Genomic DNA, 55,446 nt, shown 5'->3' with positions numbered 1-55,446 from the left:
GTCCCGCACCACCGCGGCCAGCCCGTCCCGTCCCGGCCCCGCCGACCTGTCCCGGCCCGGCCCCGCCAACCCGTCCCGCACCACCCCCGCCACCCCCGCCACCCCCGCCGCCCCCGCCCCGCCCCCCGTCGTCCTGGGTGCCGCCGGCCGCGACGAGGACCTGTGGACCCGTACCCGGTTGCGGCGCGAGACGTACGGCATCACCTTCCGTACCGAGCCCGGCCCCCTCGTCGACGCCGACGGCCGCCCCGGTCCGCCGCCGCTGGTCGTGGTCCCCGACCTGCCCCGGCTGAGCGTGGCCGGGATGCGCGCCGCCGTCCAGCTGCTCGGCGCCGACGTCGCCGTGGTGGAGCGCACCGGACTGCGCCGCACGGTCCGGCCCCGGGCCCGCTGGCTGGCCGTCTGCCGCTCGGCCGACGCGGGACGGCTCAGCCGGCACCTGCTGGACCGGTTCGCCGTACGGCTGCCGGTGCCGGACCTCGCCCTGCCCCCGCCCGAGCAGGTGCTCGCCGGGCTGCCGCCCACGTGGCGGACCGCCGCCGTCCGGGGCGTGCCGCCCGTCCCGGTCACCGACGAGGCGCTGACCCGCGTACAGGAGCTGCTCGGACCCGACGCGGGCGTCCGCCGCGAACTGGCCCTCGCCCGGCTGGCCCGCACCGTCGCCGCCCTCGACGGCGAGCCGTCGGCGGTGGCCGGCCACTGCGACACGGCGGCCCGGATCATCGGCCTGACCGTGCCCGGCACCCCGCCCGGACCCGAGCCCGGCCCCGGGCCCGCCGAGCGGCCGTCCGCCGGCGCCACGCCCAGCACGGTCCGGACGCGCCGCCCCGGCGGGGAGAGCCGGCGTCCGTCCTCCGCGGACCGGACGCTGCTGGAGACCGGGCCCGCCGAGGGGATCGGCGGCGGCCCCGGCGGCACACCCGCCGGGCCCGGCACCCCGTTCCCGGAGGACGAGCCGGCCGGGCCCCGTGACGCCACCCCGCTGCGCGGCCCCGGCCGGCGCTCCTCCGGGCCCGCCCTCGCCCGCGGCCCCGTGATCGGCACCCGGCGCGCCACCGACCTGCGCGACCTCGCCTACGTACGCACCGTCCGGGAGGCCGCCGTGCACCAACGCGTGCGGCGCACCGACCGGTTCACGATCGCGCCGGCCGACCTGCACTCCCACGTCCGGGCCGGCGCCCCCGAGCGCGTGCTGACGCTGCTCCTCGACCACACCTGCCGGGACGGCGACTGGGACTGGCAGGACTCCCTGGCGCCCTTCCTGCAGTGGGCGTACACCAGCCGGGCCACCGTCCAGGTGATCGAGGTCGGGGCCGCGGACGCCAAGGACGAGCTGCGGGCCCAGTCCTTCGCGGCCCGCAGCGTCCTCGACCCCCAGGTGCTCGCCGCGCTGTACCGCGAGGCCGGCCGCGCCTCCCCGCTCGCGCACGGCGTCGAGCTGGCGGCCCAGGCGCTGCGCCGGACCTTCCGGCAGCACGGCACCGGACCGGCGGAGGCCTGGCTGGTCGTCGTCACCGACGGCCGCGGCAACATCCCGCTGCGCGCCAGCCACACCGGACGGCTGACCGGCACGGTGGCCGCCGCCGGTGTCGAGGACGCCGTCGAGGTCGCCGCCCGCATCGGCGCGATGGACCGCACCCGGCTGCACGTGGCCGTCGTCGACCCGGCCCGGGAACCCTACGGCGACCTGCCGTTCGTCCTCGCCGACAGCCTGGGCGCGACGGTCGTGCAGGGGCGGAGCGGGGCGGGAGGCGACGGTGGGTGCTGAGCCGCGGCAGCGGGCGCCGCGCTGGCTGACCGGGGCCGGTACCGCCGTACGCCGCACCGGCCTGCCCGGCCAGCTGAAGGCCGCGGCCCGGCGGCCCGCCGTCGCCGTGTCCCACCTGCGCCGCGGTCAGGAACCGCCCGCCGGACTCGGCGGCACCGCGGCACACCCCGGCGCCCGCCTGGAGGACGGGTACGCCGTGCTGCGGGTCGTGCGCGGCGAGGGCGGCGGCCCTGCCGGCCGGGGGTACCGGCTGCGCGGCTGGTGCGGCGACCTGACCGTGACCTGCGCGCCCGGGCCCACGCGGCTGGCCGCCCCGGGCATCACCCTCGCCGCCCTGCGGCAGCCCGACGGCGAGTACCCCACCGATGTGCTGCGCGGCATCCGGCACTGGTCGGCCAACCAGCCCGAACTGGCGCGGTGGCTCAACTCGATCCGCGCCCGGCACGGCGAAGCGCTGCGCCTCGTCGTCTGGGACGACACCGGCTTCGACCTGCCCTGGGAGCTGTTCTGGCTGCCCGAGGACGCGGCGCACGCGTTGGCCGGCGGTCCGCTCGGCGCGCTGACCGTCGTCTCCCGCTGGACCACCGTGCGCGACCTCAGCCAGGACCTGCCCCGGGAGACCGGCGACTGCGCGGGACGGGTCCTCGGCTACCTCCACCAGGACATGGCCGACGACGGTCAGGTCTTCGCCCCGTACGCGCACCGGCTGCACCGGCGGATGACCCCGTTCCTGCACGACCTCGACACCCTGCCCGACGCCACCGGCCTGGTCTACTTCGGCTGCCACGGCACCTACGGCGACACCGTGCCCCGCCTCACCCTGGGCGATCTCTCCTGGACCGAGCTGAACGAGGAGCCGATGACCGTGCTCGGCCGGGACCGCTCCCTGGTCTGCCTCAACGCCTGCGACTCGGGGCGAGCGGTGAAGAACCGGGCCCAGGGCGAGGAGGAACTGCGCGGTTTCGCGGAGCTGTTCCTGCGCAAGGGCGCGGGCGGCTGCATCGTCACCGCCGGGAAGGTCGGTGACCAGGAGGCCCGCCGGCTCGTGCGGCAACTGGTGCACGAGGTCGCCCGCCACCCGTACCGGCCGGTCCCGCAGACGCTGCGGTCCTTCCGCGCGGGCGCGCTCGCGGAGTTCGGGTCGACGGCCCGGCTGCCCAGACGGCTCGACGACGACGGCCGGCTGGACAGCGCCGGCCAGAAACGGGTCCTGCGGCTGCTGTACGCGTTCATGTTCCACTTCTACGGCCATCCGCGGACCACACTGAGGCTCACCGCCGCCGAGGGCCCGGACGCACGGGCCGAAGGGGGGTACGGCCGGTGAGCGGCGCGGAACGGCCCCTGATGATCGAACCCGTGGTGGCCTGGCCCCGGCGGGCGGAAGCGGGCTGCGACTACCTCGTCACCGTCGACCTGCGCGGCCCCCTCCCGGCTCCGGACGCCACCCAGGACGACTGGCCCTACCCGGAGGAGGAGTTCACCTTCACCGTCACCCTGGACGGCGCCCCGCTGTTCACCTGCGCGGCCCTCGGCGAACCCGGCGTCGTCCTGCACCGCTTCGGCGGTACGTACGGACCAGCCCGTTTCCGGGTCTCGGCGGGCCCCGACACCGGCCCGGCCTCGCTGTGGCTGACGGTCACCAACCAGTGGGGGGTGCCGGTCCGCAAGGCGGAGCTGCGGTCGGAGATACGCGCCGGCGAAGACGTCCCCGACCGGGAGCGCAGGCAGGCCCCGCCCGTCCACGACGCCCCCCGGCCCCCCGCGCTGCGGCCCGCCCCTCCCGCGCCGGCACCGCACCGCCGGCCCGCCGCCGCGCAGCCGGACCGGCGCACGGTGACGATCAGCTTCGCCGGCTTCGACCGGGCCTGGGCGGCCTGGATCGGAGACCGGCTGGAGCGGCGCGGACTGCGGGTGGTGTACCTGCGCTGGGAGTCCCCGGCCGACGTCCCCCTCGTAGACCTGCTGCGCGACCTGAAGCTCGCCGAGGGCCGCGTCCTCATCGTCGTCAGCGAGTGGTACTTCCAGCTCGGGCCGCGTTCCCACGAGGAGTGGAACGAGGCGCTGCGCGAGGTCGTCGCCCCCGACCCGTCCCGCTTCGCCGCCGTCTCCGTCACCACCGCGGACCTCCCGTCGGCCGTCGCCGCGCTCCGGCCGTCGGGGCTGGTGGGCATCGACGCCGAGGAGGCCGAGCGACGGGTGCTGGCCCTGCTGGACCTGCCCGCGGGCCCGGTCCCCAGGAGCGCCGACCGCGCCCGGCACGGCCCCCGGTTCCCGGCGTCGATACCGGAGGTGTGGGGGAGCGTCCCGCGCCGGAACAGCCACTTCACGGGCCGCGAGGCCCTGCTGACCGAGGTGTACGACGCGCTGCGGACCTCGGGCGTGGTGACGCTGTACGGCATGTCGGGCGTCGGCAAGACCCAGTTCGCCACGGAGTACGCCCACCGGTTCGGCTCCGAGTACGACGTGGTCTGGTGGGTCAACGCGGAGAGCCGGGTCACCTACCGCCGTCAACTGGCGGAGCTGGCACCCAGGCTGGGCCTTCGCACGGGCGAGGGGTACGGCGAGCGGCTGCGCGCCCTGAGCGACTCCCTGCGCCGGGGCGAGCCGTACGCGCGCTGGCTGCTGGTCCTGGACGGCGCGGACGAGCCGGACCAGATCCGGGACCTGGTCCCCGGCGGCCCGGGCCACGTGCTCATCACCTCCCGCAATCCGGCGTGGAGCGAGCACGACAGCCGGCTCCTGGAAGTGCCGGTCTACGCCCGGGACGAGTCGGTCGCCTTCATCAGGCGCCGCGCCCCTCGGCTGACCGAGCCCGAGGCGCACAAGCTGGCCGAGGCGCTGGAGGACCTGCCGCTGCTCCTCGACCAGACGGCCGGCTGGCTCGACGACTCCGACATGTCGGTGGAGGAGTACATCGGCCTGCTGGAGGAGGGGGCCCTCGACGACGCGGTGCGGGTGTCGGCGGACTTCCCGCTGGCCTTCCGGACCGCGTGGTCGATCTTGCTGAACAAGCTCCGCGAAACCGTCCCCGAATCGGTCGACCTGCTGCGGCTGTGCACCTTCTTCGCCCCCGGTTACATCCCCGTGCACCTGCTCCGGGACATGAGCCACGAGGGCCTGCCGCCCTCCGTGGCGGAGCTGCTGACCGACCCCGCACTGTGGGACAGGGCGGTCGGCCAGCTGCGGAGGTACTCCGTCGTCCGGGTGGAACCGCACGAGACGGACCCGGACCGCGAGATCTTCTACCTGCACCGCGTCGTCAGCCGGATCGTCCGCCAGAGCCTGCCCGCCGCGCGGAAGCGCCAACTGGTCGACGTCGTACGGCGGGCCCTGGCGGAGGCGGACCCCGGCCGGCCCTCGGTGCCCGCGCTGTGGCCCGGCTACGCCGAGCTGGTGCCCCACCTCAAGCACGCCGACGTACTGGGCAGCGACGATCCGCAGGTCCAGCAGCTGGTGTTCAACTGCCTGCGTTACCTGTACCTCGCGGGCGAGCACGCGGCCGGCGTCACACTCGGCGAGCACGCCATGCGCATCTGGCGGAACTCGCTCGGCGAGTCCCACCCCCTCCTCTGGGAACTCACCTATCACTACGCCAACCTGCTGCGCGCCGCCGGCGACTACCACCGCACGACGCGGATCGAGCGGGAGGCCGTCCGGCAGCTCCAGGAACAGCGCGGGGACCAGGACCCCACGCTGCTGCGCGCCCTCGGCGGACTCGCCGCGGACCTGCGCGGACTCGGCGACTACCCGGAGGCGCTGGAGGTGTCGGAGCGGGTCCTGGCGGCGTACCGGGGACAACTCGGCGACCAGGACACCCGCACGGTCAACGCGCAGAACAACGTGGCCGTCTCCCTCCGGCTGCTCGGCCGCTACGAAGCCGCCCGCGAGGTCGACCTGCGCACGCTGGAGACACGCCGCGAACTGCTGGGGGAACGGCACCCCTGGACGCTCAACTCGGAACACGCGTACGCGGCCGATCTGCGCCTGCTGGGCCGCTTCACGGACGCCGCGTCCGTACTGGCCGGAAGCCTGGACACCGCCCGCAGGGCACTCGGCCGCGACGCCCCCCAGACGCTGCGGGCGGCGCACAACTTCGCGATGTGCCGCTACGCCCTGGGCGACTTCGACACCGCGGCCCGGTACTTCGCCGACGCGCTGGAGCGCGCCGAGCACGTCCTGGGCGACCGGGACCCGCTGACGCTGATCCTCGCCGTCGGACAGAGCTGCTTCGCACGGGAGCACGGCGACGCCGACCGGGCCCGCGAGCTCAGCGAGTCCGTCGTCGCCGCCTACGAGGCGACCCTGCCGCCCGGCCACCCGTACGCCGTCGGGGCCCGGGCCAACCACGCGCTGACGCTGCTGCGCGCCGGTGAGACGGACGGTGCCCGCGCCCTGGGCGGGGCGGCGCTGACCGACATGACGGCCCGCGTCGGTCCCGACCACCCCTGGACGCTGGGCTGCGCGCTGAGCGCGTCCGCGCTGTGCCACGCGGTCGGCGACGTCGAGCGGGCGGCCCGCCTGAGCGGGGACACCGTCGTCCGCGGCGAGGGGACGCTGGGCCCCGGCCACCCGCTCACCCTGTCCGCCCTCGTGGCCCACGCGGCCGATCTGCGGGCCCTCGGGCGGCGCGGGGAGGCGGAGGAGAGCGAGCGGCGCGCGCTCTCCGGTCTCGCCGCCACCCTGGGCGGCGGCCACCCGCTCACCGTCTCCGCAGCCGCCCGCCGGCGCCCGTACTGGGACTTCGAACCCCAGACCACCTGACGACCCGGAGCACGACGGAGGCACGACGGAGGCACGACGAAGACACGACGGAGGCACGACGAAGACACGACGGAGGGCCCGCCCCCGGATCACCTCCGGAGAGCGGGCCCTCACGCGACGCCCGGTGTCAGCGGCTCACGCCTCGAACACCTCACGCACCAGCTGCTCCTGCTCGGCCTGGTGCCGCTTCGCGGAACCGACGGCCGGGGACGAGGAGTGCGGACGCGAGATCCGGCGCAGGCGCTCGCCCGCCGGGATGTCCGCGCCGACCGCCAGGTCCAGGTGGTCGATCAGGTTGAGCGCGATGAACGGCCAGGCACCCTGGTTGGCCGGCTCCTCCTGGGCCCACAGGTACTTCTCGGCGTTCGGGTACTTGGCGATCTCCGCCTGGAGCTCGGCACCCGGCAGCGGGTACAGGCGCTCGATGCGGATGATGGCCGTGTCCGTCACCCCGCGCTTGGCGCGCTCGGCGATCAGGTCGTAGTAGACCTTGCCGGTGGTGAAGACGACCTTCTTCACCGCGGCGGCGTCGACCGAGCCGTCACCGATGACCGGCTGGAACTGGCCGGTGGTGAACTCCTCCGCCTTCGACGCCGCCGCCTTCAGACGGAGCATCGACTTCGGGGTGAAGACGACCAGCGGCTTGTGGTGCGGGTTGTGCACCTGCCACCGCAGGAGGTGGAAGTAGTTCGCCGGGGAGGTCGGCATCGCGACCGTCATGTTGTTCTGCGCGCACAGCTGGAGGAACCGCTCGACGCGGGCCGAGGAGTGGTCCGGGCCCTGGCCCTCGTAGCCGTGGGGGAGGAGCAGGACCACACCGGAGGTCTGGTTCCACTTCTGCTCGGCGGCCGAGATGTACTCGTCGACGATGGTCTGCGCGCCGTTGACGAAGTCGCCGAACTGCGCCTCCCACATCACCAGCGCGTCGGGGCGGGCCAGCGAGTAGCCGTACTCGAAGCCCATCGCCGCGTACTCGGAGAGCAGGGAGTTGTAGACGTTGAGCCGCGCCTGGTCCTCGGAGAGGTACTGCAGCGGGGTGTACTCGTCGCCCTTGGCGCGGTCGATGATCACCGCGTGCCGCTGGCCGAAGGTGCCGCGCTGCGAGTCCTGGCCGGCCAGCCGGACCGGGACGCCCTCCAGGAGGAGGGAGCCGATGGCGAGGGTCTCGCCCATGCCCCAGTCGATGGTGCCGTCCTCGACCATGGCCGCCCGGCGCTGGAGCTGCGGGAGCAGCCGCGGGTGCACGGTGACGTGGTCGGGGATGTTGACCTGGGACTCGGCGATCCGCTTGACGACCTCGCCGGTGACCGCGGTCTGCACGGCGACCGGGAACTCGGCCTGCGGGTCGGAGGGCGCCACCGCGGTGGGCTGCGCGGTGGCCTCGCGGACCTCCGTGAAGACCTTCTCCAGCTGGCCCTGGTAGTCCTGGAGCGCCTGCTCGGCCTCTTCCAGGGTGATGTCGCCGCGACCGATGAGGGACTCGGTGTAGAGCTTGCGCACCGAGCGCTTCTTGTCGATCAGGTCGTACATCAGCGGCTGGGTGAAGGCCGGGTTGTCCGACTCGTTGTGACCGCGGCGGCGGTAGCAGATGAGGTCGATCACCACGTCCTTGTTGAACGCCTGGCGGAACTCGAAGGCGAGCCGCGCGACGCGGACCACGGCCTCCGGGTCGTCGCCGTTCACGTGGAAGATCGGGGCCTCGATCATCCGGGCCACGTCGGTCGCGTACATGGACGAACGCGAGGACTCGGGGGCCGCGGTGAAGCCGACCTGGTTGTTGATGACGATGTGGACCGTGCCGCCGGTGCGGTAGCCGCGCAGCTGCGACATGTTCAGGGTCTCGGCCACCACGCCCTGGCCCGCGAAGGCCGCGTCGCCGTGGATCGCCACCGGCAGCACGGTGAAGTCGGTGCCGCCCTTGTTGATGATGTCCTGCTTGGCGCGGGCGACGCCCTCCAGGACCGGGTCGACGGTCTCGAGGTGGGACGGGTTGGCGCAGAGGCTGACCTTGATCTGCTCGCCGTCCAGGCCGGTGAAGGTGCCCTCGGCGCCCAAGTGGTACTTGACGTCGCCGGAGCCGTGCATCGACTTCGGGTCGAGGTTGCCCTCGAACTCGCGGAAGATCTGCGCGTACGACTTGCCGACGATGTTGGCGAGGACGTTCAGCCGGCCGCGGTGGGCCATGCCGATGACGACCTCGTCGAGACGGCTCTCCGCCGCCGAGTCCAGGACCGCGTCGAGCAGCGGGATGACGGACTCGCCGCCCTCCAGGCTGAACCGCTTCTGGCCGACGTACTTGGTCTGGAGGAAGGTCTCGAAGGCCTCCGCCGCGTTCAGCCGGCGCAGGATGCGCAGCTGCTCCTCGCGCTCGGGCTTGGAGTGGCCGCGCTCCACCCGGTCCTGGATCCACTTGCGCTGCTTGGGGTCCTGGATGTGCATGAACTCGATGCCGGTGGTGCGGCAGTACGAGTCGCGCAGCACGCCGAGGATGTCGCGCAGCTTCATCATCGACTTGCCGGCGAAGCCGCCGACGGCGAACTCGCGCTCCAGGTCCCAGAGCGTGAGCCCGTGCTCGGTGATGTCGAGGTCGGGGTGCTTGCGCTGCTGGTACTCCAGCGGGTCGGTGTCGGCCATGACGTGGCCGCGGACCCGGTAGGAGTGGATCAGCTCGAAGACGCGGGCGGCCTTGGTGACGTCGTCGTCGTGGCTGGCGTCGATGTCCTTGAGCCAGCGGACCGGCTCGTAGGGGATGCGCAGCGCCTCGAAGATCTCGTCGTAGAAGTCGTTCTCGCCGAGGAGCAGGTTGGCGACCTGGCGGAGGAACTCGCCGGAGGCGGCGCCCTGGATCACCCGGTGGTCGTAGGTCGACGTGAGCGTCATGACCTTGGAGATGCCGAGCTTGTTCAGGGTGTCCTGGCTGGTGCCCTGGAACTCCGCCGGGTAGTCCATGGCGCCGACGCCCATGATCACCGACTGGCCGGGCATCAGGCGCGGCACGGAGTGGACGGTGCCGAGGCCGCCGGGGTTGGTCAGGGAGACCGTGACGCCGGTGAAGTCGGCCATCGTGAGCTTGTTCTCACGGGCGCGGCGGACGATGTCCTCGTAGGCCTGCCAGAACTCGAAGAAGTTCAGCGTCTCGGCCTTCTTGATCGCCGCGACGACCAGCTGGCGGTCGCCGTTGGGCTTGACCAGGTCGATGGCGAGACCGAGGTTGACGTGCTCCGGCTTGACCAGGGTGGGCTTGCCGTCCTTGGTCTGGAACGACCAGTTCATCGACGGCATGGCCTTGATGGCCTGCACCATCGCGTACCCGATGAGGTGCGTGAAGGAGATCTTCCCGCCGCGGGCGCGCTTGAGGTGGTTGTTGATGACGATGCGGTTGTCGAACAGCAGCTTCACCGGGACGGCGCGCACGGACGTGGCCGTGGGCATCTCCAGCGAGGCGTCCATGTTCTTGGCGACCGCGGCGGAGGGACCGCGCAGGGTGACCAGCTCGGGACCCTCGGCGGCCTCCTGGGCCGGCGCGGCCTTGGCGGGCGCGGCCTTCGCGGCGGCCGGCCGCGCGGCGGCGGGCTTCGCCGCCGGGGCGGCGGGAGCGGCCTTGGCGGCGGGCTGCGCGGGGGCGGCAGGGGCGGCGGGCGTCTGCGCCGGGGCGGCCGGGGCCTGGGCGGGCGCCTGCGCGGTCTGCGCGGCCGGGGCGGGCTGGGCCGGAGCGGTGGTCTCCGCGGCCCCCGCGGCCGCGGTACCCGACGCGGCCTGGGCGGCGGCCGCCCCCGGCTTGTAGTCGGCGAAGAAGTCCCACCAGGCTCGGTCGACCGAATTCGGGTCCTGGAGGTACTGCTGATAGATCTCGTCTACGAGCCACTCATTGGCACCGAAGGCCGCTGCGGGGTTCTTCCCCGCTTGGTCGGTGTCGGTCGAGATGCTCGAGTTACTGGGGGACTGTGGCGACACGGCGGCAACCGCCCTCTTCCGCTTCACAAGGTGATGGACAGCGGGAATAAAGGCTACGCCTCCAAGAGCGAGAAGGTCAGACCGGGCCGGTCCATCGTCGCGTAAGTCACATCCGGGCGGGTGTTTCGGCGCTGGAAATGGCGGGAAACAAGCATGGTTCCGCGTCAACAGGGAATAGGAAAGCGGGCCCTGGCGCCCTTCCGGGCGCGGGCCTCCGCCTGATCACACGTGTCCACCAGCGTGAACATCCGTGGAACGAGTGGCTCTGATGAGCAGCTTACGTCAACTCGGCGTGGTTGGCAGGCCCGGAAGAGTGACGAGGATGCGGCAGCCGCGCTCCGATTCGGCCACCCCGATCCGCCCGCCGTGCAGATCCACCGCCCAGCGGGCGATCGCCAGGCCGAGCCCGGTGCCGCCGTCGCTGCCGGGACCGTGCGGCCGGGTCACCGCGCCCCGGTTGAACCGCTCGAACACCCGGTGCCACTCCGACCGGGGGATGCCGGGGCCCTCGTCGATGACCTCCAGCTCCAGCGAGTCCGGCAGCGCGCCCGGGCGGGCCCGGACCGTCACCCGGCCGTGCGGCGGGCTGTGCTTGACCGCGTTGTCGATGAGGTTGGCGACCACCTGGTGGATGCGCTCGGGGTCGGCCAGCGCGGTCAGGTCCAGCGGGTCGACGTCGAGGTGCAGGTGGACGTCGGTACGGGTGTGCGTGCCGGAGCCGGAGGCGATGCCCGCGCGGGCGGAGGCGACCATGTTGGCCTCCTTCAGCACCCCGGACAGGTACGGCCACACCTCGAAGCGGCGGGTGCGCAGCGGGACCACGCCGTTGTCCAGGCGGGAGAGGTCCAGCAGGGTCTCCACCAGCCGGCCGAGCCGCTCGGTCTGCCGCAGGGCCGTCAGCATGGTCTCCGGGTCGGCCTCGGTGACCCCGTCGACGATGTTCTCCAGCACGGCGCGCAGCCCCGCGATCGGGGTGCGCAGCTCGTGCGAGACGTTCGCCACCAGCTCTTTGCGCTGCCGGTCCTGGGCTTCCAGGTCGTCGGCCATGTGGTTGATCGTCTGGGCCAGGTCGCCCAGCTCGTCCCGGCGGTTCTCGCGCACCCGGCGGGTGTAGTCGCCGTGCGAGATGGACCGGGCGACGGCGTTCATCTCGTCCAGCGGCGCGGTCAGCGAGTGCGCCACGAACTGCGTGATCAGCAGCGTGGCGATCATCGAGAACACCGTGATGAAGCGCAGCTCCGTCTTGGTGTGCACCGCTATCACCGACAGGCCGGTGGTGATCAGCACCGACGTGACGACCAGCGCGCCGAGCTTGGTCTTGATCGAGAACGGGCGTACGCCGCCCCAGGGTTCCCCGGTGCCGGTGCTCCGGGGGCCGGGGCTCCGCCGTGCGGCCTGCCGCCCCGCGCTCATGGCGTCGGTGTCTCCAGCGCGTAGCCCACCCCGTGCACGGTGCGGATGCGCTCGGCGCCGATCTTCCGGCGCAGTGCCTTGATGTGGCTGTCGACGGTCCGGGTCCCGGAGGCGTCCGCCCAGTCCCACACCTCGGCGAGCAGCTGCTCGCGGGAGAGCACGGCGCGCGGCGTGTTCGCCAGGCACACCAGCAGGTCGAACTCGGTCGGCGTGAGGTGCACGTCCTCGCTGCGCACCCGCACCCGGCGCTGCGCGTGGTCGATCTCCAGTTCACCCAGGCGCAGGATGCCGCTGCGCGGCGTGGAGGCGGCGACCACGGCCCGCTCCACCCGGCGCAGCAGCACGTGCACCCGGGCGGCCAGTTCGCGCATCGAGAACGGCTTGGTCATGTAGTCGTCGGCGCCGACGCCGAGCCCGACCAGCATGTCCGTCTCGTCGTCGCGGGCGGTGAGCATCAGCACCGGCACCGGCCGCTGGGCCTGCACCCGGCGGCACACCTCCAGGCCGTCGAAGCCGGGCAGCATGATGTCGAGGATGAGCAGGTCGGGCTGCCAGGCCTCGGCGGTGTCGACGGCGGCCGGGCCGTCGCCCGCCGTCTGCACCAGGAAGCCCTCGGCGCGCAGGCGGGTCGCGATGGCGTCCACGATCGTCTGGTCGTCCTCCACCACCAGCACCCGGCGCTGCGCGCCCTGCGTCGCCGTCGCCGCGCCGTTGTGGGAGGTGTGTGTCTGCTCCATCGCCCGCCCCTGAGGTGTGCTTTGTGGAATCCGTGGGGTGATCCCATGACTGCGATCGACGCTTGAATGATCCGCGTCAGAGCAGCAGCGTACGGGGAGTCACCGGGCCTTTGCTATCCAGGCCCGACGCCGATGTGCACGACGTCCGGAACGCCCCGGGCAACGGGGATCTCTTCGGTACGCACCTGCTGGAACCCGGCATTACGCAAGGTTTCTTCGAAATGCGGGGAGGGCTGGGCGGACCATACGGCGAGTACTCCGCCGGGCCTCAACAGCCTTGCGCAGAGCGCGAGTCCGGACGTTCCGTAGAGGCTGTGATTGCCCTCGGTGACGGTCCAGTCGGGGCCGTTGTCGATGTCGAGGCAGAGGGCGTCGTAGGTGGCCGGACGTGTGGCGGAAGTCTCATTGACGTACGCGACGAGGTCGGCTTCGACGATCTCCGTGCGGGGGTCCGCGAGCGCCTCGCGGGTCAGCCCGGACAGCGGCCCGCCGTCCCGGTGCCAGTCGATGACGGCCGGTTCGCGCTCGACCACCGTGATCCGTCCCCAGCGGGGGTCCGCGGCGGCGTGGGCGAGGGAGAAGCCGACGCCCAGGCCGCCGATCAGCACGCGGGGTCCGGGGCGGCCGGCGGGGAGCGCGGCCAGCGCCGCGTCGACGAGCAGGCGCTCCGAGCGTCCGTCGGAGGTGTCCATCAGGAAGCAGCCGTTGGCGATGATCTGGAGCAGTGCGCCGTGTCTGCGCAGCACGACCTCGCCGTAGGGGCCCTCACGACGGTCCAGGACCACCGGGGGTTCGGGAATTTCGTGGACGGTCATCCCGTCATCCTGGCATCGGTCCGCCCGGCGTTGATCGCTCAGAGCGAACGCCGGCCGGGGAACATCCGCCGCCTCCCGGGCATTGAGTCGATGTACTTGAGTGCAAGCAACTCAACTTGACTGCCGAAGGGGAGATCATGGCTGCTGAGTCCACGCCGTTCACACCGCTCGCCCTGCCCGTGCTGCCGCTCGACGACGAGGTCGTGCTGCCCGGGATGGTGGTCCCGCTCGACCTGAACGACTCCGAGGTCCGCGCCGCGGTGGAGGCCGCCCAGGCCGCCGCCCGCTCCGAACCCGGCAAGCCGAAGGTCCTGCTGGTGCCCCGCGTCGACGGCACCTACGCGAGCACCGGCGTGCTCGGCACCGTCGAGCAGGTCGGCCGGCTGGCCGACGGCGACCCCGGCGCGCTGATCCGCGGCCGGGCCCGGGTGAAGATCGGCGCCGGCACCACCGGCCCCGGCGCCGCGCTGTGGGTCGAGGGGACCAGGATCGACGAGACCGTGCCCGACCCGCTGCCCGGTCAGGTGGCCGAACTGGTCAAGGAGTACAAGGCGCTGGCCACCGCCTGGCTGCGCAAGCGCGGCGCCTGGCAGGTGGTGGACCGCGTCCAGGCCATCGAGGACGTCGCCGCGCTCGCCGACAACTCCGGCTACTCGCCGTTCCTGACCACCGCCCAGAAGACCGAACTCCTGGAGACCGCCGACCCGGTCGCCCGCCTCAAGCTGGCCACCGCGCAGCTGCGCGACCACCTCGCCGAGCAGGACGTCGCCGAGACCATCGCCAAGGACGTCCAGGAGGGCGTCGACAAGCAGCAGCGCGAGTTCCTGCTGCGCCGCCAGCTCGAAGCGGTCCGCAAGGAGTTGCGCGAGCTGAACGGGGAACAGGACGGCGAGGAGTCCGACGACTACCGCGCCCGCGTCGAGGCCGCCGACCTGCCCGAGAAGGTCCGCGAGGCCGCCCTCAAGGAGGTCGACAAGCTGGAGCGGTCCAGCGACCAGTCCCCGGAGGGCTCCTGGATCCGCACCTGGCTCGACACGGTCCTGGAGATGCCGTGGAACGAGCGCACCGAGGACGCCTACGACATCCAGGGCGCTCAGGCGGTCCTGGACGCCGAGCACGCGGGTCTGAAGGACGTCAAGGAGCGCATCACCGAGTACCTGGCCGTCCGCAAGCGCCGTGCCGACCGGGGCCTCGGCGTCATCGGCGGCCGGCGCGGCGGGGCCGTCCTCGCCCTGGTCGGCCCGCCCGGCGTCGGCAAGACCAGCCTCGGTGAGTCCGTCGCCCACGCGATGGGCCGCAAGTTCGTCCGCGTCGCCCTCGGCGGCGTCCGCGACGAGGCCGAGATCCGCGGTCACCGCCGTACGTACGTCGGCGCGCTGCCCGGCCGGATCGTGCGGGCGATCAAGGAGGCCGGGTCGATGAACCCGGTGGTCCTGCTGGACGAGATCGACAAGGTGGGGTCCGACTTCCGGGGCGACCCGGCCGCCGCCCTGCTCGAAGTGCTCGACCCGGCCCAGAACCACACCTTCCGCGACCACTACCTGGAGGTCGAACTCGACCTCTCCGACGTCGTCTTCCTCGCCACCGCCAACGTCCTGGAGGCCATCCCGGAGGCCCTGCTCGACCGCATGGAGCTGGTCCGCCTGGACGGCTACACCGAGGACGAGAAGGTCGTCATCGCCCGCGACCACCTGCTCCCGCGCCAGCTGGACCGGGCCGGGCTGGACAAGGACGAGGTGACCATCGACGAGGGCGCCCTGCGCAAGCTGGCCGGGGAGTACACCCGGGAGGCGGGCGTGCGCACCCTGGAGCGGTCGATCGCCCGGCTGCTGCGCAAGGTGGCGGCCCAGCACGAACTGGGCGAGCGGGAGCTGCCGTTCACCGTCGGTGCCGACGACCTGCGCGAGCTGATCGGCAGGCCGCACCACGTGCCCGAGTCCGCCCAGGACCCGGCCGAGCGCCGCACCTCGGTGCCGGGCGTGGCGACGGGCCTCGCGGTCACGGGGGCCGGCGGAGACGTCCTCTACGTCGAGGCGTCCCTCGCCGACCCGGAGACGGGCGCGGCGGGGCTGACCCTGACCGGTCAGCTCGGTGACGTGATGAAGGAGTCCGCGCAGATCGCCCTGAGCTTCCTGCGCTCCCACGGCGCCGAACTGGAGCTGCCGGTGGCCGACCTGAAGGACCGGGGCGTGCACATCCACTTCCCGGCGGGCGCGGTGCCGAAGGACGGCCCGAGCGCGGGCGTGACGATGACCACGGCCCTCGCCTCGCTCCTGTCCGGCCGGCTGGTCCGCACCGACGTGGCGATGACCGGCGAGGTCTCGCTGACCGGGCGGGTGCTGCCGATCGGCGGGGTGAAGCAGAAGCTGCTCGCCGCCCACCGCGCCGGGGTCACCACGGTGATCATCCCCAAGCGCAACGAACCCGACCTGGACGACGTCCCGGCCGAGATCCTGGACACGCTCGACGTCCACACCGTCTCGGACGTCCGCCAGGTCCTGGAGCTGGCGCTGACGCCCGCGACCAGTGAGGTGCCGGTCGCGGCGTGACGCGGTGCCGAGGGCCCCGGTGAGCGGTCACCGGGGCCCCTGGCACGGTCAGCCGTTGGCAAGCGCGGCCACCCGGTCCAGCGCGCCGTTGAACTTGTCGTGGTCACCGACCGTCGGCCCGGACGAGGTGTACTGCCACATCGTGTAGTACGGCCATCCGGCCGGCAGCGTCCCCACCGTGGAGGCGTACCGGGCCACCCACAGCGGGTTGGCGCCGGCGAAACCGCCGTAGTTCCCGGTGCACTCGGTCCACCAGCTGGTGGCCGTGTAGATGACGGCGTCCCGGCCGGTGCGGGCCTTGTAGGTGGTCAGGAAGTCGCGGATCCAGCTGACCATCTGGCTCTGCGTCTTGCCGTAGCAGGAGGCCCCGTACGGGTTCCACTCGATGTCGAGGGCGCCCGGCAGGGTCCTGCCGTCGCGGGACCAGCCGCCGCCGTGGTCGGTGAAGTAGGTGGCCTGCGCGGCGCCGCTGCTGGTGTCCGGGGTGGCGAAGTGATAGGCGCCCCGGATCATGCCCACGTTGTACGAGCCGTTGTACTGCTGGGCGAAGTACGGGTTCGTGTAGTACGTCCCTTCGGTGGCCTTGGCGTAGGCCCACTTGACGCCGCTGCTCCACAGGGTCGGCCAGGCGACGTCGCCCTGGTGGCTGGAGACGTCGACGCCCTCGGTCTGGGTGGCGTCACCGGGGACGGGCGTGCCGTGCTCCCCGTCGTGCTCCGCGACGCCCATGCCCAGGTACGCGGAGCCGCGGGGCGGGGTGTCGGCGGCGGCCGAGGGGAGGGTGAGGAACAGCGAGAAGGCGGCGAGCAGGCTCCCGAGGGCGGCGAGGCGCCGGCCGCGGGACGGTCGGGGTCTGGGCACGGGCATGACGGGCCTCCGAGGGGCTCGTGGTGCTCGGTGGGGGAGCGCGCGGCCGAGGTGCGTGGGGCTGGCGTGCGCATGCCATTAGGGGTGCGGTGGCGACGCTACGCACGTAGACCCGCCGGTGGGAAGAGGGACCGGTGACCGCCGGTGGTCTGAGCCTGCGAAATACTTGCCGAACTGCGGCGATGGCCGCGTACGGCGGAAACTTTCAGGACCGGGAAGACCGAGGCGGGAACTGACGTGCACGACAGCGGGAACGGCGGGGGACGCGGAGCCGGAGCCGAGGTGTCCGCGAACGGCGCGGAGCAGCCCGAGTTCCTGGCCCTCGAACGCGAGCTGACGGTGCTGCTGCGCCGCGCCCGGGCCAACCAGGCGGAGATGGCCCGCCAGGTCCACCCCGACCTGGAGTCCTCCGCGTACGGACTGCTGGTGCGGCTCGGGGAGTGCGGCGGGCAGCGGGCCACGGAACTCGCCGCCTACATCGGCGTCGGCAAGGCGACCATGTCCCGCCAGCTGCGCGCCCTGGAGGAGCTGGGCCTGATCGCCCGCGAGCCCGACCCGGCCGACGGCCGCGCCTGGCTGGTCGACCTCACCCCGGAGGGACGCGACCGGGTCCGCCGGGTCCGCGAGGCCCGCCGCGCCCGCTACGCCGGCCGCCTCGCCGACTGGGACCCCCGCGAGGTGGGGGAGCTGGCCCGGCTGCTGGGCGAGCTGAACCGGGGGATGGAGAGCTGACCCGAGGGGGAGCGTCGCTCACAGCTCGACGTAGACCACCGTCGCGTCGTCGTGCTGCTTGCTCCGGCCCAGGAACGTGCGCTTCGTGTCCCAGCGCTCCAGCCGCCGCACCCGGTCCACCAGGCTCTGCGCCCCCTCCTCGCGGACGATGTGCAGACAGTCCGCCCAGTCGCCCTCGCGGAACGTGTCCACCCACCGCGTCGCCCCGTCCGTGAGCGCCGCCAGGGCCCGCACCCCGTCGCGCGGCAGCGTCCCCGTCACCGCCCGCGCCGCCACCGCCGGGTCGGCCGCCGCCGTGAAGAAGCCGCCCTCCTGGTTGCGGAGGTCCGCGTCCACCAGGGCCTCCGTGGCGCGGGCCGACCGGGGCAGCCGGGCCAGCCGGTCGTCCAGGTGGGCCGTGACCGTGCCGTCGGGCGACTCGACCAGCAGGGCCGAGTCGCACAGGACCAGGTACTCGACCCGGTCCGGGGACCAGCGGGCCAGAACCACGGTCGCCTGCGGAGTTCTGGGGTGAGAAAGGTCACAGGTTTCGGCGTGCGCCCCGGCGGTGACCGCGATGGCGCGGGACAGCGCTTCGGCGAGAGGGGCATCCGGGAGTGAAACGGTCAGTTCGGTCAGTGCTCCGCCGAGGCGCGCGGTGAACCAGGGCACGGAGTGCACGCACCCCGTCGCCTCCCGCGGCGGGGTCACGCCGTCCAGCAGGACGACCACGCCGCCCTGTCCCGAGGCGGGGAGGGCGACGCTCGCGAAGTCCTCGTTGGGGAGCCGGGACGTGCTGGGCTCGGAGACCAGATCCGTACGCATCGGATCAGTCTGCCCGAGTCCCGCGCGGCGCCCGCGAAGTGCCCGGGACGGGACCGGATTTGTCACGGCCGTGCAGGTCAGGCGCCTGATTTGGGGCGGATCGCCGTACTCCGGGAACACGTGGCGGCACATCCTGCCACCGCCCCGCCGTGAACGTCCAACCGGCGCGCGGCGCGGGCCCGTCGGCCGTCCCGCGGGGACTTGCCCCCCAACTCACCTCCGGGGTTCACTCCTTCGGGTGGCGGGCCAGGTGTTGGACACCCGGTGCCCACGGGCACTGGGAGGGTCGGGAGCCGGTGGGGGTTCCGCCCCGTCCGAACACGGCCGACGACCCCCCGGGCACGGCCGACGGAATGGCGGCGGACGTGCGGACGGACGTACGGGCCGGCCGGCCGGTTGACGGAGCGCCACCCGGCCCCACGGGTACACGAGTCAGGAATGCGAGCACCGGTGCAGAAGACGCGGCCTCGTCGCACAGGCAAGCAGACGGCCCCCGCCGGGGGTACGGAGCGAACCACCCCCGTCACCCCCGCCCCGGACGCCACGGGGACACCCGCCCCGGCCGTCCCGGCGGCGCCGGCCCCCGTCGTGGGCAAGGGCCGCCCCACCCACGTGCGCAACCGGCTGATCGTCGCCGTCCTGGTGGTGGCCGCCGCGATCGCCGGCGCCGGAGCGCCCTCGGTCATCGCCGCCTCCGGGCAGCTCAGCGACTCCCAGGACCTGGTGACCCTCGCCGAGCGCACCCAGGACGCGCTCACCCTGGCCCACTCGCTGGCCGACGAACGCGACGAGGTCACCCCCTACATCGCCGCCGGACGCCCCAAGTCCAAGGCGCCCTCGGAGCAGCGCGGCGCCCGCGTCGACCGGCAGATCGAGGAACTGCGGGCCGACCCCGCCACCCCCGCCGCCCTGCGCGAGGACCTCGACGCCGTCGCCTCGCTGCGCCGGTCGGCGCTCACCGGCCGCAGCAGCGCCCTCGAAGCGCACGACGCCTACTCCGCCGCCATCACCGAACTGCACGCCCTCGCCGAGGAACTGGCCGAACGGATGCCGCCCCGCGCGGGCGCCGGCGCCTACGCCCTCGCCGAGCTGGACTCCGCCGTCCAGCAGGCCGCCGCCGCCCGTGGTCTGCTCCTCGCCGCGCTCAGCGTGCCGAGCACCAGGCAGACCGCCTACGACCCGGTCACCGGACTGGCCACCGAGACCAGCACCACCTCGGCCGCCGACGCCAAGACCCGCGACGCCCTGGCCGCCGCCGCGCAGGAGACCCGGGTCCGCTCCGACGCCGCCCTCGCCGCCTTCCGCGAGAACGCCCCCGAGACGGCCAAGGAGCGCTACGACGCCACGGTCACCGGACCCGAGGTCGACGCCGCCGAGAAGTACCTGGCCGCCCTCACCGACCAGCCGTCCCTCTCCGACGACGACCTCGCCACCAGCGTCTCCAAGCTGTCCGCCGTGCTCTCCGCCCGCGTCGACGCGATGCGCGGCGCCGAGTCGGCCCTCTACGAGCGGCGCAGCAAGGACCTGGCCCAGCTCCGGGACGACGACGTCACCGCGCTGGAGATCCGGATCGCCGTCCTCGGCGCCCTGATGCTGGTCGCCGTGGGTGTGGCCACCGCCCTGGCCCGCAGCCTCACCCGGCCGCTGTCCGTGCTGCGCCGGGGCACCGCCCGGCTCGCCGAGGCCGAGAACCCGGCCGCCGAGGAGCCGCTGACCTTCACCGGCCGCAACGACGAGTTCGCCAAGGCCGTCCGCTCCGTCAACGCCCTGCACGCGCACGCCGTCACGCTGGCCGAGCGCGTCACCACCCTGGAGTCCGACCGCAAGCACCTGGTCGGCCAGCGGCAGAAGATGGCCGACGCCCGCGAGGAACTGCGCGCCCAGCTCGCGGAGTCCGCCGCCCGCCTGGAGCAGGTGCGCCAGGGCGTCGGCGCCACCTGCGCCAACCTCGCGCTGCGCACCCTCGCCCTGGTCGAGCGGCAGCTCGGCGTCATCGAGTCGATGGAGGAGCAGGAGCAGGACCCCGACCGCCTGGCCGTCCTCTTCAAGCTCGACCACTTCGCCACCGTGATGCGCCGGCACAACGAGAACCTCCTCGTCCTGGCCGGCACCGAGCACGGCCGGCACCCCGCCGGACCGGTGCCGCTGGTCGACGTGGTCCGCGCCGCCGTCAGCGAGATCGAGCGCTACGACCGGGTCCGGATCGCCGCCCTGCCGCCGCACGCGCACGTGACCGGCTTCGCCGCGGACGACCTGTCCCACCTGCTCGCCGAACTCCTGGAGAACGCCACCTCGTTCTCGCCGCCCGAGCTGCCCGTCGAGATCTCCGGCCGGCTGCTGGAGAACGGCGAGGTCGTCCTCTCCGTCCAGGACGAGGGCATCGGCATGGAGGCGGAACGGCTGGAGCGGCTCAACACCCGCCTCACCGACTTCGATCCCGAGGCCCCCTTCGAGCAGGAGGGCGAGGACGGCCTCGGGCTCGGCCTGTACGTCGTGGCCCGCCTCGCCCACCGGCACGGCGCCCGGGTGCGGCTGAGCGAGCAGCAGGAGGGCGCCGGCACGGCAGCCGTCGTGGTCCTGCCCGTGTCGCTGCTCGCCCAGACCCCGTCGGCCCCCGTCCCCCCGTCCGCACCCACGGCCGACGGCACGGGCAGCGCCTCGCTGCCGGGCGCCGGGGCCGTCGCGGAGGCCGGCGCGGGGCCGGATGCCGGCGCCGGCGCGGAGGCGGACGCCGAGGCCGGTGACCCGCTGGTGGCGCTGGCGGAGGAGGCGGTACGGCGGTCGGAGGCGGCCGAGGACACTGCTGAGGCTGACGACGCCTCGGAGGAGCAGGAGCAGGAGCAGGAGCCCGCGCCGGAAGCGGAGTCGGAGGAGGTTTCCGAGGGGGCCCCCGAGAAGGCCTCCGAGAAGGCCCCCGAGGATGCCTCCGAGAAGGCCCCCGAGGCCGCGGAGCCCCTGGAGACCCCCTCCGAGGTGACGATGGAACTCCTCGTTCCCCCCGCCCCCGCCGCCGAGGCCGAACCCGCCCACGACCGCGTCCCCGACGAGGGGGACGAGGCCGACGAGCCGGTCACCGACAAGGGCCTGCCCAAGCGGACCCCCCGGATCAGCACCCCCGCGTCGGCGCCCCGCCCGCGCACGGGCTCCGTGGACGCCGACGCGCTCCGCCGCCGTCTGGGCGGCTTCCGCAAGGGCGCGGAGGCCGGACGGCGCGAGGTGGAGGCCGAGATCGCCGACCGCACCACCGGGCCCGAGACGCCGGACGCCGCACCGGACCGCACCGAACCGTCCACGGGGGGCACCGTCGAGGAGGCAAGCAGTTGACCGCTCCCAGTACCGTCGGGCTGAGCCGTGAGGCCCGCAACCTGCACTGGCTGCTCACCAACCTCGTCGAGGAGGTGCCCGGCATCCTCTCCGTCGCGGTGGTCTCCTCCGACGGGTTGCTGCTGCTCTCCTCCGACATGGAGAGCAACGAGGCGGCCCGCCGCCCCCAGGGCCGTACCGGCTCCGGCCCGCGCGGCTCCGCCGCCGACCTCGCCACCGTCGTCTCCGGCATCGGCAGCCTGACCGTCGGCGCCGCGAAGCTGATGGACTCCGGCGAGGTGAAGCACACGATGGTCGCCATGGACGACGGCAGCCTGTTCGTGATGTCGATCAGCGACGGCTCGCTGCTCGGCGTGCACGGCTCCGCCGACTGCGACATGAGCGTCGTGGCGTACCACATGGCACTGTTCGTGGGCCGGGCCGGCCATGTGCTGACCCCGGAACTCCGCAACGAGCTGCGACAATCCGTGGAGGCCGGGGCGGCCGGGAACCCGCGGTGAGCCGGGCCGAGAGCCGGAGACCGAAGGGCAGACTCCCCGTACGCGGCGGCGACCTCCCCCACGCTCGGCCCCGCCCGCGCGGGGCGGCCCCCGCTCCCGCCCGGGTCCGCCCGTACTCGCTCACCGGGGGCCGGACCAGCTTCGGCCACGTCCTGCTCGTGGAGACCTTCGTCGGCGCCGTCGACGCGGCCGCCGCGCCGGAGGCCGCCGAGGAGCCCGGGGAGGTGACGAGCGGCCCGCCGAGGGTGCTCCCCGAGATGCGCGCCATCGTCGAACTGTGCCGCCGGATGCGAACGGTGGCCGAGATCGCCGCGCTGCTGAGGATGCCGCTCGGCGTGGTCCGTGTGCTCCTCAGCGACCTCGCGGACCAGGGAAAGATCCGTGTGTACGGCACCGGGACCGGCCATGGCACGGGCCGTCCGGACCGCGCTCTGCTGGAAAGGGTGCTGAGTGGACTCCGCCGTCTCTGACACCACCGTCCCCGGTGGTTTCCCGTTCGTCGAACCCGAGGAGTCCCTGTGGCCCTGGCAGACGAACACCGACCACGCCCCGGTCGCCACGAAGATCGTGGTGGCGGGCGGATTCGGGGTCGGCAAGACCACCCTGGTCACCTCCGTCTCGGAGATCCCGCCGCTGCTGACCGAGGCGCTGATGACCCGGGCCAGCGAGGACGTCGACGACCTCACCGCCACGCCGGACAAGGTCACCACCACCGTGGCCATGGACTTCGGCCGCCTCACGCTCGACGACGACCTGGTGCTCTACCTGTTCGGCACCCCCGGCCAGCAGCGGTTCTGGTTCATGTGGGACGACCTGGTGCGCGGCGCGATCGGCGCCGTCGTGCTGGCCGACACCCGGCGGCTGAAGGACTGCTGGCCGGCGCTGGACTACTTCGAGAGCTGCGGACTGCCGTACGTCGTGGCGGTGAACCACTTCGACGGCAGCGAGCGGTTCGACGCGGCGGACGTACGGGAGGCGCTGACGGTCCCGGAGCGCATACCCGTGCTGATCATGGACGCGCGGCGCCGGATCGAGGTCGTGCAGACCCTGCTGACCCTGGTGGGCCACGCGCTGGAGGAGACACCCGAGTAGGACCGCGCGCCGCGCGTCAGCCCGCCGGCGCGTGCGCCGCCCCGTACCGCGCGTCGGCCCCGTCCGCCGCCCCCGCCGGCAGCCTCGGCGGCACGTAGCGCGCCAGGGGCCGGTTGCCGGGGTCGGGGCGTACGGCGCCGAGGACCGGGCCGGCCGCGATGGGGGAGACCTTCACCGCGGCGCCGGGGCGCGGCGCCTGGACGACCAGGCCGCCGCCCAGGTACATCGCCACGTGGGTGGCCTCGGGGAAGTAGACGACCAGGTCACCGGGGCGCAGTTGGTCCAGCGGTACCCGCTTCAGCCGGGCCCACTGCTCCTGGCTGGTCCGCGGGATCGGCGTCCCGGCCCGCTCCCAGGCCACCGAGGTCAGCCCCGAGCAGTCGTAGGAGGCGGGCCCCTCCGCGCCCCACTCGTACGGCTTGCCGAGCTGGCCGACCGCGAAGCGCAGCGCCCGGTCGCCTCCGGCGGACGGCTTTCCGTCGTCGTCGCCGATCGCCCCGGACGCCAGGAACCGCTCCTGTGCCTTGGCGGTGTCCGCCTTCTCGAACGCGGCCAGCGCCGCGAGCTGCCGCGGGCTGAGCGAGGCGATCATCTCCTCGACGTCCCGCAGCCGGTCGAGCACCGTGTCGCGGGCCTTCTTCTGCCGGGCGGCGAGGGCGCGTTGCGCGTCGAGCGCCGCGCGGGCCCGGCGGGCCAGCTCGCCGGCCCGCTTCTCGCTGCCGGTCAGCCGGCCGACGGTCTCGGCGCGGTCCCGCGCCAGCCGGCCGATCACATGCCCCTGGTCGAGGGCGCGCTGCGGGTCGCGGGCCAGCAGCAGGCGTACGTAGGGGGAGAGGGCGGTGCTGCTGTTCTGGTACTGCTGCCGGGCCAGCCGGGCCGCCGCGCCCTGGCTGTCGCGCAGGGTCAGCCGGGCGCGGGCCAGTTCGGCGTCGAGGCGCTCGGCCTGCGCGCGCCGGCGCTTCAGCTCCTCCTCGGTGCCGTTGTAGGCCTCGGTGGCCTTCTCGGCCGCGCGGTACAGCCGCTGAAGGTCCGTCAGCAGCCGGGCGACGGGGCGTTCGCCGGGGTCCGGTGCCGCCGCGGCGGGCAGGGGGGCGAGGACGAGCCCGGCCGCCGTCGCCGCCGTACACACCAGTCGCAGAAGCCTTCCTGACATGCCATCACCTCCGCTGCGGGGCGGCCCGTCCGCTCCGCACGGCGAGCATCGGGCGGCCGGCGCGGCTTCGCGCGCCGAGTGTGGGCCGCCCGGCGCAACGGGGTCACCCGTCGGCGTCGTCCGGCTTGCCGCCCGGCGTGGCGTCGGGTTCCCCGCCCGGTCTCGACCAGGGCCGGCGCACTCGGGAGCGCGGGGCGCCCTCGGGCGCGTGGACGTACTTCCAGCGTGCGAGACCGAGACGGGGGCCGTCCTCGCGGGGGACCCGGCGATACACGAGCACGGTGGGCGGCCGGCCGTCGCCGCCGGGGACCGGGATGCGGTAGGTCTTCGGCGGGTGCCCGGTCATCCCCACCAGCACCGGCAGCACCCGGCCGTCCATCGGTCCGCCCTCGAAGGGCACGTCTTCGCTCTTCACGGCACCCAGTGTGCGCCGCGCGGCGCCCGTGTCAGACCTCCGCCACCAGCGCCTCGACCAGCGTCGCCGTCAGCGGGTCGCGCCGGGCGGTGACCGACAGTACGGCGACGAACTGCTCCACGAGCCAGTCGCGCAGCTCCCCGACGGGCGGCTGCTTCTCCTCGTCCAGCCAGATCAGCGAGGCCGCCTCCACCGCCGTGATCCACATCCGGACCGTCATCCGCAGCCGGGGCCCCGGTTCGTCGACGCCGAGGTGGCTCATGATGTGCTCGGCAGCGGCCCGGCGTACGCCGTCCACGATGGCCGTGGTCCGGGAGGTCTCGACGACGCTGCCGCCGCGCAGCAGGGCGCTGAAGCCGGTGTCGTGCTCGTCGACGAAGGCGAGGTAGCGGTCCAGGGCGCGGGTGAGCCGGGCGAGCAGCGGGCCCTCGCGGGGTTCGTCGAAGCAGAGCCGCAGTTCGTCGGCGGCCGAGCGCAGCGCGGCCTCGTAGAGCTGCTGCTTGCCGCCGGGGAAGTACCGGTACACCAGGGGGCGGGAGACGCCGGCCTGCTCCGCCACGTCGTCGAGCGAGACGTCCTCCGGCGGCCGGTGCGCGTAGAGGGCGAGCGCGGCGTCGAGCAGCTGCGCGCGCCGCTCCTCGACGCTGAGCCGGCGGTAGGCGGGGGTGGAGGCCTGCGGGGTCATGACCCGCAGGGTAACCGGTGCGCGGCCCCCGCCCCCGGCCGTCCGGCGGGGTCAGGCCAGCAGCCCCGACGACTTCCACAGCCGCCGCCCGGCCCCGCGCAGCACCCCGATGTCGTCCAGGAAGTCGGTCAGCCGCCTGGAGCCGGTCTGCATGATCTCCTTGCGGTGGCCGCTCGCCTTGACCTGGGCCACGGCCTGGCGCTTGTCCAGTCCGACGTTGGTGTAGACCTCGGGGTTGATGAAGGCGACCGAGAAGACCCGGGCGAACTCGCCGGAGGTGAGCCGGGTGAACTCCTTGGACCACTTCGGGGCGGTCACCATCTGGCGCCGCAGCTCCTCGCGGGCGTACCGCACGTGCCGGGCCTCCTCGACCACGTGGATGCGCGTGACCCCCCGGATCAGCGGCTGCACGCGCTCGTCGGGGAAGGTCAGCCGCTGCATCCAGTCCAGGACCTCCTCGCCGAGCAGGGTCGCGGTGAAGGAACCGGGCGTGGTGGAGATGGTCTTGAAGAGGCGGCCGAGGTGCTGGTGGACGGGGCTGACCGGGTACCACGGCGTCCCGCCCCGGGTTATCAGCCGGGCGAACATCTTCGAGTGCCGGCACTCGTCCTCGATCTCGGTGAGCGCGTACCGCACGTGCGCGCTGGTCGCCGACTTGTCGTAGATGTGCCGGACCAGCAGCTGCATCAGGATCAGCTCGAACCAGATGCCGAGCGAGGCGAGGGCGGCGGCCTCGTGCCGGGAGAGCAGGACGCGCTGCTCCTCGCTCATCCGCTTCCACAGCGGGGTGTCGTAGAGCGACACCAGCTCCGGCGGCCAGAACCACTTGCCGTCCTCGAACGGCGCGTCCCAGTCCAGCTCCTTGTCCGGGTCGAACGAGTGCTTGGCGGAAGAGTCGAGCAGCCGTTCGGCCACCTGCTCCCGGTCCTTGAGCAGGCCGAGCGCGTCGCGCATGCCGTCGAGCGCGTCGGCTTCCGTCAGGGTCGTCATGGCTGTCCCATCTCGTCGTACCTCGCCGTACGGGTTACCCCGGGTTACTCCCCCTTATGAGACTGCTCGTCAGCAAGCGCGTCAATCCCCTGGGCGGGACTTGTCGACCGGCGGTAAAGGTGTGGGGTTCGTCGATGCCGCTGTGCGGCGCCACCCGATGGAGCGCGGCGTCGGCGTTCGCCCTCGGTATCCTGGCCGCGTCAGCCGGACTCCGGCACATGGCAGCGATCATGGGCGCCGCACGTGACTACGGGCTGGACGGCGACTACCAGTGGCCCCGTCCGCCGGAGGGCGGCTGGACGGCGGACGACCTCGACGGGCTTCCCAACCTGCCTCCGCACACGGAGCTGGTCGACGGAAGCCTCGTCTTCGTGAGTCCGCAGACCAACTTCCACTCCATGGCCATCCGTCTGTTGGACAACGCCTTGCTGGCTCACGTACCGGACGAGTTGAACGTCATGCCGCTGATGACGATCAAGCTCAACGAACGCAACCGGCCCGAGCCGGACGTGCTGGTGTTCCGCGCGGATGCCTACGGCGGTCCCCATCAGACGTGGTACCGGCCGGAAGACGTCGTCATCGCCGTCGACGTCGTCTCCAAGGAGTCCGAGGAGCGGGACCGCAAGACGAAACCCCGGACGTACGCGCAGGCGGGCATCCCGCACTACTGGCGGGTCGAGGAGAACGAAGGACTCCCGGTCGTCTACGTCTACGAGATCGACCCCGCGACCCGCTCCTACGTGCCCACCGGCATCTTCCACAACCGCCTCAAACTCACCGTCCCCTTCCCCGTCGACATCGACCTCACCGCGATCGACCGCCGCCGCTAGCCACCTCAGCCCCTAGCCCCTCACACCCCGCACCCCAGCCCCTCCGGCACCTCCAATGCCACCGGCTCCGACGCCCCCGCCGGGAACGAGCGCCGCAGGGTGAAGGCGTACGGCGTCGGTCCGTTGGCCCGCAGGTGCAGCAGGCGGGTCTCCGCCTCGGCCACCGTCGGCCGGTGGCCCGCCGGGACCCACCACAGGGTGGTCATCGCCTCGGCCACCTTCTCGAACCACTCCCGGCGCCGCGCCAGCAGCTCCCGGTGCCGCCCCGCGTACATGTAGGCCGTGAGCGCGTCCGCGTCCCGCCACACCGACATGTTGACGATCAGCCAGGAGTCGCCGAAGACGGGCACGTCCGTCGCGTCGCCCGCCTCGCCCTGGAGCCGCCAGACGAATCCGTCCGCCGCGTCGGCGTCGGCGTTCACCGGGTCGAGCGCGTCGACGAAGTCCTTCAACTGCGGGGAGTCGAGCGGGGCCTTGAGGCGGGCGATGTTCACCTGGGCGAGTTCGTACGCTGTCGTGTCGGTCATGGCACCGGACCGTAAGCGGACCGACCGCCGGCCGGTACCCCGCGTCTCAGCCCTTGAGCACCGCTTCCATCACCGCCCGCGCGACCGGCGCCGCGAGCCCGTTCCCGCTGACGTCCCCGTGGTCCGCCGCCGTGCCCTCCACCACCACCGCGACCGCCACCTTCGGCTCCAGGTCCCCGGCCCCCTGCGCCCAGGAGACGAACCACGCGTACGGCGTCCCCGAGTTGCCGACGCCGTGCTGCGCGGTGCCGGTCTTGCCGCCGACGGTCGCCCCGCGGATCGCGGCGTTCCCGCCCGTACCGCTCTCCACCACCCCGGTCATCAGCTCCTTCAGCCGTACCGCAGTGGAGGGCCGCATCACCTGCCGCGCCGGTCGCGACCCGGCCGCCGAGACGATCCCGCCGCCCGCCCGCGTCGTCCGCTCCACCAGGTACGGCGTCCGCGCCTGCCCCCCGCCCGCCACCGCCGCCGCCACCATCGCCATCTGGAGCGGCGTGGCCCGCGTGTTGTACTGCCCGATCGCCGACAGCGCGAGCTGCGGCCGGTCCACCGAGGTGTCGAAGGTGCTGCGCGCCACGGAGAACGGGATGCGCAGACCGTCGTCGTTGAAGCCGAACCCCTCCGCCGAGGCCGCCAGGGCCGTCACGCCGACGTCCACGCCGAGCTTGGCGAACACCGTGTTGCAGGACCGTTCGAACGCCTCCCGCAGCGAGGCGTCCGCGCACCCCGGCTCCTCGTCGGTCAGCCGGGTGCGGGTGCCGGGCAGGGTGTACGGCTCGGGGGAGCGGGTGGGCGCGTCCAGGTCGCGGACCAGCCCCGCGTCCAGCGCCGCCGCCGCGGTGACCACCTTGAAGGTCGACCCCGGCGGGTAGGTCCGCCGCACCGCCCGGTTGAGCATCGGCCGGTCGGGATCGTCGTTCAGCCGCCGCCAGGTGCGCAGCGCCGCCTGCCCGTTCCCCGACAGCTCCCCGGGGTCGTAGGACGGCGTGGAGACCAGCGCGAGGATCCGTCCGGTGGCGGGCTCGATCGCGGCCACCGCCCCCTTGCGCCGCCCCAGCCCCTCGTACGCCGCCCGCTGCGCCCCCGCGTGCAGCGTCGTCACCACGTCGCCGCCCGGGTTGGGGAAACCCGTGACGTCGTTCCACAGCGGCAGCGGCGCCAGCATCGGGTCGGCGCCGGACAGCAGCCCGTCCTCGGCGTGCTCCAGCAGGGTCGTCCCGTACTCCTGCGAGGCGAAGCCGGTGACCGGCGCCCACATCGGCCCGTCCGCGTACGTCCGCTCGAAGCGCAGGTGCTCGCCGGTGTCCCGGGAGCCGGTGACGGGCCGGCCGCCGACCAGGATGTCGCCGCGCGGCTGCTGGTAGCGGGCGATGGCGGGGCGGCGGTTGGCCGGGTTGGCGTCGTACTCCGGGGCGCGGACCACCTGCACCCGGGCGGCGTTCACCAGCAGCGCGGCCAGCAGCAGGAGGCAGAAGAAGGCGGCGTGCCGGATGTGCCGGGTCATGCGTCCGGCCCCTGCCCGCGCGCGGAGTGGCTCAGCCGGATCAGCAGGGCCACGATCGCCCAGTTGGTGACCACCGAGGAGCCGCCCTGCGCCAGGAACGGCATCGCCATCCCGGTCAGCGGGATCAGCCCGGTCACCCCGCCCGCGATCACGAACACCTGCAGCGCCACGAGGGAGGCCAGGCCCACCGCCAGCAGCCGCCCGAACGGGTCGCGCAGGGCCAGCCCCGCCCGGAAGCCGCGGTCCACCAGCAGCGCGTACAGCAGGAAGATCGCGGACAGGCCGGCGAAGCCCAGCTCCTCCCCGGCCGTGGCCAGGATGAAGTCGGACTTGGCGGCGAAGCCGATCAGGACGGAGTGGCCGAGCCCGAGCCCGCTGCCGGTCACCCCGCCCGCGGCGAAGGAGAACAGCGACTGGGCGAGCTGGCCCGGGCCCTGCCCGGCCTCGATGGAGGCGAACGGGTGCAGCCAGTCCTCCACCCGGCTGTGCACGTGCGGCTCCAGCCAGCCCACGGCGACCGCGCCGAGCGCCGCGAGCAGCAGGCCCAGCGCGATCCAGCCGGTGCGGCCGGTGGCGACGTAGAGCATGACGACGAACAGGCCGAAGAACAGCAGCGAGGTGCCCAGGTCCCGCTCCAGGACCAGGACGCCCACGCTGACCAGCCAGACCGCGACGATCGGGCCGAGCACCCGGCCGGTGGGCAGTTGCAGCCCCCACACCCGGCGGCCCGCGTACGCCAGCGCGCCGCGGTTGGCGGCCAGGTAGGCGGCGAAGAACACCGCGAGCAGCACCTTGGCGAACTCGCCCGGCTGGATGGAGAACCCGGCGATCCGGATCCAGATCCGGGCGCCGTTCACCGCCGGGAACAGGATCGGCAGCGTCAGCAGGACCAGGGCCACGGCCACGCAGAGGTAGGTGTAGCGCTGGAGCAGCCGGTGGTCGCGCAGGACCAGCACGATCGCGATGAACAGGGCGATGCCGAGCGCGGACCACACCAGCTGGGTGGGGGCCGCCCGGTCGCCCGGCGTCTCCAGGTCGAGCCGGTAGATCAGCACCGCGCCCAGGCCGTTGAGCAGCACCCCGATGGGCAGCGGCAGCGGATCGGCGTACGGGGCGCGCAGCCGCACCGCGAGATGCGCCAGCAGCGCCAGCAGCCCGAGCCCGGCGCCGTAACCGGCGGCGCCGGGCGGGAGGGTGCCGTGCTGGGCGACGCCCACGTTGCAGTAGCCGAACACGGAGAGCAGGACGGCCACCACGATCAGGGCCAGCTCGATGCCGCGGCGCCGGGGGAGGCGGCCGACGGGAGCGGGCGCGTCCGCCGCGGGCACGGCGAGTCCGGGTCCGGTTCCGGCCTTCGTCATGTCCGGAACTTACCCAATGATCGGCTTCGCTGGGCTTTCGGCATGTATCAGCACCAGCGCGGCGCCGGGCCGACGTTGTCGATGTAGCGGGCCGCGCCCCACGCCCAGGTGCCGTCCGTCAGGAGGTACCAGATCGGGTTGCGCTGCACGGACTCGCCGCCGGTCTTGCAGTAGATGCTGACCTTCTGGCCCCGGTGGACGTAGCGGATGACCTCGGAACCGCGGTTGGGCGCGCTGCGCAGCGCGAGCCGGTCGGCCGTGACGACGCCCCGGTAACGCCCCTGGTCACGGCCCTGGTCGCGGCCTCCGCGGCCCTCGTCGTAGCCCGGGTCGCCGCTGTCGCCCCGGTAGCTGCTCGTCCCCGGGTCGTCCCCCCACTCGTCGCCCGCGGCGGCGGGGGTGACGGCGGCGGCGGTGGCGAGCGCGCCGGCCGCGGCCGTTATGGCGAGGCGGCGGACGAGGGGGGAGCGGCGGGAGGAGTGGCGGGAGGCGGAACGGGAACGCAGGGACATGGCATGACCTCCATGAGGGACGAACACGGGCCGAACGTGACTGATCGCCACATTAGGAGCGTCGATGGAGCGCCGCCTGTCGCACTGCGCCATTCGCGAGGGGCCGCCGGGGACGGCTACTCGGCCAGTTCCTCCAAGAGGCGGACGGTCGGCAGACCCGTCCGCAGGTACGCCACGAACAGCTCGTTGTGCAGCGCCCACGGCGAGCGCCGGGCGCGGATCAGCCGGATCGCCTCCTCGGCGTCCGCGCCCCGGCGGACCAGGGCGTGCGCGACCACCAGACCGGACCGGTTGTACCCGTGGTAACAGCGGACGAGCACCCTGCGCCCCTCGTCCAGCGCCGCGCACGCGCCCTGCGCCAGCCGCATCACTCCCGCGAGCTGGGTCCCGTCGAGCGGGCCGTCCGGGATCGGCCACACCTGGTGCTGGACGCCCGGCGCCGGCCCGTGCCCGGGCAGCCGCAGCAGCGTCTGCACCAGGTCGAACTCGTCCTCCACCGAGGCGAACGCCAGGCGTCCGGGCCCGGTGCGGTACTCGTGCCCGCCCATCCACAGGCCCGGCACGATCTCGCTCCACGGACTGTCCGGAACCGGCACCTCGGGCCGTTCCCCAGGGATGCGCACCGAAGCCTCCCCGCCCTCACGTCCGTCGGGCCTGCCCCGCGGGCGCAACTGCCCCCAACGGTAGCCGGGTTCTTGCCCCGGCAGCACCCCGCCTGTTCCCATGGTCGAGGGTGTGGCGGACGCGGGTGAGGGGTGAGGACGCATGAGCCGGCTGCGCGTCGTACCGGCCTGGCGGCACGGCCGGGAACGGCTCTGGGTCTGCCTCCCGGACGGCCGGAACATCGCCTGGTACGACCGTGAGGCCGCCCGGGTCAACCTGATCGGCGAGGGCCGCGAGGCGGACGTCCTGGACGCCCTGGCCCCCTTCCTCACCGGCCCGGTGACGGTCGGCCCGCCCCCTGTCCCCGCCCCCGCCGAGCTGGCCCGGCTGTCCCTGCACCCCGACGACGACCTGGCCCCCAACCGCCCCGGCGAGGCCCTCCTCGTCGCCCTCGACCGCGAACCCGGCCCGCCGCGCCGGCTGCGCCCCGACCCGCGCCGCCGCGCGCTCGCCGCCGAACAGGCGGTGGGAAAAGTTCTCGACCGGTTCGACGGGGCGGGCTGGCGCACCCTGCACTCGCTTCCGCTGCCCGGCGGCGACCGCGTCCACCACCTGCTGATCGGCCCCGGCGGCCTCTTCGCCGTCCACGCCCTGTACGCCCGCAAGGCCCGGGTGCGGATCGCCGACCCCCTGGTCGCCCTGGGCCGCCACGAACCCCGGCCGCTGCTGCGCCGGGTCCGCGCCGACGCCGACCGCGCCTCCTACGCGCTGACCGCCGAGGTCCGCCCCGTCCTGGCCCTGCTGGGCCCGGCCGACGTGACGCTCGCCGACCCGCCGCCGGGCGGACTGCGGGTTCTGTCGGACGGGGAGCTGTTCAGGCTGGCCGGGCTCGGCGGCGTGCTCAAACCGGCGGACGTGGAGGGCCTGCACGCGATGGCACGGGACCGGAGGACGTGGGCACGGCTGTGACGCGGCCTTGGCTTCTGCGGCGCGGTCCCCTGTCCTGCGCGCCGCGGCCTGGGCCTCCGCGACGGGGCTTTGGGCCACTGCGGCGGGGCTTGGGCCTCCGCGACGCGGCCTGGGCCTCTGTGACGGGGCCTGGGCCTCTGTGACGCGGGCCTGGGCCTCTGTGACGGGGCCTGGGCCTCTGTGACGCGGGCCTGGGCCTCTGTGACGGGGCCTGGCCCTCTGTGACGCGGGCCTGGCCCTCTGCAGCGCGACCTGGGCCTCTGCAGCGCGACCTGGGCCTCTGTGACGGCGCCTGGGCCTCTGTGACGGGGCCTGGCCCTCTGTGACGCGGGCCTGGCCCTCCGCGACGCGGCCTGCGCCTCTGTGATGCCGCTCCGGCCTCCGGACCGCCGTCCCGGACCGCCGGCGGTCAGGGCAGCGTGCCCGCCGCTCGCCGGTCGAACAGCGGGGCCAGCAGGTCACCGAGGTCCGCCACCCGCCGCGGCAGATCACCGGGGAGGAAGACCATCTCCCGCGCCGCCCGGCACCCCGCCACCTCCTCCCACGTCACCGGCGCGGAGACGCCCGGTTCCGTACGCGCCCGCACGGTGTACGGCGCGGCCGTCGTCTTCCGCGCCGCGTTCTGACTCCAGTCCACGAACACCTTCCCCGGCCGCAGACTCCGCGTCATCCGGTGCACGACCAGCTCCGGCATGGCCCGCTCCGCCTCCACGGCCAGCGCCTTGGCGTACTCCGACACCCGCTCCGACGACGCCCCGCGCACCCCGGCCAGCAGATGCAGCCCCTTCGCCCCGGACGTCTTGGCGTACGCCTCGATCCCGTCCGCCGCCAGCCGCTCCCGCAGCCACAGGGCGACCTCGCAGCAGTGCACGACGGTGGCGGGCGGCCCCGGGTCCAGGTCGAACACCAGCCGGTCGGCCTCGCCCGGATCGTCCGCGACCCACTGGTGCGTGTGGAACTCGGTCACCAGGTTCGCCGCCCACATCAGGCTCGCCAGGTCCTGCACCAGCACCATCCGGGCCGGCCCCTCCGACCTCGGCACCTCGGCCGTGGTGACCCAGTCGGGCGTACCCGGCGGCACGTTCTTGGCGAAGAAGACCTGCCCGTCCGGCCCGTCCGGGTACCGCAGGAACGACACCGGCCGGTCCCGCAGGTGCGGCAGCAGTACGCCGGCGACGGTCGCGTAGTAGTGCAGCAGCTCGGCCTTGGTGAACCCGGTCGCGGGATACAGCACCTTGTCCAGGTTGCTGAGGGCCACCCGCCGCCCCTCCACCTCGGTGATAGGCGCCATACGATGAGAATCTCACGAAAGCGGTACAAAACGCCCTCACTGGCTCGGAAAGGTGCGGAACGTGCGATCCATCTGGAACGGCGCCATCTCGTTCGGCCTGGTCAGCATCCCGATCAAGCTGGTGAACGCGACCGAGAACCACTCGATCTCCTTCCGCCAGATCCATACGGAGGACGGCGGCCGCATCCGCTACCGCAAGGTCTGCGAGCTGGAGGACCGCGAGGTCTCCCAGGCGGAGATCGGCAAGGGCTACGAGGACGCGGACGGCTCGATCGTCCCGATCACCGACGAGGACCTGTCCGCCCTGCCGATCCCGACCGCGCGGACGATCGAGATCGTGGCCTTCGTCCCGGAGGACCGCATCGACCCGCTCCAGCTGAGTTCCGCGTACTACCTCGCCGCGAGCGGCGCCCCGGCCGCGAAGCCGTACACGCTGCTGCGCGAGGCGCTCAAGCGCAGCAACCGGGTCGCCATCGCCAAGTACGCCCTGCGGGGCCGCGAGCGCCTCGGCATGCTGCGCGTGGTCGACGACGCGATCGCGATGCACGGCCTGCTGTGGCCGGACGAGGTGCGCGCCCCCGAGGGCGTCGCCCCCGACACCGACGTCACCGTCCGCGACCAGGAACTGGACCTCGCCGACGCCCTGATGAACACGCTCGGCGAGATCGACCTGAGCGAGCTGCACGACGAGTACCGGGAGGCGGTGGAGGAGGTCATCGCCGCCAAGTCGGCCGGCGAGGCGCCCCCGGAGACCCCGCGCCCGGCCGCCTCCGGCAAGGTGCTGGACCTGATGGCGGCCCTGGAGAACAGCGTGCGGGCGGCGCGCGAGTCGCGCGGGGAGGCGGGGGGAGAGTCGGAGGCCGAGGTCAGGGAGCTGCCGCAGCGCGAGCGGGCGGCCCCGGCAGCGCAGAAGACGACGGCGAAGCCGGCGGGAACGGAGGCCAAGGCGAGTACGAAGACGACGAAGACGACGAAGACGACGAAGGCGACGAAGACGACGAAGACGACCAAGAAGGCGACGGCGGCCGAGCCGGGCGGCAAGGCGAGCGGCAAGGCGAACACGGCGAAGAAGACCTCGGCCGCGAGAACGCCTGCCGCGAAGACCTCGGCCAAGAAGGCCCCGGCCAAGAAATCCCCCGCGAAGAAGACGGCGTCCGGCCGCCGCAGCGCCTGACCCCGCCCGCCGGGACGATCAGCCGACCGTCCAGGCCGTGGCCGGCGCGGACGCCGGTAGCGAGGCCGGGGCGGGCGCCGCCGTGGGGAGGGTCGCCGGGGCCTCCTCCACCCGCTCCACGAGGCTGTCTCCGGGCCCGCCGGACGGCGTCTCCGAACCGGTCAGCTGGGACCAGACCGTCAGGGCGAGGACGACCGCCGCCGCCGTGGCGAGCACCCGGGCGGCACGGCGGAACCGCGCCCGCCCGTCCAGGTCGCGCCAGGCCGGTTCCGGTTCCGGGTCGTCCGGCTGCCACAGCTCACCGACGGCCTCCGCCGGCTCGGCGGCCACGGGGGCGGGCAGCCACCCCGGTGTCCGGTCCCGCGCCGAGGGTTCCCGGGGCGCGGAGGCCCGTATGGCGTCCTCGCTGTCCATGAGGAACTTCTGCCAGACCTCGTCCGGCGTTCCGCCGCTGCCCGGCCCGGGAGCGCTCACGACCACCTCGTCCTCTCGTGTTCTCAGTCCGCGTCGAGCCGTACGAACGTGAGGGCGCGGCCCGCCTCGCGGTACGCCCCCTCGCTGCCGTCCACCGGCAGCCCCAGGCAATCGCACAGGCGGCGCGCGTTCGCCGGGCGCAGTCGAGCGTAGTCGGCCATGATCCGGGCGCCCGCGTCGGCCGGGAGGAACCGGGCGGTGACCGCGTGGTGGCGGTGGCCGAACTGGATGACGGTCTTGGGCTGGCTGCGCAGATTGCGGTACCAGTCCGCCCGGGCCCCGGAACCGGAGAGGACGGTCCAGCTCGGTACGGTCCGGTCGCACGACACCACCCCCAGGACCGCGTGCCGCCGCAGCCCGCTGACCCGCCCGGTGTGGTGCAGCAGGAGCAGCCGCCGGCCCAGTACCGGACCGAGCCCCACGCGGAAGAGGAACACCGGCAGCCGGGCGACGAGGCGCCGCCACCCCGTGAGCGGCCGGGGGCGGCGGGGTGCGGTGTCGGTACGCGCCATGGTCGCCTTTCCGGATCGGGACGTCGGCGCCAACCCTTGCACAGGCCAGAGGCGACGAGGAGGGCCACTGGTCCTTTCCCGGGACCTGTTCGATCTCCGTGACCTCTGGCTGCCTCCGGTACCTCAGCCGCCTCTACGTCCCTTGCCCGGCAGGCGGAAAAGCTTTTCCGGCCAGGGCCGATGGGCAGGGCTCCCGCACGGTAGAAAGACGGTAGAAAGTACGTATGCCGGAGTGCGATACGCCCATGAGGGCACGCGAGCTGTCTGCGGGGCCCCTTGAGCTGCCCGTGGGAGCCACGGACGACGTGGACGCGGTCACCCGTGCGGTGCTGACGGCGTCGCGGCTGCTGGTGGCGGTCTCGGCGCGGTCGCTCGCCGAGGTGGAGGAGCGGGTGACGCTGCCGCAGTTCCGGATGCTGGTGGTGCTCTCCACCCGGGGCACCACCAAACTCGTCACCCTCGCCGAGCAGCTCCAGGTCGCGCCGTCGACGGCGATGCGCATGGTCGACCGGCTGATCGGGGCCGGCCTCGTCGACCGCCGGACCAACCCGGACAACCGGCGCGAGACCCTGCTGCGCCTCACCGAGGAGGGCCGGCGCACGGTGGACCACGTCACCGCGCGCCGCCGCCGCGAGATCGCGACGGTCGTCCGGCGCCTCGCCCCCGGCCAGCGGGCCGCGCTGGTCGAGGCGCTCACCGCGTTCACGGAGGCGGGCCACGAACCGCACCCGCCGGCGGACGTGCTCGTCTGACCGGTCAGCCCCCGGTCGGCGTGGCGGCCGGCGCGACGGTCGGACCGCCGGTCCGTACGTCCAGGTCCGGCCGCGGGGTGAGCACGGCGGTCGGCTCCCCCGGCTGCGGCGGGGGCGGCGTGACCCGGTCCTTGGGCAGCTTCGCCGGGGCGGTCTGCTTGAAGCTGACGTCGCCGTACCCGACCAGGCCGGTCTTCTCCAGGACGGTCATGTGGTCCAGGACGGTGTCGTTGGCGAGGTCGGCCAGTTCCCGCACCAGGGTGTTCCGCGTGGTCGCGCGGATGTCGGCGATGACCGGGAAGATCTGCCCATGGGTCACCCGCATGATGGTGACCGCGGTCGAGTCGAACTCCTTCCCCCGCTTCCCCGACACCGTCGACACGAACTCCCGCTGCTGCGGACTGGCCTTGTTGGGCAACGTGATCCCCAGCTCGGTCGCGACCTCGCGGCACTCGGCGTCGAGCCCGGCGTGCCCGACGACGAGGTGCTCCCCGGCCTCCTTCATCGCCTTCGACGTACCGCGCTTCATGGCCAGTTCGCCCAGCGGGTACTCCCACAGCCCGGCCGCCCGCACCTTCACCACGAAGTCCCGGTCGGCCTCGGTGACCGGCCCGTACCGCGTACTGGCCACGAGCCGGTCCTGCCCGCCGTCCTTCGTCTCCAGCCCGACCATGGCGGGGAAGGCGAGGGCGGTGAGGGTCAGACTCAGCACACCGAACAGGACGACGACCCCGATCCTGCTGCGGGACATGCGCACGGCGCCTCCAGGACGACGACACGAAAGCGAACTACTCGTACGTCAGGAGATACGGACGCCGGCCCCGGATCAATCAAGCCGTCCCGAAACCGCGACGGTCCCCCTTCCCGCCCTCCGTTCCTCCCTGGCCTTCCGGGCCTGCCGGAAGTCGAGGTACGCGAGCGCCGCGACGAGCACCGGAACGACCGTCGACAGCAGCACCACGCGCGACGTGCCGTCGGTCAGTCCGGCGACCAGCCCGACCACCAGCGCGCTGCCCACGAACCCGAAGAACTGCCGGTAGGAAGGGAAGCCCCCCAGGATGGTCGCCTGCGTCGCCACGGGATCGTCCTCCTCGGCGAGCGCGGCCCGCGCGGCATGCGGCTCCCCGTCCCGCCGAGCCTGCCGCCAGGCCAGGAACCAGCGGCACAGGGCGTAGAGGGCGACGACGCCGGTGATGATCCACCACTCGGCGGCACTGTCCGGAAGAGAGCGAGCGAGTGTCATGTCCACCGCGTGCCCGGGGCGAGGCGGAGTAGCCACTTCCGCATGCGCCGCCGGGGCGGGTGGCGACCGTTCCTTGACGCTTCAACATCAACACCCTTAGCGTGAGGCGCCCCCTCACGGATGGAGCCCCTCATGCGCTTAAGAGCCCTCGCCCTCGCCGCCGTTCCCGCCGCCTTCCTCGGCGTCATGGCGTCCGCCCCCACCGCCTCGGCGTGGTCCTCCGGGAACTGCCCGGTGGGCAGCTTCTGCGTGTGGCCCGAGTACTGGTACGGCGACACGGACATGACCCCGTCCCTGACGACCGAGACCGAGTGGACCGGCAGCGCCCCGGGCCACATCTTCTACAACAACACGTCGCGGGACGTCACGATGACGTACGTCGTCCAGGGTGACGCACAGGGCACCGAGCGCACCACGTGCGTCAACGGCGTCTCGGGAAGCTACTTCACCATGCCGATGTACGTCACCGACCTGAAGTGGCGCGAGGACGACGGCACCCCCTGCTACTGACCGACCCGCCCGGCCCCGCGCAAGCCCTCGACGAAGGCGGCCCAGGCCCCGACGGAGAAGGCGAGCGCGGGGCCGGCGGGGCGCTTGCTGTCGCGGACGGGTATGCGGGCCGGTACGTCGTCGGTGACCTCGACGCAGTTGCCCTGCCCGCCGCTGTAGCTGCTGGCGCGCCATACAACCCCGACGAGCTCGGGCTGTATGTGATGGTCCTGACTCATGCTCGGTACTCCTTGGCCGTGCGGCGGATCAGCGTGAGCGATTCCGTGGGTGGCAGCGCTGTGGTGCGGGCGTCGTCGAAGAGGGCGCGGTAGTACTCGACCGCCGGTTCGCGCTCCATCCAGATGTTGCCGGTCGGAGTCTCCGTCAACACCAGGTCGAGCGACGTCACTTGGGGAAAGCTCAGCAACAGGTAGGGGCCGAACATACCCGAGTGCGCGCCGCGCGAGAACGGCAGCACCTGGACGGTGATGTGAGGGCGCTCCGCCATCGCGGCGAGGTGTTCCAGTTGGGCGCGCATCACGGCCGGGCCGCCCACCTGCTGGTGCAGCACCGCCTCCGCCAGCACCGCCCAGAGCGACATGGGCCTCTCGCCGGTGAGCCGTTGCTGCCGCGCGAGCCGTACCTGGACGAACTGATCGATCTCCTCGGGCGTCGTCCACGCCCGCGAGGCGACCGTCACCGCACGGCCGTACTCGGCGGTCTGCAGCAGCCCCGGAACCAGTTGCACCTCGTACGTCCGGACGCTGTCGCAGATGGCCTCCAGTTCGATCTGATCGCGATACGACTCACCCAGTACGGCAGCGTACTGATGCCACCACCCGTCCCTGCGCCGCCGGTTGGCGCGCTGCGCCATGGCGCTGAGACGGCTGCGCGTCTCGGGATCCTCGACCCGGTACGCATGCAGGAGCGCGTTCAGATCCGGGATCCGGACGGGAACGTGCCCGTTCTCCATCCGGCTGATCTTCCCTTTGGTGCAGTCGAGGAACTCGGCCGCTTCCGCCATGGACACGCCTGCGGCGTCACGCAACTTACGAAGCTCGTCCCCCAGTTGGCGTCCGAGCACGGTCGACGGTTTGACGGTAGGCATGTCCCGACTCCTACCAGAGGCCGGCCGCGATGCGTGCGGCGTTGCCCAAAAGAGTGAACCAAGGCCATCAGGCTCCATGCAACGTTGCCTCAGTTCATATTCTCCTGGCGTGATCAACCGCTGTCGACCCTCGGGGGGCGCCATGGCAGAAAGTCCGGGCGGGAACGAAGCCACCTTCCGACTGCCCCGCAGTCACCGCAGCGTGCCGAGAGCCCGCGCGCTGGTCCACGCACTGCTCGGGGCCTGGGGCATGAGCGAAGACACCGTCGGCTCCGTGGAGTTGGTCCTCTCCGAGTTGGTGACGAACGCGCTGCGCGTACCCGTGCCGCCCGGCCGGCAGGTGGGCGTGCGGATCGTGCGGACGCCGGCGGACGGGCTGCTGAGGGTGGAGGTCAGCGACGCGGGGCCCGGCCGGCCCGAGGTGCGGACGCCCGGCGACGAGGAGACCGGTGGGCGCGGGCTGCTGCTGGTGGAGGCGCTGGCCCACCGCTGGGGCGTCGAGGGGCGGGAGGGTGGGATCGGGAAGACGGTCTGGGCCGAACTGAAGGCCCCGGACATCATCGCCGGGCCGCCCCTCGGCGCGGAGACCGACCCCAGCCGTGCGGCGAGGTGAGGACGCGCTGCCCTATGGGGCCGCCCCCTCGGCCCCGATGCCCTGCGGCACCAGGACGTCTGGTTGGCCGCCGAGCCCGGCGTCGCGTGCCACCACTGCCGCCATGGCCCGGTCGTGCACCTCCAGTTTGGTGAAAATCCGCGACACGTAATTGCGTACCGTCTTCTCGGCCAGGAAGAGCCGGCGTGCGATCTGCTGATTCCCCATACCGCTGGCGAGCAGTTCCAGTATCTCCATCTCGCGGTCGGTCAGCTCGGAGAATCCCGCCAGCTCCGGCAGGACGTGCGTCGCGGAGAAATACCGGCTGAGTCGAGAGGCGACGGTCGGACTGAAAGCGGCGCCCCCCTTGGCCACCAGTTGGATGGAGTGGAGCAGCTCTTCGGGCGACTCTATGCGCGAAAGATAGCCGTTGACGCCTGCGCGGAGGGCGGCGACGATCGTGTCGTCGTCGTCGTTCTGGGACACCACGATGATTTTGGGCCGCGACTTCTCGCAGGGGTACAGCGCGGCGATCCGCTGAGCGTTCTCGCACAGGGTTCTTTTCGAGGACGGCTCGCCGATGATGATGACGTGGGGTCGCGGTTCGGGGTCCTGAGGACATCGGATTCCGGCGCCGCCTATGGACCGGCCGATGACGAGGAACTTCTCGTTCTGATCGACGATCGCTTCCAGCCCGGCGAGGGTAATCGGGTCGTCACTGATGATGAACAGGTTGATTTCCACGTCCCTGCACCTCCTGGACATCCGCTGATACAGTTTCGGCCGGTGTCGAACACTGTCAGGGCGTTCTTCATCCGAAGGGCCCTCCTTTACTTGATGCCAAGTGGAGCGTGATTTCTCGATGATGATGTACCCCCGTTTTGGTTCTTTTGTTTCGCGCGCCTGAGCGCGTGGTTCACCCCTTCTGTTCGCTAATTCATAAAGAGAGGTGAAGGTGGTGATGCGGGCGCACTCGGCGCCTTGCGAGAGAAGATGCCCGGTCGCGGAGGTGTGGCGCTGGGCGACGGGCGAGAGGGGTGCCGATTGCGTCCGAGGTGACTGAGAGAGGTGACCGTGACAACCACTGATGCACAGGTCTCCTTCTGGTCAGCATTCATTCGCATGAAATTCGCGTGAAAGCGGAAGGGCGCATGGCACTGCTGGTGCCGAGTATGCGTAAGCGATCGAGGAGAACGCAAGTTCGCCTCTTAAGTGAGGGGATCGCATTCCGCTTGGTGAGCGACTATCGGTCAGCGGCCCGGCCTTGGCCGAAGGGCGTGTGCCGGAGCGGTTCCGGAACCGTTGAAACCCGGACAGGCGGAGGTGCCACCAGCGGTTTCTGATCCGGACCAGCGGCTGCCGGACGATGATCCAGCCGGCCCGGACACCGTGCGGACACGGTGGACCGGTGGCCGAAACGGAAGGCCCGCGGCCGGGGTGTGCCTGGATCAGGCGCCCGCCGTACGGAGCCGGCGCGGCGATGACCGATACGCAGGGAATTCCCTGCAAATCGCAAACCCGTCGCGGAGAGTCAGGCCGTACCGAAAGCTCGTCCGGGCTTGTGCCGGGACCTCGTACGGACTCGTACCGGGACATGGACGCACCGCGAACCGACGGCATACGTTCACGGCATGGGTGATCTCCCCCGTCGGCGCCTGCTCGTTCTCGACGTGCTGGCCGCGTTCGGCTTCGCGCTGCTCCCGCAGGTGTCCCTGCTGCGCCCCGCCACCGGCGGCGAGGTGGGCGGCGGCACCGTATGGCTGCTGTCGCTGAGCGCCGCGTTGCCGCTGGTGGCGCGGCGGTTGTGGCCCGTACCGGTGTTCGGGACGGCCCTGTCCGCCGCCTGCGTGGCGCTCGCCGTCGGCGTCGGACCGGCCCCGTTCCTCGCCGCGGCGTACGCCCTGTACGTGGTGGCGACCACGAGGCGGCAGCGGCCGGGACGGTCCGTGGTGTTCGTCGCCGGGCTGTGCGCGGCGGGCGCGGCCCTGCTCACGGTGGCGGGAGGGCAGAGCTACCAGGGCGGGACCAAGCCCGTGCAGGTCGTGTTCGTCCTGCTCGTCCTCGGCGCCACCTGGGCGGCGGGGACGGCGGTGCGGGAACGGCGGGAGAGCACGAGGCGGGCCATCGAGCACGCCGCCGAGCAGGCGAAGACCGAGGAACGCCTGCGCATCGCCCGGGACATCCACGACGTCGTCACCCACAGCGTGGGCCTCATCGCGATCAAGGCCGGTGTCGCCAACCACGTGATCGCCACCCACCCGGAGGAGGCGCGGGAAGCCCTGACGGTGATCGAGGACGTCAGCCGCAGGGCGTTGCAGGACATGCGGGCCACCCTCAAGGTGCTGCGCCGGGAACAGCCGGCCGGCACCCAGGACCTCCGGCCGGTCCTCGGACTGTCGGACCTGCCCTCGCTGGTCCGCACGGCCGAGGCGGCCGGGGTCACCGTCGACCTGCGGTCCCGGTACGCCGAGGAACCCCCGGACGGTGTCGCGCTGTCCGCGTTCCGGATCGTCCAGGAAGCCCTGACGAACGCCGTCAAGCACGCCGCGCCGACCCGCTGCCGGGTCCGGCTGACCGCGGAACGGGGCACGCTGACGATCGACGTGGCCGACGAGGGCCCCGGCCCCGGACACCGGCCGGCCGTCCCCGGCGGCGGCATGGGCCTCGTCGGCATGAAGGAGCGGATCGCCGCACACGGCGGCACCCTCAGCGCGGGCCCCCGGCCGGACGGCGGATTCCAGGTGCTGGCGACCCTGCCGTACTGAAGCCCGGCACCCGTCCCCGCACCGCCGACCCACCCCTGCCCAGCCCGGCGCGCGCCCTCCCAGGGCACCGCCCCCCGACCCGGACTCATCCGCGAGTATGACCTCGGCCCCGGAAGACCGGACGGCGATCCCGCCCCGGGACCGATGCGGCCGGCGGGCACGCCCGGCGAGACTCGGCGTGTGATTGACGTCCAGAACCTGACCAAGCGGTACGGGCAGCGCACCGTCGTGGAGGACCTCACCTTCACGGTGCGGTCCGGGGCCGTCACCGGATTCCTCGGCCCCAACGGGGCGGGGAAGTCCACGACGATGCGGATGATGTTCGGCCTCACCCGGCCGGACACCGGCTCCGTCCGCATCGGCGGCCACGCCTACCCCGAACTGCGCTACCCCGCCCGGCACGTCGGCGCCGTACTGGAGACGTCGGCCCCGCACCGCGGCCTGACCGCCGCCGCCCACCTGCGCTGGCTGGCGCAGAGCAACCGGATCGCCCGGCAGCGGGTCGGCGAGGTCCTGGAGACGGTCGGCCTGACCGGGGCCGCCCACCGGCGGATCGGCACGTTCTCCCTCGGCATGGCCCAGCGGCTCGGCCTGGCCGCGGCCCTGCTCGGCGACCCGCCCGTCCTGGTGCTCGACGAGCCGGTCAACGGCCTCGACACCGAGGGCATCCGGTGGCTGCGCGAACTGCTGCGCCACATGGCGGCCGAAGGCCGGACCGTCCTCGTCTCCAGCCACCTGATGACCGAGATGTCCATGGTCGCGGACGACCTGGTCATCATCAACCGCGGCCGGCTCCTCGCCCAGACCGGCATGGCGGACTTCCTCCAGCGCCACGGACGGACGTACGTACGCGTACGGACACCGGAACCCCTGCGGCTCAACACGGAACTGGAACGCAAGGGAGCCACGCTGCGGCGCGCCCGCGACGGCAGCGTGGAGGTCGAGGGCCTGCCGGCGGCCGAGATCAGCCGGCTGGCCGCGGCGAGCGGGCTCCCGCTCGACGAACTCAGCACCCACACGGGGTCCCTGGAGGACACGTTCCTCGAACTCATCGGCGACGCGGGAGGCACCACCCATGTCTGAGACCACCGCCGCCCTCCGGGCCGAGTTCACCAAGCTGCGCGGCGTCCGCGGCACCTTCACCGCCCTGCTGCTGTTCGCCCCGTTCAGCGTCCTCATCGCCGCCCTGGGCGGCTGGTCCGCGAAGGGCGCGATCGAGTCCGACAGCCCGGGGCTGCGCTCCGACTTCACCCCCGAACAGGCCGGCCTGGACGGCATCCAGTACGGCCAGCTCGCCCTGATCGTGTTCGGAGTGCTCATCGTCGCCGGCGAGTACACCTCCGGCATGATGCGGGTCTCGCTGCTCGCCGTGCCCCGCCGCGGCCGGCTCTACGCCGCGAAGATGACGGCCACCGCCGTCGCCGCCGTGGCCGTGGCCATCCCCGTCACCGTCGTCGGCTACCTGGTCACCCAGGCCGCCCTCGGCTCCCACGGCGCCTCGATCGACGCCGACGGCGTCCCCCGCGCCCTGGCCGGAGCGGTGGTCTACCTGACGCTGATGAGCCTGTTCGCGGCGGGCGTCGCGGCGACCGCCCGCAGTGCCGTCATCCCGCTGGCCGTCCTGCTCCCGATGGTGCTCGCCGGCTCCCAGATCCTGTCCGTCATCGGAGCGACGAAGGAAGTGGCGCGGTACTTCCCCGACCGCGCCGGCGCCCAGCTGCTCACCGTCGACTCGTCCGAGGCGTACACCGGAGCACTGGTGCTGCTCGCGTGGACCGTGGCGGCGCTGGTGGCCGGCTACCTCAGGCACCGGCGGTGGGACGCATGACGGGACGTCACTGAGGCGCCTGCCCCACGACCGTGGGACATGGCGGTCCGTAGGTTCCCAGGCAGATCAAGGGCCGAACAGGTCGGCCCGAGCGATCCGACCCACTGGGAGGAACCATGTCCGCCATCTACGAGCCCCCCACCCTGATGGAGATCGGCGACTTCGACGAGCTCACCAAGTGCCTCGGCGTCGGGAGCTGCGAGGACTTCGCCGGCTGCGGTTACGCCATCGTCTGCTTCTGGTGATCGCACCGGTGCCGGTGCGCTCACGCGCACCGGCACCGCCCGGGGAACGAGGCGACATGGAATTCGTAGTTCTTCCGGACTGCCCGGCCGGTGCCCGCCTCGCCGCGGACCTGCGGCCGGCCCACCGGATCGACCACGCGTCGGGGCGGCCCTGGATCGTGGGCGACTGGTCCCCGGACGAGGTCACGGTGATCGAAGCCGGACCGCGGCGGCTGGTGCTGCTGGGCCACACCCGGCTGGACGAGGCGGCCACGACGGCCGCGCTCGGCAGGATGCGCTCGCTGCACGACGTCGACACGGTCGCGTCCCGGCTGCCGGGCCTCTTCCACCTGACGGCGTCGATGGACGGCAGGACCCGGGTCCAGGGCTCGGTCGCCGGCGTACGGCAGATCTTCACCGCCGAGGCGGGCGGGGTGACGGTCGCGGCGAGCGGCATGGCACCGCTGGTCCGCCTCACCGGCGCCGACCTCGACGAGACGGTGCTGGCCGCCCGCCTGCTGGCGCCCGGCGGAGCTCCCTGGCCGCTCTCCCTGCGCCCCGTCACCCGGGGCGTGGACCCGCTCGGCACCGGACACTGGCTGGAGCTCGACGCCGACGGCCGCTCGCGGCAGATACGTTGGTGGGAACTGCCCGAGGCGACCCGCACGCTCGAACAGGGCGCGCAGGCCGTGCGCTCGGCGCTGTCCGAGGCGCTCGCCGCCCGGGTGCGCCCGGGCCGGACGATCAGCGCCGACCTGTCCGGCGGCCTCGACTCGACCTCGCTGTGCTTCCTCGCCGACGCGGCCGGCGCCGACCTGGTCACCTACCACGTCATGCCCCTCGACGGGGCCAACGAGGACAGCCTGTGGGCCCAGAAGGCCGCCGCGCTGCTGCCGAGGGCCCGCCACCACACCCTCTCCTCCGACCGCGCCGAGAACCTGCTCGACGTCGGCTACACCGCCGAGTACGCCGGCGCCGCCCCGGAAGGCCCCTCGACCTGGGCGTCCGGGCTCGCGCACGTCAAGGACCTGGCCGCACGGGCCACGGCGGAGGGCGCGTCGCTGCACCTGACCGGCTTCGGCGGGGACGAACTGTTCGGCCGGATGCCGGCCTGCGCCTGGTCCCTGGCCCGCGCCCACCCGGTCAGCGGCCTGAAGCTGGTCAACCGCTACCGGCTGGCCAACCGCTGGTCCTGGGGCGCGACCGTACGCGCCCTCACCGACCGGTCGACGTTCGCCCAGAACCTCACCGCCGTCGCCGCCCGGATCAGCGCCCCGCCCCCGCCCATCGACGAACCCGACTTCGGCTGGGTGTTCGCGCCCCGCATGCCCGCCTGGGCGACGCCCGACGCCGTGGCGGCCGTCCGGAAGCTGCTCACCACGGCCGCCGCCGAGACACCCAGCCCCCTGGACGCCGACCGGGCCCGGCACCAGGCGCTCGCCTCGATCGTCTTCGAGGGCAAGACGGTCCGCCAGGTCAACACGGTCGTGGCGGGCACCGGCACCGTCTGGGACGCGCCCTTCCTCGACGACCGCGTGCTGGAGGCGGCCCTGTCCACCCAGGTCGACCAGCGCCTGGCGAGCGGACGGTTCAAGCCGCTGCTGACCACCGCCGTACGGGGCGTCGTGCCCGCCGACATCCTGGGCCGCCGCGACAAGGGCGAGTTCAGCGCCGAGGCGTTCCGCGGCATCGAACGCAACCGCGCCCGGCTCCTGGAGCTGTGCGAGGACTCGCACCTCGCCCGGCTCGGCCTCATCGACCCGGCCGCCTTCCGGTCCGCGGTCCTCAACCCCGGCCCGATGTCCCACCACCTCCAGCCGATCGAGACCACCGTCGCGTGCGAGAGCTGGCTCCGGACCCACCCCCACCCCCAGGACAAGGGAGAACGCCGATGAAAGTCAGCCTCGCCCGCGACGTCACCCTCACCTCCGTCGACTCCGGAGCCGTCCTGCTCGACGGCCGCCGGGGCCGCTACTTCCAGCTCAACGCGTCCGGCTCCACCATCCTGCGCGGGCTGCTCGACGGGCAGACCCCCGACGCGGCCGCCGCGAGCCTGACCGCCGCCGCCCCGGTCAGCGAGGACCAGGCACGGCAGGACGTACGGGCCCTCGTCGACGCGCTCAGCGCGGCCCACCTCGTGGAGGTCGCGCAGTGACCACCCCCGCCGTCGCCGAACAGGCCCCCCGGCTCCCGCTGCGCCGGCAGCTCGCGCCCCGATGCGCGGCCGGGGCGGCACGCCTGCTGGTCCGCCTGCCCCCCGCCCGGCTGCAACGGGTGCTGCGCGTCGTCAGCAGGGGCACCCGGCCCGCCACGTACAGCGAGGCGGCCCGTGCGCGCCGGGCCGTCGTCTCGGTCAGCACGCGCTGCGCCGGTCTGGGCTGCCTCCAGCGGTCCGTGGCCACCCTCCTGCTGTGCCGGTCCCGGGGCAAGTGGGCCGACTGGTGCACCGGGTTCCGCACCCAGCCGTTCGGCGCGCACGCCTGGGTCGAGGTCGACGGCCGGCCGGTGGACGAGCCGGGCGAGCTGAGCGTGTTCCGGACCGTACTGGCGGTGCGCTGCCCGGACGGAAGGAGCCGCTCATGACGGCGATCCTGGCCGAGGGCCTCTACGCCTACTACGGCACCACACCGGCCGTGAACGGCCTGGACCTGACGGTCGCCGACGGCGCGACGTACGGCTTCCTGGGACCGAACGGCGCCGGCAAGACGACCACCATCAGCATGCTGACCACCCTGCTCAAGCCCACCGCGGGCCGCGCGGAGGTGGCCGGCTTCGACGTGGCGGCCCGGCCCGCGGAGGTCCGCCGCCGGATCGGCATCGTCTTCCAGGAGTCGACGCTCGACCTGGACCTCACCGCGGTCGAGAACCTCCGCTTCCAGGCCGACCTGTGCGGGCTCTCCCGCCGTGCGGCACGGGCCGCGATCTCCGGGCTGCTCGACATGATGGAGCTGACCGAGCGCGGCACCACCCCCGTACGGCAGTTCTCCACCGGTCTGCGCCGCCGTCTGGAGATCGCCCGCGGACTGCTCGGCAACCCCCGCGTCCTCTTCCTCGACGAGCCGACGACCGGCCTCGACGCGCAGACCCGGGCGGCCGTCTGGGAGCACCTGAACCGGCTGCGGCGGGAAGAGGGCATCACGGTCTTCTTCACGACGCACCAGCTGGAAGAGGCCGAGCACTGCGACCGCATCGCGATCTTCGACCGGGGCAAGGTGATCACCGAGGGGTCGCCCGCGGAGCTGAAGTCCATCATCGGAGCCGACCGCGTCGTCCTGCGCACCGAGGACGACGCACGCGCCGCGGGCGCCCTGTCCGAACGCTTCGGCCTGGTCGCCGAGCCCACCCCCGACGGCCTGCGCCTGCGGGTCTCGGACGGCGCCACCCTGGTGCCGCGGCTCTGCACCGACCTGGGCCTGACCGTGCGCTCGGTGACCGTCACCTCGCCGACGCTGGACGACGTCTTCCTGCACCACACCGGTACCACGATCAGAGACAGCGGATCGGGCGCCCGCACGCTCAGCAACATCGGGGAGGGACTGCGATGAGCCGGCTCGACACCGCCCTGGAGGCTCCCCCCGGCAAGGCGGCCCCGCCCGGCCCGCCGCCCGCCGGGCCGCCCCGGAACAGCCTCAGGCCGTACACGCTGCTGTGGCGGCGGGAGATGACCCGGCTGCGGCACAACCCGGTACGCCTCGCCATGGGCCTGGTGACCCCGCTGCTGTTCCTCGTCGTCCTGGGCACCGGCCTCGACGCGGCCTCCTCCAGCCTCGGCAAGGCGCAGCTGAACGACTACCGGGCCTACCTGTTCCCCGGCACGCTCGTCATGTCCGTACAGGCTCCGGCGATCGCGGTCGGCATCTCGCTCGTGTGGGACCGCCGGCTCGGCATGCTCCGCCAGATGCTCGTCTCCCCGTTCCCGCGCTCCAGCATCGTGCTCGGGCTCGCCCTCGGCGGAGCCACCACGGGCGCGGTCTACGGGCTCATGCTCCTGTCGGTCGGCGGCATCGCGAGCATCCGGTACACGCCGATGCTGCTGGTCGTCCTGCTGGAGGTCCTGCTCATCTCCCTGATGTTCACCGCGCTCGGCCTGCTCGCGGCGGTCACGATCCGGCAGGTCGACACCTTCCAGATCGTGGTGAACCTCAGCATGATGCCGCTGATGTTCTTCTCCGGCGCGATGTTCCCGCCCAACGGGCTGCCGGGCTGGCTCGACACCGTGGTCAAGCTGAATCCCCTCACCTACGGCGTCGACGCGGTCCGCCGGACCCTGCCGGGGCCCGACGTCCTCACCTCCGAGCAGACCCGGCTGCTGCTCGGGGACTGGCACCCGCCGGTCGTCGCCGAACTGGGGCTGCTGGCCGCCATCACCGCCGCGGCACTCGGCCTCGCGACCTACCGGTTCTCCCGTACGCAGTGAGCCGAGGAGGAGTTCACACCGTGCACGTCACGAAGGCATGGGCGGGCACCGCGGCCCGGCTGCTGCTGGCGGCCGTGCTGGGCTACGCGGGCTGGGTGAAGATCCGGGACCTCACGGAGGCCGGCCGCACCGTCGCCCTCTACCGGATCGTGCCCGAGGACTCCGCCCAACTCGTCGGCGGCGTCCTGCCGTTCATCGAGGTGGCGCTCGCACTGCTGCTGATCGCCGGACTGGCCACCCGCGCCGTGGCCGCCGCCACCGCCGTACTGATGGCGACGTACATCGCCGCCATCGCCTCCGTGTGGGCACGCGGGCTGTCCATCGACTGCGGCTGCTTCAGCAGCGGAGGGACCGTGACGAGCGGGGCCGAGCGCGGCTATGTCATCGACATCGCGCGCGACGTGGTCTTCCTCGCCGCGGCCGTCCTCCTCGTCCGCCATCCGCGGACCCGGTACGCGCTGGACCGCTGGGTCCTGGACACGAAGGAGCGATAGGCATGCACGCAACGGACGACATGGTGCGCGAGATGGTCCACAAGCGGCAGCGCCGGCGGCGCACCCTGGTGGTCTCGCTCGTGGCCGTGGTCGTGGTGGTCGGCGCCGCGCTGGTCGGCGCCGGCCTCGTCCGGGCCACCAACACCGCCCCCGACAAGGCGCCGAGCCGGGTCCCCGCCGACGTCACCGACGACAAGGCGGGACTGGCCGCCTCCGCCGGCGACGTACGGATCGACCTCTACCTCGACTACCTCTGCCCGGAGTGCCGCACCACGGAACGGACCCTCGCCCCCGAGCTGGAGGCCCTGAAGAAGAGCGGCGACGTCGGCGTCGTCTACCACCCGGTCACCTTCCTCGACGACCGCAGCAGCCCCGAGGGCTACTCGACCCGCGCCGCCTCCGCCGCGGCCTGCGCGGCCGACCAGGGCAGGTTCGAGCAGTACTCCGCGGTGCTGTTCGACCAGCAGCCCCCGGAGGGAGGCCCCGGCCTCAGCGCGGCCCAGCTGATCGCCGCGGGCCGCGACGCGGGCATCACCGGAGACTCCTTCGAGTCCTTCGAGACCTGCGTCCAGGACAGGACGTACGCCCCCTGGGCGACGTACGTCTCCGACGTCGCCGCCTCCCGCAAGGTCGCGGTGACCCCGACCGTGACGGTGGACGGCGAACGCGTCGAGGTCACCGGACCGGACGCGGCCGACTCGCTCCGGCGCGCCGTCTCGGAGGCCCGCGGATGACCCGGCTGACCGTGGCCCTCTCCGGCGACTGCATGGCGACCCGGGGAGCGCTGATCACGTCCGACCCCGCCGCGCTCGAACTCCACGAGGTGCTGCGCGCCGCGGACTTCAGCCTCACCAACCTGGAGGTCGTCCCCGACGCCGGACGGGGGCACCCCGTGCACAACGCGGCGAGCGGCGGCTGCCTCATCGCGGACCCCGGAGTCCTCGACGAGATCACGGCGGCGGGCTTCACGGTCCTCGGCTGCGCCAACAACCACGCGCTGGACCTCGGCGTCGAGGGCGTACTGGGCACCGTCGACCTGCTGAACACCCGGCGCGTCCCGTTCGCCGGCATCGGCGCCGACCTCACCGCCGCCCGGCGACCGGTCTACGTCGACCGGCCCGGCGGCAGCCTGGCCCTGATCTCGTGCAGCGCGACGTTCCTGCCCGGACAGGAGGCGGCCGCCCCGTCACCGGACCTGCCGGGCCGGCCCGGGCTCAACCCCCTGCGGCACAGCGCGACCCTGCGGGTGACGCCCGCCCAGCTGGACGCGCTCCGGGAGATCGACGGCGAGACGGGACTGCGGGCCCGCCGGGCCGAGGCGCGCACGCTGCTCGGCTTCGACCCCGCCATGCCCGCGCCGGACCGGCTCACCCTGTTCGGTACGCGCTTCCAGGCCGCGGACACCCCGGGCTTCACCACCACCTGCGACCCGAAGGACCTCGACGGGATCGCCCGCTGGGTGACCGAGGCCCGGCGCCGCGCCGACCTCGTCGTGGTCAGCGTCCACTCCCACGAACCCGGCCCGACCCCGGACACCCCCGGCGAGTTCCTCCGCGACTTCGCCCACCGGATGATCGACGAGGGCGCCGACGTCGTCGTCGGCCACGGCCCCCACCTCCTGCGCGGCGTCGAGCTGTACCGCGGCAAACCCGTCTTCTACAGCCTCGGCAACATCGTCAGCCAGATCGAACTGGCCGACCGCGTCCCCGCCGAGGACTACGCCAGACTCGCCCCGGGCGACCAGCGCACCCCCGGCCGCTACTTCGACGAGCTCAGCGCCCACGGCCGCCGGTTCTTCGCCCCGCACCGCCAGTACTGGCAGTCGCTCGTCCCGGTGCTCACCTTCGACGACGGCAGCCTCGTCCACGCCCGCCTCCACCCCGTCGACCTGGGCTTCGGCGAGCCGGTCCACCGCCGGGGCCGCCCGCGGGCGGCGGACCCGGCCGAGGCCAAGGACATCCTCACCGGCTTCGCCCGCCTGGCCGAGCCGTACGGCGTCACGGTCACGACCGACGACACGGGAACGGCAGAACTGCTGCTCGCCCCCGCTGACCCCGCTGACCCCCGCTAAACTCACCGCACTTGACGACCCGACGAGCAGCGTGCGAGGCGAGGAACACGGAATGACCGAGGCGGTCCGGGTACTGATCGCGGACGACCAGGCACTGCTGCGCGGCAGCTTCCGCGTCCTCATCGACTCGACACCGGGCATGGAGGCGATCGGCGAGGCGGGCGACGGCGCGAGGGCGGTGGAACTCGCCCGCGAACTCAGGCCGGACGTCGTCCTGATGGACCTGCGCATGCCCGTCATGGACGGCATCGCCGCCACCCGGGAGATCTGCTCCGACGAGACGCTGACCGGCGTGCGGGTCCTGGCCCTCACGATGTTCGACATGGACGAGTACGTCTACCCGGCCCTGCAAGCGGGCGCGAGCGGCTTCATGCTCAAGGACGCCTCACCGTCCGACCTGGTCGCCGGCATCCGCGTCATCGCCACCGGCGAGGGCGTCCTGGCCCCCACGGTCACCCGCCGCGTCATCGCCGCCTTCTCCCACGACGAACCGCCCCGCCCGGCTCCCCGCCTCGTCGGCCTCACCAAGCGGGAACAGGAAGTACTCGTCCTGATCGCCAACGGCCTGTCCAACGCCGAGATCGCCCAGCACCTGGTGATCAGCCTCCCCACCGTGAAGACCCACGTGAGCAGCCTCCTCACCAAACTGTCCGCCCGCGACCGCGCCCAACTGGTCATCATCGCCTACGAGAGCGGCCTGGCGGAGCGGGGGATGCCGGGCTGACCGGGTGGAGACGACGGCGAAGAAGTCACCGGCTCCGACCGGCCGCCGACACGCCGGAACTCAACCCGACCGCCGGGCAAGGGCGGCGAGCACGACCACCCGTGCCTCATCGACCGTGGCCACGAAGGCGTCCGGGTCCCGCCCGATCCGCTCGGCGCTCGCCCGCACGACGCCCGACAGCAGCTCCACCGTGAGCCGCACGTCGCCGACGTCGCGGAACTCCCCGCGCGCGATGCCGTCGCGCACGACGTCCTCCACCGCGGCCACGATGGCCTCGAACGGGTTGCCCGGCCCCTTCGGCACCTCGGCGACCAGCGGAGCCGAACCCGGCCGGAACATCAGCCGCAGGGCTTGGCCGGCGGAGGCTTCCAGCACGGCCTCGATGATCTCCCGCATCCGCTCCGCGGCCGGGTCCGCGGACCGCGCGGCGATCGCGGCCACGCGCTCGACCACGGGCCGGGCCCACCGGTGGCTCAGCGCTTGGACCAGCGCGCTCTTGTCGCGCGCGTAGTTGTACAGCGTGTTGCGCGCGAGCCCGGCCCGAGCCGCGATATGGCCCATGGTGATCGCGTCGTAGTCACGCTCCAGCAGCAACTGCCGCAACGCCTCGCCGAGGTCGGCCCACACCATCTAGTGGTGCTCCTCGATACTGGCTCCCCGGATCCGCGGCATCCGCTCTCCTCCCGTACCGAGCCCCGGCCTCGTCTGCACCGACCCGCTGACGCTCGACTTCTCCTCGGTCGCCGGCATCCCGCCCATGACGACACCGCTGGCGCGGTACGTCGAGATCCTGCGCGGCTCCTTCGCGCCGTTCGCGGCGACCCACCACGCCATCACCGGCCACGTGATCACCGTCGACGGCGACAGCGCGACGATCCACGCCCACGTCCGCGCCGAACACTGGGTCCCGCGGGAACTCGCCGGCACCGGCCCCGACCGCTGGCTGGTGGTCGGCTTCTACGACAACGAGGCGATCCGCACGCAGCACGGCTGGCGCCTCGACCGCGTGAAGCTCACCGCGACGCACCAGGAGAACGCCCACCTGTCGAGCGCCGCCCTGGCCGCCCAGCAGGCCCACTGAGGAGAAACGGCGGGGCGGGACCGAGTCCCGAGCGCCCCGCCACCGGCGGCGGCACCGTACGGCTGCCGTCACTGAGCGCCGCGTTGCCGCCGGGCGGGGACGGCCGGACCCGGCGCGGCAGGCCCCGCGGCACGTGGCCGGCCTTGCCGGCGCTCGCCCCGTACCGCCCCGTCTCCTGGACTAACCTGGCCCGATGCGCGTGGGAACCGGACTCAGGGACGTGGCGGAACGCGCAGGCGTGTCCATGCGGACCGTGTCCAACGTCGTCCGGGGGACCGGGCGGTTCTCCGAGGCGACCCGGGAACGGGTGCTGCGCGCGGTGGAGGAGCTGGGATACCGGCCGAACACCGCCGCCCGCCGGCTGCGCACCGGCCGCAGCGGAGTCCTGCTGCTGGCCGTGCCCGAGCTGACCATGCCGTACTGGGCCGAACTGGCCGAGCACCTGCTGCGCGAGGCGTCCGCGCGGGACCGCACGCTGTTGGTGGAGGTGACCGGCGGCCGTCCGCAGGCGGAGCTGGAGATCGCGCTCGGCCGTACCGACCCGCTGGTCGACGGCATCATCCTCAGCCCCCTCGCGCTCGACGACCGCGCCGCCGTCCGCGCCCCCAGCCCCACCCCGCTGGTACTGCTCGGCGAACGCGTCCACGACCTGCCGTTCGCCCACGTCACCGTCGACAACACCGGCGCCGCCCGGGAGGCGACGGCCCGGCTGCTCGCCCGTGGCCGGCGGCGGATCGCCGTGATCGGCCGGCAGACCGCCGCGCACGCGGCGACCTCCGCCACCCGGCTCGCCGGATACCGCGCGGCCCTCGAACAGGCGGGCCTGGACTACGACGAACGGTTCGCCCCGCCCGTGGCCGGCTACCACCGGGACGACGGCGCCGCGGCGGCCCACGCGCTGCTCGGCCTGCCCGAACCGCCCGACGCGGTGTTCTGCTTCGCCGACACCCTCGCCGAGGGTGCGCTCCACGCGGCACGCGCTCATGGCGTACGGGTGCCCGAGGACCTCGCGGTGATCGGCTTCGACGACATCGAGGCGGCCCGGTTCACCGCCCCCGCGCTGACCACGGTGGCCCCCGACAAACGGGAACTGGCCCGGCTCGCGATCACCGCCGTACTGGAGGGCGTCGAGGGCGCCCGGCCGGTCCGCCCGGCGGTGCTGCGGGCGGGCCACCGGCTGGTCGTCCGGGACAGCGGCTGACGGCGGGGGGCCGACGACCGCCCCCCGTCACCGGCGTACCGCCCCGGTCACCGGCGTACCGCCCCGGTCACCGGCGTACCGCCCCGGTCACCGGCGTACCGCCCCGGTCACCGGCGTACCGCCCCGGTCACCGGCGTACCG

The 55,446-nt window shown here is 73.2% G+C and carries 54 protein-coding genes (1 of these 54 only partly in view); 30 read left to right on the top strand and 24 right to left on the bottom strand.

The window, feature by feature from the left end; all coding sequences use genetic code 11:
• The 3 genes in view from ACIQR3_RS00375 to fxsT are tightly spaced (each overlapping or abutting the next) and all read left to right on the top strand, a layout consistent with a single transcriptional unit that may run on beyond the window.
• Nucleotides 1–1,768 carry the 3' portion of a magnesium chelatase gene (locus ACIQR3_RS00375; protein ID WP_403532348.1) on the top strand. The gene continues 248 nt to the left of window position 1, outside the view, so the window shows 1,768 of its 2,016 coding nt (coding positions 249–2,016); the start codon falls outside the window, past its left edge; its stop codon occupies nt 1,766–1,768.
• Entirely contained in the window at nt 1,758–3,092 is a 1,335-nt protein-coding gene (locus ACIQR3_RS00370; protein ID WP_403532346.1) for a CHAT domain-containing protein, read from the top strand. Before ACIQR3_RS00375 ends, ACIQR3_RS00370 begins: the two co-directional genes overlap by 11 nt.
• On the top strand, nt 3,089–6,529 hold the full coding sequence (gene fxsT / locus ACIQR3_RS00365; RefSeq protein WP_403532345.1) for an FxSxx-COOH system tetratricopeptide repeat protein: 3,441 nt from the start codon (nt 3,089–3,091) through the stop codon (nt 6,527–6,529). Before ACIQR3_RS00370 ends, fxsT begins: the two co-directional genes overlap by 4 nt.
• A 135-nt stretch (nt 6,530–6,664) precedes the next feature.
• Here the strand turns inward: fxsT and ACIQR3_RS00360 are convergent, their stop codons facing one another.
• The 4 genes from ACIQR3_RS00360 to ACIQR3_RS00345 all read right to left on the bottom strand — a co-directional run bounded on the left by ACIQR3_RS00360 (nt 6,665) and on the right by ACIQR3_RS00345 (nt 13,448).
• Nucleotides 6,665–10,483 (bottom strand): multifunctional oxoglutarate decarboxylase/oxoglutarate dehydrogenase thiamine pyrophosphate-binding subunit/dihydrolipoyllysine-residue succinyltransferase subunit, encoded by a 3,819-nt coding sequence (locus ACIQR3_RS00360; RefSeq protein ID WP_403532343.1) that lies wholly within the window; start codon nt 10,481–10,483, stop codon nt 6,665–6,667.
• Between the two features lie 282 nt (nt 10,484–10,765).
• Nucleotides 10,766–11,896: an ATP-binding protein gene (locus tag ACIQR3_RS00355; RefSeq protein WP_403532341.1), complete on the bottom strand. Its 1,131-nt coding sequence runs from the start codon at nt 11,894–11,896 to the stop codon at nt 10,766–10,768.
• On the bottom strand, nt 11,893–12,633 hold the full coding sequence (locus tag ACIQR3_RS00350) for a response regulator transcription factor (protein WP_215168314.1): 741 nt from the start codon (nt 12,631–12,633) through the stop codon (nt 11,893–11,895). Before ACIQR3_RS00350 ends, ACIQR3_RS00355 begins: the two co-directional genes overlap by 4 nt.
• A gap of 113 nt (nt 12,634–12,746) precedes the next feature.
• A complete protein-coding gene (locus ACIQR3_RS00345) occupies nt 12,747–13,448 on the bottom strand; it encodes a spermidine synthase (protein ID WP_215168315.1) in 702 nt (233 codons plus the stop codon).
• Nucleotides 13,449–13,585: 137 nt separating this feature from the next.
• Between ACIQR3_RS00345 and lon the strand changes: the two genes are divergently transcribed.
• Nucleotides 13,586–15,997, top strand: a complete 2,412-nt coding sequence (gene lon, locus ACIQR3_RS00340) for an endopeptidase La (protein ID WP_403532339.1) — start codon at nt 13,586–13,588, stop codon at nt 15,995–15,997.
• 48 nt (nt 15,998–16,045) lie between these two features.
• On the opposite strand, the gene ACIQR3_RS00335 is transcribed toward lon, so the two are convergent.
• Nucleotides 16,046–16,864 (bottom strand): lysozyme, encoded by an 819-nt coding sequence (locus ACIQR3_RS00335; RefSeq protein ID WP_403532337.1) that lies wholly within the window; start codon nt 16,862–16,864, stop codon nt 16,046–16,048.
• Between the two features lie 237 nt (nt 16,865–17,101).
• Here ACIQR3_RS00335 and ACIQR3_RS00330 point away from each other — a divergent pair, with 237 nt between their 5' ends.
• Nucleotides 17,102–17,596 carry a MarR family winged helix-turn-helix transcriptional regulator gene (locus ACIQR3_RS00330; protein ID WP_403532336.1) on the top strand — a complete coding sequence of 165 codons (495 nt, stop codon included), beginning with the start codon at nt 17,102–17,104 and terminating at the stop codon, nt 17,594–17,596.
• A gap of 18 nt (nt 17,597–17,614) precedes the next feature.
• On the opposite strand, the gene ACIQR3_RS00325 is transcribed toward ACIQR3_RS00330, so the two are convergent.
• Nucleotides 17,615–18,400, bottom strand: coding sequence for a protein phosphatase 2C domain-containing protein (locus ACIQR3_RS00325; RefSeq protein ID WP_403532334.1), 786 nt, complete (start codon nt 18,398–18,400; stop codon nt 17,615–17,617).
• Nucleotides 18,401–18,838: 438 nt separating this feature from the next.
• Here ACIQR3_RS00325 and ACIQR3_RS00320 point away from each other — a divergent pair, with 438 nt between their 5' ends.
• The 4 genes from ACIQR3_RS00320 to ACIQR3_RS00305 are packed head-to-tail and all read left to right on the top strand — an operon-like array spanning nt 18,839 to nt 23,316.
• Nucleotides 18,839–21,724 (top strand): nitrate- and nitrite sensing domain-containing protein, encoded by a 2,886-nt coding sequence (locus ACIQR3_RS00320; RefSeq protein ID WP_403532332.1) that lies wholly within the window; start codon nt 18,839–18,841, stop codon nt 21,722–21,724.
• Nucleotides 21,721–22,224, top strand: coding sequence for a roadblock/LC7 domain-containing protein (locus ACIQR3_RS00315; RefSeq protein ID WP_403532330.1), 504 nt, complete (start codon nt 21,721–21,723; stop codon nt 22,222–22,224). Before ACIQR3_RS00320 ends, ACIQR3_RS00315 begins: the two co-directional genes overlap by 4 nt.
• Complete coding sequence (locus tag ACIQR3_RS00310; RefSeq protein ID WP_403532329.1) at nt 22,221–22,694, top strand: DUF742 domain-containing protein; 474 nt, start codon at nt 22,221–22,223, stop codon at nt 22,692–22,694. Before ACIQR3_RS00315 ends, ACIQR3_RS00310 begins: the two co-directional genes overlap by 4 nt.
• Complete coding sequence (locus ACIQR3_RS00305) at nt 22,675–23,316, top strand: ATP/GTP-binding protein (protein ID WP_215174861.1); 642 nt, start codon at nt 22,675–22,677, stop codon at nt 23,314–23,316. The genes ACIQR3_RS00310 and ACIQR3_RS00305 overlap by 20 nt, the downstream gene beginning before the upstream one ends.
• Before the next feature lie 16 nt (nt 23,317–23,332).
• Here ACIQR3_RS00305 and ACIQR3_RS00300 read toward each other — a convergent pair whose 3' ends face one another.
• The 4 genes from ACIQR3_RS00300 to ACIQR3_RS00285 form a co-directional block, all read right to left on the bottom strand.
• Complete coding sequence (locus ACIQR3_RS00300) at nt 23,333–24,469, bottom strand: NlpC/P60 family protein (protein WP_403532327.1); 1,137 nt, start codon at nt 24,467–24,469, stop codon at nt 23,333–23,335.
• 103 nt (nt 24,470–24,572) lie between these two features.
• Complete coding sequence (locus ACIQR3_RS00295) at nt 24,573–24,884, bottom strand: hypothetical protein (protein WP_403532326.1); 312 nt, start codon at nt 24,882–24,884, stop codon at nt 24,573–24,575.
• Nucleotides 24,885–24,915: 31 nt separating this feature from the next.
• Entirely contained in the window at nt 24,916–25,569 is a 654-nt protein-coding gene (locus ACIQR3_RS00290) for a TetR/AcrR family transcriptional regulator (RefSeq protein ID WP_403532324.1), read from the bottom strand.
• Between the two features lie 51 nt (nt 25,570–25,620).
• The gene (locus ACIQR3_RS00285; protein WP_403532323.1) at nt 25,621–26,559 is read right to left on the bottom strand and encodes a diiron oxygenase; all 939 of its coding nucleotides are present in this window, start codon (nt 26,557–26,559) and stop codon (nt 25,621–25,623) included.
• 230 nt (nt 26,560–26,789) lie between these two features.
• Here ACIQR3_RS00285 and ACIQR3_RS00280 point away from each other — a divergent pair, with 230 nt between their 5' ends.
• Nucleotides 26,790–27,389 carry a Uma2 family endonuclease gene (locus ACIQR3_RS00280; protein ID WP_403533901.1) on the top strand — a complete coding sequence of 200 codons (600 nt, stop codon included), beginning with the start codon at nt 26,790–26,792 and terminating at the stop codon, nt 27,387–27,389.
• Between the two features lie 20 nt (nt 27,390–27,409).
• Here ACIQR3_RS00280 and ACIQR3_RS00275 read toward each other — a convergent pair whose 3' ends face one another.
• The 5 genes from ACIQR3_RS00275 to ACIQR3_RS00255 all read right to left on the bottom strand — a co-directional run bounded on the left by ACIQR3_RS00275 (nt 27,410) and on the right by ACIQR3_RS00255 (nt 31,889).
• Nucleotides 27,410–27,916, bottom strand: coding sequence for a DUF3291 domain-containing protein (locus tag ACIQR3_RS00275; RefSeq protein WP_403532321.1), 507 nt, complete (start codon nt 27,914–27,916; stop codon nt 27,410–27,412).
• A 46-nt stretch (nt 27,917–27,962) separates the two neighbouring features.
• Nucleotides 27,963–29,420 carry a penicillin-binding transpeptidase domain-containing protein gene (locus ACIQR3_RS00270; RefSeq protein ID WP_403532319.1) on the bottom strand — a complete coding sequence of 486 codons (1,458 nt, stop codon included), beginning with the start codon at nt 29,418–29,420 and terminating at the stop codon, nt 27,963–27,965.
• Complete coding sequence (locus tag ACIQR3_RS00265; protein WP_403532317.1) at nt 29,417–30,781, bottom strand: FtsW/RodA/SpoVE family cell cycle protein; 1,365 nt, start codon at nt 30,779–30,781, stop codon at nt 29,417–29,419. Before ACIQR3_RS00265 ends, ACIQR3_RS00270 begins: the two co-directional genes overlap by 4 nt.
• A gap of 47 nt (nt 30,782–30,828) precedes the next feature.
• Nucleotides 30,829–31,293, bottom strand: a complete 465-nt coding sequence (locus ACIQR3_RS00260) for an SH3 domain-containing protein (protein WP_403532315.1) — start codon at nt 31,291–31,293, stop codon at nt 30,829–30,831.
• Between the two features lie 116 nt (nt 31,294–31,409).
• Complete coding sequence (locus tag ACIQR3_RS00255) at nt 31,410–31,889, bottom strand: dual specificity protein phosphatase family protein (RefSeq protein ID WP_403533899.1); 480 nt, start codon at nt 31,887–31,889, stop codon at nt 31,410–31,412.
• Between the two features lie 169 nt (nt 31,890–32,058).
• On the opposite strand from ACIQR3_RS00255, the gene ACIQR3_RS00250 reads away from it, so the two are divergent.
• On the top strand, nt 32,059–32,865 hold the full coding sequence (locus tag ACIQR3_RS00250; protein WP_403532313.1) for a nuclease-related domain-containing protein: 807 nt from the start codon (nt 32,059–32,061) through the stop codon (nt 32,863–32,865).
• A gap of 409 nt (nt 32,866–33,274) precedes the next feature.
• Here ACIQR3_RS00250 and ligD read toward each other — a convergent pair whose 3' ends face one another.
• Nucleotides 33,275–34,156, bottom strand: coding sequence for a non-homologous end-joining DNA ligase (gene ligD / locus ACIQR3_RS00245; RefSeq protein WP_403532311.1), 882 nt, complete (start codon nt 34,154–34,156; stop codon nt 33,275–33,277).
• A gap of 61 nt (nt 34,157–34,217) precedes the next feature.
• Between ligD and ACIQR3_RS00240 the strand changes: the two genes are divergently transcribed.
• Nucleotides 34,218–35,330: a Ku protein gene (locus ACIQR3_RS00240; protein ID WP_403532310.1), complete on the top strand. Its 1,113-nt coding sequence runs from the start codon at nt 34,218–34,220 to the stop codon at nt 35,328–35,330.
• Between the two features lie 18 nt (nt 35,331–35,348).
• Here the strand turns inward: ACIQR3_RS00240 and ACIQR3_RS00235 are convergent, their stop codons facing one another.
• Together ACIQR3_RS00235 and ACIQR3_RS00230 are read right to left on the bottom strand one after the other, a co-directional pair.
• Complete coding sequence (locus ACIQR3_RS00235; protein ID WP_403532308.1) at nt 35,349–35,804, bottom strand: hypothetical protein; 456 nt, start codon at nt 35,802–35,804, stop codon at nt 35,349–35,351.
• Between the two features lie 23 nt (nt 35,805–35,827).
• Nucleotides 35,828–36,316, bottom strand: coding sequence for a nitroreductase family deazaflavin-dependent oxidoreductase (locus ACIQR3_RS00230; RefSeq protein ID WP_403532306.1), 489 nt, complete (start codon nt 36,314–36,316; stop codon nt 35,828–35,830).
• Between the two features lie 245 nt (nt 36,317–36,561).
• Here ACIQR3_RS00230 and ACIQR3_RS00225 point away from each other — a divergent pair, with 245 nt between their 5' ends.
• Nucleotides 36,562–37,068 carry a MarR family winged helix-turn-helix transcriptional regulator gene (locus ACIQR3_RS00225; RefSeq protein ID WP_403532304.1) on the top strand — a complete coding sequence of 169 codons (507 nt, stop codon included), beginning with the start codon at nt 36,562–36,564 and terminating at the stop codon, nt 37,066–37,068.
• A 4-nt stretch (nt 37,069–37,072) separates the two neighbouring features.
• Here the strand turns inward: ACIQR3_RS00225 and ACIQR3_RS00220 are convergent, their stop codons facing one another.
• Both ACIQR3_RS00220 and ACIQR3_RS00215 read right to left on the bottom strand, forming a co-directional pair.
• A complete protein-coding gene (locus ACIQR3_RS00220; protein WP_403532302.1) occupies nt 37,073–37,825 on the bottom strand; it encodes a DUF4142 domain-containing protein in 753 nt (250 codons plus the stop codon).
• Nucleotides 37,826–37,894: 69 nt separating this feature from the next.
• The gene (locus tag ACIQR3_RS00215) at nt 37,895–38,311 is read right to left on the bottom strand and encodes a hypothetical protein (protein WP_403532300.1); all 417 of its coding nucleotides are present in this window, start codon (nt 38,309–38,311) and stop codon (nt 37,895–37,897) included.
• A gap of 132 nt (nt 38,312–38,443) precedes the next feature.
• Between ACIQR3_RS00215 and ACIQR3_RS00210 the strand changes: the two genes are divergently transcribed.
• Nucleotides 38,444–38,821 (top strand): hypothetical protein, encoded by a 378-nt coding sequence (locus tag ACIQR3_RS00210; protein WP_403532298.1) that lies wholly within the window; start codon nt 38,444–38,446, stop codon nt 38,819–38,821.
• On the opposite strand, the gene ACIQR3_RS00205 is transcribed toward ACIQR3_RS00210, so the two are convergent.
• Nucleotides 38,815–39,039, bottom strand: a complete 225-nt coding sequence (locus ACIQR3_RS00205) for a DUF397 domain-containing protein (protein WP_403532296.1) — start codon at nt 39,037–39,039, stop codon at nt 38,815–38,817. The genes ACIQR3_RS00210 and ACIQR3_RS00205 overlap by 7 nt on opposite strands.
• Nucleotides 39,036–39,908, bottom strand: a complete 873-nt coding sequence (locus tag ACIQR3_RS00200; RefSeq protein ID WP_403532294.1) for a helix-turn-helix domain-containing protein — start codon at nt 39,906–39,908, stop codon at nt 39,036–39,038. Before ACIQR3_RS00200 ends, ACIQR3_RS00205 begins: the two co-directional genes overlap by 4 nt.
• Here ACIQR3_RS00200 and ACIQR3_RS00195 point away from each other — a divergent pair.
• Nucleotides 39,823–40,521, top strand: coding sequence for an ATP-binding protein (locus ACIQR3_RS00195; protein WP_403532292.1), 699 nt, complete (start codon nt 39,823–39,825; stop codon nt 40,519–40,521). The genes ACIQR3_RS00200 and ACIQR3_RS00195 overlap by 86 nt on opposite strands.
• A 12-nt stretch (nt 40,522–40,533) precedes the next feature.
• On the opposite strand, the gene ACIQR3_RS00190 is transcribed toward ACIQR3_RS00195, so the two are convergent.
• Nucleotides 40,534–41,244, bottom strand: a complete 711-nt coding sequence (locus ACIQR3_RS00190; RefSeq protein WP_403532290.1) for a LuxR C-terminal-related transcriptional regulator — start codon at nt 41,242–41,244, stop codon at nt 40,534–40,536.
• A gap of 887 nt (nt 41,245–42,131) precedes the next feature.
• Between ACIQR3_RS00190 and ACIQR3_RS00185 the strand changes: the two genes are divergently transcribed.
• From ACIQR3_RS00185 to ACIQR3_RS00125, 13 genes are all read left to right on the top strand, one after another.
• Nucleotides 42,132–43,265 (top strand): sensor histidine kinase, encoded by a 1,134-nt coding sequence (locus ACIQR3_RS00185; RefSeq protein WP_403532289.1) that lies wholly within the window; start codon nt 42,132–42,134, stop codon nt 43,263–43,265.
• A 180-nt stretch (nt 43,266–43,445) separates the two neighbouring features.
• Nucleotides 43,446–44,348 carry an ABC transporter ATP-binding protein gene (locus ACIQR3_RS00180; RefSeq protein WP_403532287.1) on the top strand — a complete coding sequence of 301 codons (903 nt, stop codon included), beginning with the start codon at nt 43,446–43,448 and terminating at the stop codon, nt 44,346–44,348.
• Nucleotides 44,341–45,093, top strand: a complete 753-nt coding sequence (locus tag ACIQR3_RS00175) for an ABC transporter permease subunit (protein WP_403532286.1) — start codon at nt 44,341–44,343, stop codon at nt 45,091–45,093. The genes ACIQR3_RS00180 and ACIQR3_RS00175 overlap by 8 nt, the downstream gene beginning before the upstream one ends.
• A 116-nt stretch (nt 45,094–45,209) precedes the next feature.
• Nucleotides 45,210–45,338, top strand: coding sequence for an aborycin family tricyclic lasso peptide (locus ACIQR3_RS00170; RefSeq protein WP_403532284.1), 129 nt, complete (start codon nt 45,210–45,212; stop codon nt 45,336–45,338).
• A gap of 56 nt (nt 45,339–45,394) precedes the next feature.
• Nucleotides 45,395–47,212: a lasso peptide isopeptide bond-forming cyclase gene (locus tag ACIQR3_RS00165; RefSeq protein ID WP_403532282.1), complete on the top strand. Its 1,818-nt coding sequence runs from the start codon at nt 45,395–45,397 to the stop codon at nt 47,210–47,212.
• A complete protein-coding gene (locus ACIQR3_RS00160; RefSeq protein WP_403532280.1) occupies nt 47,209–47,472 on the top strand; it encodes a lasso peptide biosynthesis PqqD family chaperone in 264 nt (87 codons plus the stop codon). Before ACIQR3_RS00165 ends, ACIQR3_RS00160 begins: the two co-directional genes overlap by 4 nt.
• Nucleotides 47,469–47,900, top strand: coding sequence for a lasso peptide biosynthesis B2 protein (locus ACIQR3_RS00155; protein WP_215165616.1), 432 nt, complete (start codon nt 47,469–47,471; stop codon nt 47,898–47,900). Before ACIQR3_RS00160 ends, ACIQR3_RS00155 begins: the two co-directional genes overlap by 4 nt.
• Nucleotides 47,897–48,862: an ATP-binding cassette domain-containing protein gene (locus tag ACIQR3_RS00150; protein ID WP_403532278.1), complete on the top strand. Its 966-nt coding sequence runs from the start codon at nt 47,897–47,899 to the stop codon at nt 48,860–48,862. The genes ACIQR3_RS00155 and ACIQR3_RS00150 overlap by 4 nt, the downstream gene beginning before the upstream one ends.
• Nucleotides 48,859–49,734 (top strand): ABC transporter permease, encoded by an 876-nt coding sequence (locus ACIQR3_RS00145; protein WP_403532276.1) that lies wholly within the window; start codon nt 48,859–48,861, stop codon nt 49,732–49,734. Before ACIQR3_RS00150 ends, ACIQR3_RS00145 begins: the two co-directional genes overlap by 4 nt.
• Nucleotides 49,735–49,754: 20 nt before the next feature.
• Nucleotides 49,755–50,228, top strand: a complete 474-nt coding sequence (locus ACIQR3_RS00140; protein ID WP_403532274.1) for a MauE/DoxX family redox-associated membrane protein — start codon at nt 49,755–49,757, stop codon at nt 50,226–50,228.
• A 2-nt stretch (nt 50,229–50,230) separates the two neighbouring features.
• A complete protein-coding gene (locus tag ACIQR3_RS00135; protein ID WP_403532272.1) occupies nt 50,231–50,962 on the top strand; it encodes a DsbA family protein in 732 nt (243 codons plus the stop codon).
• Nucleotides 50,959–52,299 carry a lasso peptide C-terminal Trp epimerase gene (mslH, locus tag ACIQR3_RS00130; protein WP_403532270.1) on the top strand — a complete coding sequence of 447 codons (1,341 nt, stop codon included), beginning with the start codon at nt 50,959–50,961 and terminating at the stop codon, nt 52,297–52,299. The genes ACIQR3_RS00135 and mslH overlap by 4 nt, the downstream gene beginning before the upstream one ends.
• Nucleotides 52,300–52,351: 52 nt before the next feature.
• Nucleotides 52,352–53,023 carry a response regulator gene (locus ACIQR3_RS00125; protein WP_403532268.1) on the top strand — a complete coding sequence of 224 codons (672 nt, stop codon included), beginning with the start codon at nt 52,352–52,354 and terminating at the stop codon, nt 53,021–53,023.
• A 60-nt stretch (nt 53,024–53,083) separates the two neighbouring features.
• On the opposite strand, the gene ACIQR3_RS00120 is transcribed toward ACIQR3_RS00125, so the two are convergent.
• On the bottom strand, nt 53,084–53,653 hold the full coding sequence (locus tag ACIQR3_RS00120; protein WP_403532267.1) for a TetR/AcrR family transcriptional regulator: 570 nt from the start codon (nt 53,651–53,653) through the stop codon (nt 53,084–53,086).
• Nucleotides 53,654–53,669: 16 nt separating this feature from the next.
• Between ACIQR3_RS00120 and ACIQR3_RS00115 the strand changes: the two genes are divergently transcribed.
• Complete coding sequence (locus tag ACIQR3_RS00115; RefSeq protein ID WP_403533896.1) at nt 53,670–54,104, top strand: nuclear transport factor 2 family protein; 435 nt, start codon at nt 53,670–53,672, stop codon at nt 54,102–54,104.
• A 193-nt stretch (nt 54,105–54,297) separates the two neighbouring features.
• Nucleotides 54,298–55,305: a LacI family DNA-binding transcriptional regulator gene (locus tag ACIQR3_RS00110; protein WP_403532265.1), complete on the top strand. Its 1,008-nt coding sequence runs from the start codon at nt 54,298–54,300 to the stop codon at nt 55,303–55,305.
• The last annotated feature ends 141 nt before the right edge of the window (nt 55,306–55,446 follow it).

This window comes from Streptomyces sp. NPDC090994, from assembly GCF_044768905.1.
Classification (GTDB): Bacteria; Actinomycetota; Actinomycetes; order Streptomycetales; family Streptomycetaceae; genus Streptomyces.
Note: the sequence above shows the minus strand (reverse complement) of the source record. Positions and strands in the feature narration are given on the sequence as shown.

Bases quoted from the DNA above. Each gene is read 5' to 3' on its own strand.
- ACIQR3_RS00325 (WP_403532334.1), bottom strand. From the start codon at position 18,400: ATGCGTACGGATCTGGTCTCCGAGCCCAGCACGTCCCGGCTCCCCAAC.
- ACIQR3_RS00320 (WP_403532332.1), top strand. From the start codon at position 18,839: ATGCGAGCACCGGTGCAGAAGACGCGGCCTCGTCGCACAGGCAAGCAG.
- ACIQR3_RS00170 (WP_403532284.1), top strand. From the start codon at position 45,210: ATGTCCGCCATCTACGAGCCCCCCACCCTGATGGAGATCGGCGACTTC.
- ACIQR3_RS00125 (WP_403532268.1), top strand. From the start codon at position 52,352: ATGACCGAGGCGGTCCGGGTACTGATCGCGGACGACCAGGCACTGCTG.
- ACIQR3_RS00230 (WP_403532306.1), bottom strand. From the start codon at position 36,316: ATGGCGCGTACCGACACCGCACCCCGCCGCCCCCGGCCGCTCACGGGG.
- ACIQR3_RS00165 (WP_403532282.1), top strand. From the start codon at position 45,395: ATGGAATTCGTAGTTCTTCCGGACTGCCCGGCCGGTGCCCGCCTCGCC.
- ACIQR3_RS00200 (WP_403532294.1), bottom strand. From the start codon at position 39,908: ATGCCTACCGTCAAACCGTCGACCGTGCTCGGACGCCAACTGGGGGAC.
- ACIQR3_RS00120 (WP_403532267.1), bottom strand. From the start codon at position 53,653: ATGGTGTGGGCCGACCTCGGCGAGGCGTTGCGGCAGTTGCTGCTGGAG.
- ACIQR3_RS00145 (WP_403532276.1), top strand. From the start codon at position 48,859: ATGAGCCGGCTCGACACCGCCCTGGAGGCTCCCCCCGGCAAGGCGGCC.
- lon (WP_403532339.1), top strand. From the start codon at position 13,586: ATGGCTGCTGAGTCCACGCCGTTCACACCGCTCGCCCTGCCCGTGCTG.
- ACIQR3_RS00290 (WP_403532324.1), bottom strand. From the start codon at position 25,569: ATGACCCCGCAGGCCTCCACCCCCGCCTACCGCCGGCTCAGCGTCGAG.
- ACIQR3_RS00355 (WP_403532341.1), bottom strand. From the start codon at position 11,896: ATGAGCGCGGGGCGGCAGGCCGCACGGCGGAGCCCCGGCCCCCGGAGC.
- ACIQR3_RS00225 (WP_403532304.1), top strand. From the start codon at position 36,562: ATGAGGGCACGCGAGCTGTCTGCGGGGCCCCTTGAGCTGCCCGTGGGA.
- ACIQR3_RS00270 (WP_403532319.1), bottom strand. From the start codon at position 29,420: ATGACCCGGCACATCCGGCACGCCGCCTTCTTCTGCCTCCTGCTGCTG.
- ligD (WP_403532311.1), bottom strand. From the start codon at position 34,156: ATGGCGCCTATCACCGAGGTGGAGGGGCGGCGGGTGGCCCTCAGCAAC.
- ACIQR3_RS00260 (WP_403532315.1), bottom strand. From the start codon at position 31,293: ATGTCCCTGCGTTCCCGTTCCGCCTCCCGCCACTCCTCCCGCCGCTCC.
- ACIQR3_RS00150 (WP_403532278.1), top strand. From the start codon at position 47,897: ATGACGGCGATCCTGGCCGAGGGCCTCTACGCCTACTACGGCACCACA.
- ACIQR3_RS00205 (WP_403532296.1), bottom strand. From the start codon at position 39,039: ATGAGTCAGGACCATCACATACAGCCCGAGCTCGTCGGGGTTGTATGG.
- ACIQR3_RS00110 (WP_403532265.1), top strand. From the start codon at position 54,298: ATGCGCGTGGGAACCGGACTCAGGGACGTGGCGGAACGCGCAGGCGTG.
- ACIQR3_RS00160 (WP_403532280.1), top strand. From the start codon at position 47,209: ATGAAAGTCAGCCTCGCCCGCGACGTCACCCTCACCTCCGTCGACTCC.
- ACIQR3_RS00275 (WP_403532321.1), bottom strand. From the start codon at position 27,916: ATGACCGACACGACAGCGTACGAACTCGCCCAGGTGAACATCGCCCGC.
- ACIQR3_RS00135 (WP_403532272.1), top strand. From the start codon at position 50,231: ATGCACGCAACGGACGACATGGTGCGCGAGATGGTCCACAAGCGGCAG.
- ACIQR3_RS00285 (WP_403532323.1), bottom strand. From the start codon at position 26,559: ATGACGACCCTGACGGAAGCCGACGCGCTCGACGGCATGCGCGACGCG.
- ACIQR3_RS00300 (WP_403532327.1), bottom strand. From the start codon at position 24,469: ATGTCAGGAAGGCTTCTGCGACTGGTGTGTACGGCGGCGACGGCGGCC.
- ACIQR3_RS00265 (WP_403532317.1), bottom strand. From the start codon at position 30,781: ATGACGAAGGCCGGAACCGGACCCGGACTCGCCGTGCCCGCGGCGGAC.
- ACIQR3_RS00195 (WP_403532292.1), top strand. From the start codon at position 39,823: ATGGACACGCCTGCGGCGTCACGCAACTTACGAAGCTCGTCCCCCAGT.
- ACIQR3_RS00335 (WP_403532337.1), bottom strand. From the start codon at position 16,864: ATGCCCGTGCCCAGACCCCGACCGTCCCGCGGCCGGCGCCTCGCCGCC.
- ACIQR3_RS00250 (WP_403532313.1), top strand. From the start codon at position 32,059: ATGAGCCGGCTGCGCGTCGTACCGGCCTGGCGGCACGGCCGGGAACGG.
- mslH (WP_403532270.1), top strand. From the start codon at position 50,959: ATGACCCGGCTGACCGTGGCCCTCTCCGGCGACTGCATGGCGACCCGG.
- ACIQR3_RS00280 (WP_403533901.1), top strand. From the start codon at position 26,790: ATGGGCGCCGCACGTGACTACGGGCTGGACGGCGACTACCAGTGGCCC.
- ACIQR3_RS00185 (WP_403532289.1), top strand. From the start codon at position 42,132: ATGGGTGATCTCCCCCGTCGGCGCCTGCTCGTTCTCGACGTGCTGGCC.
- ACIQR3_RS00345 (WP_215168315.1), bottom strand. From the start codon at position 13,448: ATGACCGTCCACGAAATTCCCGAACCCCCGGTGGTCCTGGACCGTCGT.
- ACIQR3_RS00215 (WP_403532300.1), bottom strand. From the start codon at position 38,311: ATGACACTCGCTCGCTCTCTTCCGGACAGTGCCGCCGAGTGGTGGATC.
- ACIQR3_RS00210 (WP_403532298.1), top strand. From the start codon at position 38,444: ATGCGCTTAAGAGCCCTCGCCCTCGCCGCCGTTCCCGCCGCCTTCCTC.
- ACIQR3_RS00350 (WP_215168314.1), bottom strand. From the start codon at position 12,633: ATGGAGCAGACACACACCTCCCACAACGGCGCGGCGACGGCGACGCAG.
- ACIQR3_RS00175 (WP_403532286.1), top strand. From the start codon at position 44,341: ATGTCTGAGACCACCGCCGCCCTCCGGGCCGAGTTCACCAAGCTGCGC.